Source organism: Streptomyces sp. NPDC051907 (genome assembly GCF_040681075.1).
Lineage (GTDB): Bacteria > Actinomycetota > Actinomycetes > Streptomycetales > Streptomycetaceae > Streptomyces.
Genome location: NZ_JBFAYB010000043.1, coordinates 1 through 57,671, shown reverse-complemented (window position 1 = coordinate 57,671; position 57,671 = coordinate 1). Strand labels below are relative to the sequence as shown.

Annotated in this window: 41 protein-coding genes and 3 pseudogenes (1 of these 44 running past the window's edge); 21 read left to right on the top strand and 23 right to left on the bottom strand. The window is 73.1% G+C overall.

Annotated features, from left to right (window positions below):
* Positions 1-3,096, bottom strand: the beginning of a protein-coding gene (locus AB0M39_RS22395) for an amino acid adenylation domain-containing protein (RefSeq protein WP_365366999.1). Its footprint begins 5,877 nt before the window's first position; only the first 3,096 of its 8,973 coding nucleotides appear in the window; it begins with the start codon at positions 3,094-3,096; the stop codon falls past the left edge of the window.
* A gap of 341 nt (positions 3,097-3,437) precedes the next feature.
* On the opposite strand from AB0M39_RS22395, the gene AB0M39_RS22390 reads away from it, so the two are divergent.
* Positions 3,438-4,799 carry a lysine 2,3-aminomutase gene (locus AB0M39_RS22390; protein ID WP_365366997.1) on the top strand — a complete coding sequence of 454 codons (1,362 nt, stop codon included), beginning with the start codon at positions 3,438-3,440 and terminating at the stop codon, positions 4,797-4,799.
* A 53-nt stretch (positions 4,800-4,852) separates the two neighbouring features.
* A complete protein-coding gene (locus AB0M39_RS22385; protein WP_365366995.1) occupies positions 4,853-6,412 on the top strand; it encodes an AMP-binding protein in 1,560 nt (519 codons plus the stop codon).
* Between the two features lie 27 nt (positions 6,413-6,439).
* Here the strand turns inward: AB0M39_RS22385 and AB0M39_RS22380 are convergent, their stop codons facing one another.
* Positions 6,440-6,994, bottom strand: a complete 555-nt coding sequence (locus AB0M39_RS22380) for a DM13 domain-containing protein (protein WP_365366993.1) — start codon at positions 6,992-6,994, stop codon at positions 6,440-6,442.
* Positions 6,995-7,200: 206 nt separating this feature from the next.
* Between AB0M39_RS22380 and AB0M39_RS22375 the strand changes: the two genes are divergently transcribed.
* On the top strand, positions 7,201-7,755 hold the full coding sequence (locus tag AB0M39_RS22375; RefSeq protein WP_365366991.1) for a GNAT family N-acetyltransferase: 555 nt from the start codon (positions 7,201-7,203) through the stop codon (positions 7,753-7,755).
* 49 nt (positions 7,756-7,804) lie between these two features.
* Positions 7,805-9,916 carry an NAD-dependent DNA ligase LigA gene (ligA, locus tag AB0M39_RS22370; protein ID WP_365366989.1) on the top strand — a complete coding sequence of 704 codons (2,112 nt, stop codon included), beginning with the start codon at positions 7,805-7,807 and terminating at the stop codon, positions 9,914-9,916.
* Between the two features lie 400 nt (positions 9,917-10,316).
* Here the strand turns inward: ligA and AB0M39_RS22365 are convergent, their stop codons facing one another.
* Positions 10,317-10,910 carry a GNAT family N-acetyltransferase gene (locus AB0M39_RS22365; protein WP_365366987.1) on the bottom strand — a complete coding sequence of 198 codons (594 nt, stop codon included), beginning with the start codon at positions 10,908-10,910 and terminating at the stop codon, positions 10,317-10,319.
* Positions 10,900-12,975, bottom strand: a complete 2,076-nt coding sequence (locus AB0M39_RS22360) for a penicillin acylase family protein (protein ID WP_365366985.1) — start codon at positions 12,973-12,975, stop codon at positions 10,900-10,902. The genes AB0M39_RS22365 and AB0M39_RS22360 overlap by 11 nt, the downstream gene beginning before the upstream one ends.
* A 104-nt stretch (positions 12,976-13,079) precedes the next feature.
* Between AB0M39_RS22360 and AB0M39_RS22355 the strand changes: the two genes are divergently transcribed.
* On the top strand, positions 13,080-13,805 hold the full coding sequence (locus AB0M39_RS22355; protein WP_365366982.1) for a siderophore-interacting protein: 726 nt from the start codon (positions 13,080-13,082) through the stop codon (positions 13,803-13,805).
* A 134-nt stretch (positions 13,806-13,939) separates the two neighbouring features.
* Here the strand turns inward: AB0M39_RS22355 and AB0M39_RS22350 are convergent, their stop codons facing one another.
* The gene (locus AB0M39_RS22350) at positions 13,940-15,835 is read right to left on the bottom strand and encodes a Xaa-Pro dipeptidyl-peptidase (RefSeq protein ID WP_365366980.1); all 1,896 of its coding nucleotides are present in this window, start codon (positions 15,833-15,835) and stop codon (positions 13,940-13,942) included.
* 274 nt (positions 15,836-16,109) lie between these two features.
* On the opposite strand from AB0M39_RS22350, the gene AB0M39_RS22345 reads away from it, so the two are divergent.
* Together AB0M39_RS22345 and AB0M39_RS22340 are read left to right on the top strand one after the other, a co-directional pair.
* The gene (locus AB0M39_RS22345; protein ID WP_365366978.1) at positions 16,110-16,598 is read left to right on the top strand and encodes a GNAT family N-acetyltransferase; all 489 of its coding nucleotides are present in this window, start codon (positions 16,110-16,112) and stop codon (positions 16,596-16,598) included.
* Between the two features lie 139 nt (positions 16,599-16,737).
* On the top strand, positions 16,738-17,184 hold the full coding sequence (locus AB0M39_RS22340; protein ID WP_365367007.1) for a nitroreductase family deazaflavin-dependent oxidoreductase: 447 nt from the start codon (positions 16,738-16,740) through the stop codon (positions 17,182-17,184).
* Between the two features lie 78 nt (positions 17,185-17,262).
* On the opposite strand, the gene AB0M39_RS22335 is transcribed toward AB0M39_RS22340, so the two are convergent.
* From AB0M39_RS22335 to AB0M39_RS22315, 5 genes and pseudogenes are all read right to left on the bottom strand, one after another.
* Positions 17,263-19,035 carry a PKD domain-containing protein gene (locus AB0M39_RS22335; RefSeq protein WP_365366976.1) on the bottom strand — a complete coding sequence of 591 codons (1,773 nt, stop codon included), beginning with the start codon at positions 19,033-19,035 and terminating at the stop codon, positions 17,263-17,265.
* A gap of 129 nt (positions 19,036-19,164) precedes the next feature.
* On the bottom strand, positions 19,165-20,379 hold the full coding sequence (locus AB0M39_RS22330) for a hypothetical protein (RefSeq protein WP_365366974.1): 1,215 nt from the start codon (positions 20,377-20,379) through the stop codon (positions 19,165-19,167).
* 129 nt (positions 20,380-20,508) lie between these two features.
* On the bottom strand, positions 20,509-22,068 hold the full coding sequence (locus AB0M39_RS22325) for a serine/threonine-protein kinase (RefSeq protein WP_365366972.1): 1,560 nt from the start codon (positions 22,066-22,068) through the stop codon (positions 20,509-20,511).
* Between the two features lie 133 nt (positions 22,069-22,201).
* Positions 22,202-22,927: pseudogene (locus AB0M39_RS22320) on the bottom strand (serine/threonine protein kinase); the annotation flags it as partial.
* Positions 22,928-23,373: 446 nt separating this feature from the next.
* Entirely contained in the window at positions 23,374-24,663 is a 1,290-nt protein-coding gene (locus AB0M39_RS22315; RefSeq protein ID WP_365366970.1) for a bifunctional GNAT family N-acetyltransferase/ATP-binding protein, read from the bottom strand.
* A 185-nt stretch (positions 24,664-24,848) separates the two neighbouring features.
* On the opposite strand from AB0M39_RS22315, the gene AB0M39_RS22310 reads away from it, so the two are divergent.
* From AB0M39_RS22310 to AB0M39_RS22300, 3 genes are all read left to right on the top strand, one after another.
* A complete protein-coding gene (locus tag AB0M39_RS22310; RefSeq protein ID WP_365366968.1) occupies positions 24,849-25,739 on the top strand; it encodes an arginase family protein in 891 nt (296 codons plus the stop codon).
* Positions 25,740-25,805: 66 nt separating this feature from the next.
* Positions 25,806-26,756, top strand: a complete 951-nt coding sequence (locus AB0M39_RS22305; RefSeq protein WP_365366966.1) for a lytic polysaccharide monooxygenase — start codon at positions 25,806-25,808, stop codon at positions 26,754-26,756.
* 140 nt (positions 26,757-26,896) lie between these two features.
* The gene (locus AB0M39_RS22300) at positions 26,897-27,886 is read left to right on the top strand and encodes a glycosyltransferase family 2 protein (RefSeq protein ID WP_365366964.1); all 990 of its coding nucleotides are present in this window, start codon (positions 26,897-26,899) and stop codon (positions 27,884-27,886) included.
* Between the two features lie 88 nt (positions 27,887-27,974).
* Here AB0M39_RS22300 and AB0M39_RS22295 read toward each other — a convergent pair whose 3' ends face one another.
* Positions 27,975-29,429: a DUF6056 family protein gene (locus tag AB0M39_RS22295; RefSeq protein ID WP_365366962.1), complete on the bottom strand. Its 1,455-nt coding sequence runs from the start codon at positions 29,427-29,429 to the stop codon at positions 27,975-27,977.
* A gap of 280 nt (positions 29,430-29,709) precedes the next feature.
* Between AB0M39_RS22295 and AB0M39_RS22290 the strand changes: the two genes are divergently transcribed.
* The 3 genes from AB0M39_RS22290 (at position 29,710) to AB0M39_RS22280 (ending at position 32,792) form a co-directional block, all read left to right on the top strand.
* Positions 29,710-30,171 carry an SPW repeat protein gene (locus AB0M39_RS22290; protein ID WP_365366960.1) on the top strand — a complete coding sequence of 154 codons (462 nt, stop codon included), beginning with the start codon at positions 29,710-29,712 and terminating at the stop codon, positions 30,169-30,171.
* A 236-nt stretch (positions 30,172-30,407) separates the two neighbouring features.
* Positions 30,408-31,013, top strand: a complete 606-nt coding sequence (locus AB0M39_RS22285; RefSeq protein ID WP_365366957.1) for a YdeI/OmpD-associated family protein — start codon at positions 30,408-30,410, stop codon at positions 31,011-31,013.
* A 147-nt stretch (positions 31,014-31,160) separates the two neighbouring features.
* On the top strand, positions 31,161-32,792 hold the full coding sequence (locus tag AB0M39_RS22280; RefSeq protein ID WP_365366955.1) for an adenosine deaminase: 1,632 nt from the start codon (positions 31,161-31,163) through the stop codon (positions 32,790-32,792).
* Between the two features lie 52 nt (positions 32,793-32,844).
* On the opposite strand, the pseudogene AB0M39_RS22275 reads toward AB0M39_RS22280, so the two are convergent.
* The 3 genes and pseudogenes from AB0M39_RS22275 to AB0M39_RS22265 all read right to left on the bottom strand — a co-directional run.
* Positions 32,845-33,012 (bottom strand): annotated as a pseudogene (locus AB0M39_RS22275) (aquaporin family protein); the annotation flags it as partial.
* Between the two features lie 34 nt (positions 33,013-33,046).
* A complete protein-coding gene (locus AB0M39_RS22270; RefSeq protein WP_365366953.1) occupies positions 33,047-34,159 on the bottom strand; it encodes a polyprenyl synthetase family protein in 1,113 nt (370 codons plus the stop codon).
* On the bottom strand, positions 34,156-35,220 hold the full coding sequence (locus tag AB0M39_RS22265; protein ID WP_365366951.1) for a tetratricopeptide repeat protein: 1,065 nt from the start codon (positions 35,218-35,220) through the stop codon (positions 34,156-34,158). The genes AB0M39_RS22270 and AB0M39_RS22265 overlap by 4 nt, the downstream gene beginning before the upstream one ends.
* A 448-nt stretch (positions 35,221-35,668) precedes the next feature.
* On the opposite strand from AB0M39_RS22265, the gene AB0M39_RS22260 reads away from it, so the two are divergent.
* From AB0M39_RS22260 to AB0M39_RS22245, 4 genes are all read left to right on the top strand, one after another.
* On the top strand, positions 35,669-37,165 hold the full coding sequence (locus tag AB0M39_RS22260) for a hypothetical protein (protein WP_365366949.1): 1,497 nt from the start codon (positions 35,669-35,671) through the stop codon (positions 37,163-37,165).
* Between the two features lie 215 nt (positions 37,166-37,380).
* Positions 37,381-38,088 carry a 2OG-Fe(II) oxygenase gene (locus tag AB0M39_RS22255; RefSeq protein WP_365366947.1) on the top strand — a complete coding sequence of 236 codons (708 nt, stop codon included), beginning with the start codon at positions 37,381-37,383 and terminating at the stop codon, positions 38,086-38,088.
* A gap of 136 nt (positions 38,089-38,224) precedes the next feature.
* Positions 38,225-38,500 carry an isoamylase early set domain-containing protein gene (locus tag AB0M39_RS22250; protein ID WP_365366945.1) on the top strand — a complete coding sequence of 92 codons (276 nt, stop codon included), beginning with the start codon at positions 38,225-38,227 and terminating at the stop codon, positions 38,498-38,500.
* 37 nt (positions 38,501-38,537) lie between these two features.
* Positions 38,538-39,194, top strand: coding sequence for an endonuclease (locus tag AB0M39_RS22245; RefSeq protein ID WP_365366942.1), 657 nt, complete (start codon positions 38,538-38,540; stop codon positions 39,192-39,194).
* A gap of 87 nt (positions 39,195-39,281) precedes the next feature.
* Here the strand turns inward: AB0M39_RS22245 and AB0M39_RS22240 are convergent, their stop codons facing one another.
* From AB0M39_RS22240 to sigK, 9 genes are all read right to left on the bottom strand, one after another.
* A complete protein-coding gene (locus AB0M39_RS22240) occupies positions 39,282-39,608 on the bottom strand; it encodes a transcriptional regulator (RefSeq protein ID WP_365366940.1) in 327 nt (108 codons plus the stop codon).
* Positions 39,605-40,024 carry a hypothetical protein gene (locus AB0M39_RS22235; RefSeq protein WP_365366938.1) on the bottom strand — a complete coding sequence of 140 codons (420 nt, stop codon included), beginning with the start codon at positions 40,022-40,024 and terminating at the stop codon, positions 39,605-39,607. The genes AB0M39_RS22240 and AB0M39_RS22235 overlap by 4 nt, the downstream gene beginning before the upstream one ends.
* Positions 40,025-40,183: 159 nt before the next feature.
* Complete coding sequence (locus tag AB0M39_RS22230) at positions 40,184-40,666, bottom strand: hypothetical protein (protein ID WP_365366936.1); 483 nt, start codon at positions 40,664-40,666, stop codon at positions 40,184-40,186.
* A gap of 47 nt (positions 40,667-40,713) precedes the next feature.
* Positions 40,714-41,421, bottom strand: a complete 708-nt coding sequence (locus tag AB0M39_RS22225; RefSeq protein WP_365366934.1) for an RraA family protein — start codon at positions 41,419-41,421, stop codon at positions 40,714-40,716.
* A 246-nt stretch (positions 41,422-41,667) separates the two neighbouring features.
* Entirely contained in the window at positions 41,668-44,136 is a 2,469-nt protein-coding gene (locus AB0M39_RS22220; protein ID WP_365366932.1) for a SpoIIE family protein phosphatase, read from the bottom strand.
* A 162-nt stretch (positions 44,137-44,298) separates the two neighbouring features.
* Positions 44,299-44,763 (bottom strand): ATP-binding protein, encoded by a 465-nt coding sequence (locus tag AB0M39_RS22215; protein ID WP_365366930.1) that lies wholly within the window; start codon positions 44,761-44,763, stop codon positions 44,299-44,301.
* Between the two features lie 197 nt (positions 44,764-44,960).
* Entirely contained in the window at positions 44,961-45,368 is a 408-nt protein-coding gene (locus AB0M39_RS22210) for a hypothetical protein (RefSeq protein WP_365366928.1), read from the bottom strand.
* A 226-nt stretch (positions 45,369-45,594) separates the two neighbouring features.
* Entirely contained in the window at positions 45,595-46,335 is a 741-nt protein-coding gene (locus AB0M39_RS22205) for an anti-sigma factor (protein WP_365366926.1), read from the bottom strand.
* Entirely contained in the window at positions 46,332-46,925 is a 594-nt protein-coding gene (gene sigK / locus AB0M39_RS22200; RefSeq protein WP_365366924.1) for an ECF RNA polymerase sigma factor SigK, read from the bottom strand. Before sigK ends, AB0M39_RS22205 begins: the two co-directional genes overlap by 4 nt.
* A gap of 568 nt (positions 46,926-47,493) precedes the next feature.
* Between sigK and AB0M39_RS22195 the strand changes: the two genes are divergently transcribed.
* From AB0M39_RS22195 to AB0M39_RS22180, 4 genes and pseudogenes are all read left to right on the top strand, one after another.
* Positions 47,494-50,298, top strand: a complete 2,805-nt coding sequence (locus tag AB0M39_RS22195) for a S8 family serine peptidase (RefSeq protein ID WP_365366922.1) — start codon at positions 47,494-47,496, stop codon at positions 50,296-50,298.
* A 1-nt stretch (position 50,299) separates the two neighbouring features.
* Complete coding sequence (locus tag AB0M39_RS22190; RefSeq protein WP_365366920.1) at positions 50,300-54,916, top strand: DUF6603 domain-containing protein; 4,617 nt, start codon at positions 50,300-50,302, stop codon at positions 54,914-54,916.
* Between the two features lie 31 nt (positions 54,917-54,947).
* The gene (locus AB0M39_RS22185) at positions 54,948-56,114 is read left to right on the top strand and encodes a kelch repeat-containing protein (RefSeq protein WP_365366918.1); all 1,167 of its coding nucleotides are present in this window, start codon (positions 54,948-54,950) and stop codon (positions 56,112-56,114) included.
* Positions 56,111-57,671, top strand: a pseudogene (locus AB0M39_RS22180) (hypothetical protein); the annotation flags it as partial. The gene AB0M39_RS22185 and the pseudogene AB0M39_RS22180, both read left to right, overlap by 4 nt.

Here is a 57,671-nt window from a genome sequence, read left to right as displayed (position 1 = left end):
TTCGAGGACGTCGATCTGGCGGATGGGGGTGTCGGGGGCGGCGACCGCGTCCGCGAGGAACCGCTCGAGCCGGCGGACCAGCCCCTGGACGGTCGACGCGTCGAACAGGTCGACGGCGTACTCCACCGAGCCGGTGATTCCCCGCGCACTGCCGTCCGCCGCGAACTGCTCCATCGCCTCGAAGGCCAGGTCGAACTTGGCGACGCCGGAGTCGAGCGGCACGAACTCCGTCCGCAGCCCCGGGAGCTCGGGATTCGCCCTGGTGTTGTTCTGGAGGGCGAGCATGATCTGGAAGAGGGGGTGGCGGCCGGGTGTGCGTGGGGGGTTGAGGGTCTCGACGAGTCGGTCGAAGGGGAGGTCTTGGTGGGCGTAGGCGGCGAGGTCGGTGTCGCGGACGCGGTCGAGGAGTTGGCGGAAGGTGGGGTTGCCGTGGAGGTCGGTGCGGAGGACGAGGGTGTTGACGAAGAAGCCGACGAGGTCGTCGAGTGCTTCGTCGGTGCGTCCGGCGATGGGGGTGCCGATGGGGATGTCGTGGCCTGCGCCGAGTCGGGACAGGAGGGCGGCGAGGGCGGCCTGGAGGATCATGAAGACGCTGGCGCCGGTGTGCTGGGCGAGTTCGCCGATGCGGCGGTGGGTGTCGGCGTCGATGTCGAGAGGAGTGGTGGCGCCTCGGTGGCCTGCGACGGCGGGCCTGGGCCGGTCGGTCGGCAGAGCCGTCTCCTGCGGAAGGTCGGCCAACGTCTGCGTCCAGTACAACAGCTGACGCCCCAGCCGGCTCGTGGGATCGTTCTCGTCGCCGAGCAGGTCGCGCTGCCAGAGGGTGTAGTCGGCGTACTGGAGCGGCAGCGGCGCCCAGTCGGGGCTCGTGCCGCCCGACCGCGCGGCGAAAGCGCGCGCCAGATCGGCCGCCAGCGGCACGGCGGACCAGCCGTCCATCGCGATGTGGTGGACGACGAGCAGCAGCACGTGCTCGGTGGCGGACAGCTCCAGCAGATGGGCGCGCAGCGGCAGGTCCGTCGACAGGTCGAAGTCGGCCGAGGCGAGTTCCGCGAGTGTCTGCGTCAGCGTGCTCTCGCTCGCCGCCGAGACGGTCAGCGGCGGGCGGGACGCGGCGGCGGCGCGTATCTCCTGGCGGGGCTCGCCGTGCACGTCCGGGAAGACCGTGCGCAGGCTCTCGTGCCGGGCCGTCACGTCGGCGAGCGCCTCGGCCAGCGCCGCCCGGTCGAGTTCGCCCCGGAGCCGGAGCGCCATGGGCAGGTTGTACGGCACCCGGTCCGCGTCCCCGCGGCTGAGGAACCACAGCCGGCGCTGGCCCGGCGAGAGGGGTATGACGTCGGGCCGCTGCGCGACGGCGAGCGGCGCGGGCCGGGCCTCGTGCCCGTCGCGCACGAGAGCGGCCAGCGCGGCGACGCTCTCCGCCTCGAACAGGTCCCGGATCCCCAGCTCGACGCCGAAGGCCGAGCGGACCCTGCTGATCAGCCGCATCGCGAGCAGCGAGTGACCGCCGAGGTCGAAGAAGTTGTCCTGCGGCCCGACGCGCTCCCGTCCCAGGAGATCGGCGCACAGCGCGCAGAGGATCTCCTCCTCCGGGCCGCGGGGAGGGCGGATCGCGCCGCGCGGGCGGCGTGCGGGCCGCGCGGCCGGTACGGTCGCGGGGACGGGCTGGCCGGTCTGCGGGAGGGCCGCCTCGGCGGGCGCGGCAGCCGGCTCGGGGGAGAGGACGGGGGTCGGGGGCGTCGCGAGCGTCCAGTGCCGCTCGTCCGCGCCCGTCACCGCGATACGGCCGATCGGCGTGTCGGGGCCGAGCGCGGCGGCCGACTCCAGCCAGGACGTGAACGCCTCGCGCACCGCGGTCACATCGTCGTGCCCGTACCGCGCGGGGCTCGCGTTGAAGTCGATGCGGGTCACCAGGCCGCCGGAGCCGTAGACCATGACGTCGAAGTCCTCGATCGCCCCGTTGGCGAGGTTGTGGACCGTGGAGGGCAGCCCGCCGAACGTCTCCCCGCTCTCGAACATCATGATGTTGATGGAGGGACCGGCGAGCCGGTCGTCCTTGCCGGTCAGCCCGAGGTCGTGGCGGATCTCCTCGTAGCGGTAGCGCTGGCGCCGCAGCGCCTGGCGCACCTCGAGGGAGACCTGGCGGACCAGCTCCCGCTGCGTGGCGTCCGGGCCGGCCGTCAGCCGCAGCGGCACCACATTGGACGTCATGCCGGGAATGGACTTGGCGCTGCGGGTCGTGCGGCCGGTGACCGGGAGCGCCAGCGTCACATCCTCGGCGCCGGCGAGGCGTTGCAGCACACCGGCCAGTGCGGCGATCAGCACCCCGGAGACGCTGGTGCCGGTCGCCGAGGCGAGCTCCTTGAGCCGGGCCGCCGACGCCGCGCCGACCTCGACGGTCTGCCGCAGGAAGCCGAGGCCGTCGGCTGCGGCGCCCGAGCGGTCGCCGCGGCCGGGGAAGCGGACCACCGGAGGCCGGCCGGCCAGCCGCTCCGACCAGTAGAGCCGGTCTTCCGCATGGCTCTGCGACGACCGGTACTGCGCGTCCTCCTCCAGCAGCAGCCGCAGCGATCCGAACGCGCCCTCCTCCGCCGGGGCGCCGTCCGTCATCGCCGTGTAGATCGCGGCGATCCGGCTCGTCAGCAGCGACCCCGCGAAGCCGTCCATGGCGATGTGGTGGCAGCGCTGATACCAGAGATAGCAGTCGTCGCCGGTGCGCAGCAGCGCCATGGAGAACAGCGGCCCGTTCACCAGATCCAGCGGCAGCACGGCGTCCGCCCGCATCCACGCCTCGGCGACGGCGAGCGGATCGGCCTCGTGGCGCAGATCCAGCTGCGGGAACGCCCAGAACTCCAGCGGGTCCAGGATCTGCGAGAGGCCGTCGCCGTCCGCGTCCACGGCGAAGCGCACATTCATCGCCTCGGTCTCCCGCACACCCTGACGGACCGCCACCTCGAACAGCAGGGGGTCGAGCGCGCCGCGGATCTCCACATAGTGGGCGACGACGTAGGCCGAGCTGTCCGGGGCGAGCTGCTGGGCGAACCAGACACCGCTCTGCGCCGTCGACGCCGGCCAATGGTCATGCTCGAAATGTGACACGTCCGCCCCCTGGAGACTGCCTGAGAAAAGAGGAAAAGGGAAATGATGAGCGCGAATTCGACGTGTGGCCGCCGACAGGTCAAAGAGCGGCGCCGTCCAATTCCGGTGACCGGCAACGCTAGCACCGGGGCAGAGAAGTCCGGCAGGGCTGACAGGCGGCCTTTGCTGACCTGTAGCTGCCACTGACAGCAAGCTGCACCCAGAACGCCTCGGTCCGCATGGCCGGACGCACTTCCTGCGGCTACGTTCTAACCGTCCCCGTCGGCGGGACAGCCGGTCGAAGCGGCCGGCCGGGCGTTTTGCGCCGCGTGTCGGGGACTGCGGCGCCAAGGGGGATGACCATGCTTCACCAGCCGTATTCCTATGCGCGCAGAGAACTCGTGGAGCCGGACTGGAAACGGCTGCCGGGCTGGCGGGACGTCACCGACGAGGAGTGGCTCGACGTACGCTGGCAGCGCGCCCACTGCGTCAAGAACACACGGCAACTCAAGGCTGTGTACGGTCAGTTGCTGCCGGACTCGTTCTACCGGGACATCGACCGCGACCAGGCCGAGCTCGCCACGATGTCCTTGCTGCTGCCGCCTTACGTCCTCAATATGATGGTTCCCGACGCCATTCCGGACGCGGCGGCGATGTACACGGATCCGGTCCGCCGCCATATGCTGCCCGCTTTCTCCGACCGGGATCCTGAGTGGCCCTCGCATCCCTACGCCTCACGCGACTCGCTGCACGAGGCGGATATGTGGGCGGTCGAGGGGCTCACCCATCGCTATCCGACGAAAGTCCTCGCGGAACTCGTCTCCACCTGCCCGCAGTACTGCGGCCACTGCACCCGAATGGACCTGGTCGGGAATTCCACGCCCCAGGTTACGAAACTGAAATTCGCCGCACGACAGCCTGACCGGCTGAATGCGATGCTCCACTACATTCGCGACACCCCGGCGGTGCGCGATGTCGTGGTCTCGGGCGGAGACGTCGCCAACGTTCCCTGGCCCCGGCTGGAGCGATTCCTCGGGGAGCTGCTCGACATCGGCCACGTACAGGACGTACGACTCGCCTCCAAGGCGCTGATGGACCTGCCGCAGCACTGGCTGACCGCCGAGGCGCGCGGCTGCGTCGAGCGGCTGGCCAAGAGGGCGCGGGACCGCGGGGTCGCCCTGGCGATCCACACGCACGTCAACCACGCCCAGCAGGTGACCCCCCTCAACGCCGAGGCCGCCCAGACGATGCTCGACCTCGGCGTGCGCGATGTGCGCAACCAGGGCGTGCTGATGCGCGGAGTGAACGACTCCGCCCCCGCCCTGCTCGACGTCTGCTTCGCGCTGCTCGACGGCGCGGGCGTGCTGCCGTACTACTTCTACCTCTGCGACATGATCCCCAACGCCGAGCACTGGCGGATCGCGCTCCACGAGGCACAGGACCTCCAGCAGGCGATCATGGGCTATCTGCCGGGGTTCGCCACGCCGCGTCTCGTCTGCGACGTGCCGTTCGTCGGCAAGCGGTGGGTGCACCAGGCCGACGCGTACGACCGCGAACGCGGCGTCTCCTCCTGGACAAAGAACTTCCGCACCGCGCTGGAGCAGGGCGATGCGAGCGCCCTCGGCCGCCGCCACCACTACTACGACCCGTTGCGGACGCTCGGCGAGGAAGGCCGTCGCTGGTGGGCCGAGCAGAGCGCCGCCCCGCCGCTCGCCCACGTCTGACGCCCCGCCGCCGGCTCCCCCTCCAGACGACGAAGAAAAGGACACGTACCGCCATGCCCACTGCCTCCGCGCTCGCCGCGCTCGCCGCGCTCTCAACGGGTCCCGATGTCGTCGACGCGTTCCGGGAGGCGGCCCGGCGCCACCCCGACCGGCCGGCGATCGTGCACAACGGAACCACGCTGGACTACCGCGCCCTCGACGCGCTGGTCGCCGCCGTCGCCGTCCGGCTCGGGCCCCGCCCTGGCCCGGTCGCGGTGGCCGCCACGCGCACGCCGCACACGATCGCCGCCCTTCTCGGGGTGCTCGCGGCGGGCGGGACGTACTGCCCGATCGACCCCGAGTTCCCCGCCGAGCGCAGGGCCGCCCTCGCCCGGGCGGCCGGCTGCCGTATCGCCGTCGCCACCGCCGGAGCGTCACCCGTCGTGGACCTGCCCGTCCTCGACGTCGCGGAGGCGGCCTCGGCCGCGCGGCCGCAGGAGCCCGGCGGGCCTGAGGGGTCTGAGGCGCCCGAGGAGCCCATTGCCGTCTCGCCCGAGGACCCGGCGTACATCCTGTTCACCTCCGGATCCACCGGAGCGCCCAAGCCCGTCGTGACCCCGCGGCGCGCTATAGCCGCCGCCGTGGGCTCCCTGAGCGGATTCCTCTCCGTCGCGGCCGAGGACCGGGTGCTGCAGTTCGCCTCGCTCAACTGGGACACCTGCTTCGAGGAGATCCTGCCCGCACTCGCCGCCGGGGCGGCCCTCGTCATCGACGACGCCGCCCACGCGGGCTCGTTCGCCCGGTTCCTCGAGCTTCTCGACCGGGAGCGGATCACCCTCGCCGACCTCCCCACCGCCTACTGGCACGAGCTCGTCCACCACCTGGTGCGCGAGCGCCGCCCCCTGCCGCCGTCGCTGCGGACCCTCGTCATCGGCGGCGAGGCCGCCCACCCCGCCCGCCTGGCCGACTGGCGCACGCTCGACAGCGCGGGCGTACGGCTTGTGAACACCTATGGCTGCACGGAGACGACGCTGGTCACCCACGCGGTCGATCTGCACGGGCCGCACGCGCAGGAGGAGGCCGCGCCCGGTCCCGTGCCGATCGGCGGGCCGCTGCCGCACGTCGTCGAGCACCTCGGCCGCGACGGCGAGCTGCTGATCGGCGGCGACAGCGTCGCCCTGGGCTACCACGGGCAGCCCACCGCCACCGCGGAGCGCTTCCTCGTCCTGGGGGCCGCCGGCGGGCCGACGCGCTTCTTCCGCACCGGGGACCTGGTGCGCCGCGCCGAGGGCGGCGTCCTGTTCCACGAGGGGCGCGCCGACCACCAGCTCAAGGTCGCCGGCGTCCGCGTCGACCCGGGCGAGGCGGAGGCCCAGCTCGCCGCGCACCCGCAGGTGGCCGCAGCGGCCGTCGCCGGCCGCGTCCGCGACGGTCTGACCAGCCTGGCCGCCTACGTCGTCGCCGTGCCCGGAGCGGACCCCGACGCCCTGCCCGGCGACATCCTCGCCTACCTGCGCCAGCGCAGCCCGCGCCATCTGATCCCCGCCCGGATCGTCGTCGTGCCCCGGCTCGTCCACACGACCAGCGGGAAGGTCGACCGCAGGCGGCTCGCCGAACTCGACGAGGCCGGCTGAGCGGACGGCCGGGCGAGGGGGGACGCGTCAGGCGCGGTGGAGCTCCGCCGCGCCGAAGGAGACGTCGAAGCGGTCGCACCAGATGGACACGCTCGTGTACGCGTCCAGGGCGAGGCCGGCGGGCAGGGCGTAGTTCTGGTCGCCCTTGTTCCCCTTGAGCTTGCCGAGCCTGACGTGCTTCCCGTCGTCGAAGACGTGCCACCCGTCCTTTCCGTCGACGACGGCGGCGTCGGTGATCAGCACCCGCAGGTCCGGGCCGTTGCTGGTCTCGAGGTTCTCCAGCCGCAGCACCCGGGAGCCGTCCGCGAGAGCCAGGATCTTCACCGAGCCGGTGGTCTCGTGCTCATGGCTGATCAGCTCGCCGGAGGCCAGCGTCCGCGGCGCCGAGGGCTTCGCGGACTCGGCCGGGTCGTTCGCGCCGGGGTCGGAGACGGCCGTGGGCAGCTCGTCCCGCACGGTCTCGTCGACCCAGAGCTTCCACGGCTGGAACCAGTACAGCCCCACGACGGCCGCCGCCACCGCGAGCGCCAGCACCGCCACGGTCCACGGTCTGCCCGGCCATCTGCGTACGCGTCCCACCATCGTCTCCTCACACCCGCCCTGTTCTGCGCTTCTTTCCTTCAATTCAACGTCATGCGGGGCGCGGAAGCACCGTCTGACCTGGTGACGAAAGTCTTACGCCGAAGGTGCGCGCATCCCGGGGCCGTCCGCGGGGACGGGGAACTCGCTCGCGCGTCTGGGAAGATCGGCAGCGTCGCCTGTCGGGGAAGCAACGGGGAGAGCCGTCGATGACCGTCGTACTGCGCGTGGCCGCCACGCCGTCCCAGCCCGCGCTGCTGCTGCGCCCCTGGCACGAGGGGGACTTGGACGCGCTGGTCGAGGCGCACCTCGACCCGCTGATACGCCGGTTCACCAGGGCCGGCGTGGAGAGCCGGGAGGACGCTGTGCGCTGGCTGGAGATCCGCCGGCACGGCTGGGACACGGGGGAGTACCTGGGCTTCGCCGTGCTGGAGGACCTGGGCGCCGACGGGGAGGGCGCCCTGGTGGGCAACACGGCGCTCAAGCGGCCTGGTCTTTCGGCGCCGGCTGCCGAGGTCGGCTACTGGACCAGCCCGGCCGCCCGCGGCCGGGGCGTGGCGGTGCGGGCGCTGGAGGCGGTGACGGGGTGGGCGTTCGACGCCTTCGCCGACGAGGGACTCGAACAGCTGGAGCTGCTCCACCAGGTGGACAACGTCGCCTCCTGCCGCGTCGCCCAGAAGTGCGGCTACGCCTATGAGACGACGCTGGCCCCGCACCCCCCGTTCCCCCTGGAGGGCCACCTCCATCTCCGCAAGGCCCGCTGAGGCCGTCGGCCGCAGGCCGTTGTCAGTGGTGGGCGGCAGTATGAGAGCCATGACGACTTCATCTGCCGCTCCTGCCGCTCTTGCCGCCGCCGCCGTGATCGAGGACGCCTCGGCCTACGCCCAGGCGGTCGAGACCGCGACCAAAGCAGCCGCCGCGTACTACGCCGCCGGCGAGAGCCCGCTGGACGACGACGCCTATGACCGTCTGGTCCGCGGCATCGAGGCGTACGAGAGATCGCACCCCGATGAGGTGGCCGCCGAGTCGCCTACGGGGAAGGTGGCGGGCGGCGCGGCCGTCGGGGACGTGCCCCACACCGTACCGATGCTGTCGTTGGACAACGTCTTCTCCGCCGAGCAACTGGTCTCCTGGGCCGCCTCCCTGGAACGGCGGATAGGCCGGCCCGTCGAGCAGTGGAGCGTGGAGCCGAAGCTGGACGGCCTCGCGATAGCGGCGCGCTATCACGAGGGCCGGCTGGCGCAGTTGGTCACCCGCGGCGACGGGAGCGCGGGCGAGGACGTCTCGCACGCCATAGGCGCCGTCGTCGGACTGCCCGACCGCCTCGCCGAGCCTGTCACGCTTGAGGTGCGCGGCGAAGTCCTGATGACCGAGGAGCAGTTCGAGAGCGCCAACGCGGCCCGGACCCAGCACGGCGGCGCGCCGTTCGCGAACCCGCGCAACGGCGCGGCCGGCACGCTGCGCGCCAAGGACCGCGAGTACACCGTGGAGATGACGTTCTTCGGCTACGGCGCCCTGCCGACGCCCGCCTCCGACGACGCTCTCGCCGAGAATCTCCGTACGTGGCCGCACAGCCGGCTGATGGTCTATGTCTCGAGCCTGGGCGTGCGCACCGCGGAGACCACCGAGGTCGCCCCTCGCACCGTCGCGACGGTCGCCGAGGTGCAGGCGCGCGTCGAGGAGATCGGCGCGCTGCGCGCCCAGTTGCCGTTCGGCATCGACGGCATCGTCGTCAAGGCGGACCTCGCCGCCGACCAGGCGGAGGCCGGCTCAGGCTCGCGCGCCCCGCGCTGGGCCGTCGCGTACAAGCTGCCCGCCGTGGAGAAGGTCACCACCCTGCTCGACGTGGAGTGGAACGTGGGGCGGACCGGCGCGATCGCGCCCCGCGCGGTGCTCAGGCCCGTGGAGATCGACGGCTCGACCGTCTCCTATGCCACGCTGCACAACCCCGCCGACATCACCCGACGCGATCTGCGCATCGGCGACCAGGTGATGGTCTACAAGGCGGGCGACGTCATCCCGCGTATCGAGGCGCCCGTGGCCCATCTGCGCACCGGGGACGAGAAGCCGATCGTCTTCCCCGAACAGTGCCCGCAGTGCGGCTCCGAGATCGACACCTCCGAGCAGCGCTGGCGGTGCGTGCGCGGACGGAACTGCCGGCTCGTGGCCTCCGTCTCGTACGCCGCCGGGCGCGATCAGCTCGACATCGAGGGCCTCGGCGCGACGCGGGTCGTCCAGCTCGTCGACGGCGGCCTGGTCAGCGACTTCGCCGATCTGTTCGGTCTGACCCGCGGGCAGCTGCTGGACCTGGAGCGGATGGGCGAGACGAGCACCGACAACCTCCTGGCCGCGATCGAGGGGGCGAAGACGCAGCCGCTGTCCCGGGTGTTCTGCGCGCTCGGCGTGCGCGGCACGGGCCGGTCCATGTCGCGCCGCATCGCCCGGCACTTCGCGACGATGGAGCACATCCGCGCGGCCGACGCGGAGGCGCTCCAGCGGGTGGAGGGCATCGGCGCGGAGAAGGCCAAGACGGTCGTCGCCGAGCTCGTCGAGCTGTCGCCGCTGATCGACCGGCTGATCGCGGCGGGCGTCAATATGACGGAGCCGGGCGCGACCCCGCCGGCGGACCCGGAGAGCGCCGGCGAGGAGGGCGCCGCCGAGGCGGGCCCGCTGGACGGCATGAGCGTCGTGGTCACCGGCGCGATGACCGGTGCGCTGGAGAAGCTCTCCCGCAACGAGATGAACGAGCTGATCGAGCGGGCGGGCGGCAAGTCCTCCTCCAGCGTCTCCAAGCGCACCGCGCTGCTGGTCGCCGGCGAGAACGCCGGATCGAAGAGGGAGAAGGCGGAGCAGCTGGGCACCCGCATAGCCACGCCGGACGAGTTCGCGGCCATCGTGGCGGACTACCTCGACACGGCTCTCTGACGGGCGTCGCGTCACGGCACGTGCGACGGCCTCGCGCCACGGCCCTCTGACGGGCCTCGCGCCACGGGCAGGCGCCATGGCCCTCAGCGCCTCGCGCCACGGCACGTGCGACGGCCCGCGTGACAGCCCTCTGACGGGCGTCGCGTCACGGCCCGCTGACCGGCCTCGCGCGACTGGCCCTCCGACGGGCCTCGCGTCACGGCCCGCGCGACCGGCCCTCCGACCGGCCTCGCGCTATGGCCCTCTGGCCGGCCTCGCGCCACGGCCTGCACCACGGCCACGTGCGACGGCCCGCGTGATCGCCCTCTGGCCAGCCTTGCGCGAGGGCACGAGCGAGGGCACGCGCCACGGCCCCGGTCCGCCTCGCAGACCGGGGCCGTCGCCGAGGCGCCGGGGCCGGTCAGCCGGCCATCGCCAGCAGCTGCTCACGGGTGAGGAAGGCCAGCCGCGCCCGCTTCTCCGGCTTGTCGATCTCCTCGCCGAGAACGAAGCCCAGCCGGACCATGCGCTCGATCGCCTTGCCGTTGCCGGCGTCCGGCTCGGCCACCACGCGCAGATGTCCTGGGTCCGCCAGCACGAAGTACAGGAACGCGGTCACCAGCTGCCCGGTGAAGCCGGACTCCCCGCCGCCCTCGGCGGGCGCGATCAGCAGGTGGAAGCCGACGTCTCCGGGCAGCACCTCGTAGCACTCGCCGACGGGGTCGGCAGCCGGCTCGTACGTCTGGAAGAGCGCGACCGGCTCGTCGTCCCGGTAGACGAGGAAGGCGTGGTGGGTGGAGAGCGAGTCGACGTACTCGTAGATCTCGCGGACCTGCTCGCGGGTGTGGCCGAGCATGCCCCAGAACCTGGCGTGCTCCTGTGTGACCCAGCCGTGGACCACGTCGACGTCGAAGTCGTCGGCGGGGTCCAGCGGCACGATCCGGACGGCGCCGAAGCCCTCGACGACCTGCACGTGCACGGCCTCGCGGACGAGGGCGGGGGATTCAGAAGGCATGGTTCTCCTCGGTCATTCTGTTCCAATCGGTGATCACGGGGACGAGCTCTCCCCGCAGCCACAGCGGCAGCTGGTCGCGCCGGTGGGCGTCGCCGGGCACGCCGGACGCTCCGAGCGGCACCACCCACAGGCTGTCCTCGCGCCGCGCGAGATCCCACACATAGCGGGCCGCGGGCCCGCGCGCGCTGAGGTCGGTGAGCCCCGGGACGCTCGACGTGGACAGCACGCAGTCCTGGTCCCCGGAGAGCCCCGGCCACTGCTCGCCGCTCGAGTCGGGCAGCGCCTGCCACGGCGCGAGCCGGTGCCGCTCGCCCCAGGTCTGGGCCGGCCCGTCGGCCGCCGCGGCGCCCACGGCCGCCTCCTCGAGGGCGGCCCGCAGCTCCGCGGCGCGGTCGATCGCCTCGTCGACGGCCGGGACGGCCCCGGGCGTGAGCAGCCCCTCCAGCGCGAAGGCGACCCGGGGGAGCAGGCCCAGCCACGGCTGGAAGACCGCGGGGTACGCGGGGGGCTCGGCCAGGCCCGCGAACACGGGGTGAGCCGCCAGACGGCGGGCGAGCGCCGACCGCACGTCCGCGTAGGCCGCGGCGTCGGTGCTCTCGGCGTCCATCCGGCGGTTCCAGCGCAGCAGCCGGTCCCGCAGCTGGGCCGCCTCGTCGGTGAGCCCGGTCAGCTGGGGCAGCAGCTCCAGCAGCGGCCGGGCGGAGGCGACCTGGGTATCCATGTGGACGGCCGTGATCCGCTCCGCCGACCAGTCGGTCCGCTCGTCGAGCAGCTGCTTGATGCGGGCCGCCCGGTGGGGCGGCGCGAACTCGACGCCCAGCGGGCCGGCGATGCCGCGCTGGTTGGCCATCACGGCCACGCCGTCGACCTTCTCGCGGGGCGTCTCGTGCCAGCCGTTCCACTCGTGTCCCGGCGTCCAGGCGGGCACGACGCGCAGCCGGTTGTCCCGGTGCCGCACGGGCACCCGGCCGGCGACGCGGTGCAGCAGCCCGCCCTCGGTGTCCGCGGCCTGGACGACGTTGACGGGCTCGGCCCACTGGTCGAAGGCTCTGTCGACGTCGGCGACGGTCCGCGCCCGCAGCAGCGCGGGCAGCGCCCCGAAGCCGAGGTCCGCGGTCACCCGGGGCGGATAGCGCAGGCTGACGGCCGCCTCCTCGTCCACCCCGCCGATCACGACGGGCCCGCGCTCGGTCTCGACGATCTCGACCTCGACGGGCTCCTGGCCCGCCACCTCGACGGTCTCGGTGTGGACGGAGGCGGGCCGCCAGCCGTCCGGTCCCAGCGCCTCGACCTGCGCTCCGGTGCGCCGCAGCCGCTCGCGGTAGAGGTCCTGGTAGTCGGCCATGGCGTTGGTGATGGCCCACGCCACGGCGCCGGTGTGGCCGAAGTGGGCGATGCCCGGGACGCCGGGGACCGCGAGGCCCACCACGTCGAACTCCGGGCAGACCAGGTGGATCTGCTGGTAGATGCCCGGGTCCTCGATGAAGCGGTGCGGGTCGCCCGCGATCAGCGGCGCGCCCGTGGCGGTGCGCTCGCCGGTGACCAGCCAGCCGTTGCTCCCGGACGTGCCGGGCCCGTCGGTGGCGAAGAGCTCGATCGCCTCGTCGCCGAGCGCGCGGGCGACCTCCTCGCGCCACAGCTTGGTGGGGAACCCGGCGAACAGGATGTGCGTCGCGAGCCAGATGCCCAGCGGCGCCCACGGTTCCCACGGCTTGGGCGTCAGCCCGGCGGCCGCGAACTCGGGCGAGCGGCGCGCGCCCTCGGCGAGACCTGCGTTGACCCCGTCGACGTACGCCTTGATCCAGGAGGCCGTATCCTCGTCGAGGTTCTCGAAGCAGCGCCGGGCGGTGTCGTCCAGCCGCGACTGGCGGGCGAACCGGTCCCAGGGCAGGGCGTCCTCGCCCAGGAAGGCGGCCGACGTCCCCTGCGCGCGGCGCCGGTCGACCTCGATCTGCCAGGCTCGGTCCACGGCCGTGGTCCGTCCCTGGGCGAAGGCGAGGTCAGCCGCGCTGTCCGCCTTGATGTGCGGGATCCCCCAGGCGTCCCGGTAGATCTCTGTGCTCACTCTGCTCCCCGACTCTTTTAGGTTAGGCTGGCCTAACTTAAGGGACGGCTGTCCGGGACACAATCCAGGGGTCTCGGAGCCGGGGTCTGGGGAGGAAGAACGCCGTGGGGCATGGCTGGGAGGGCGTCGTCCTCAAACTGATGCGGGGCAAGGACTTCGAGTTCACCGTGACCGGAGCCGAGGACGTCACCGAGCATTTCCGGCGGGTGCACTTCACCGACGGCGGCATGCTCGCCCTGACCGGCGTGCACCCCACCATGTGGGTCCGCGTCTGGTTCGAGAACGGCGGAAAGCCGCACCAGCGCGCCTACACCCTGGTGGACGCCGACCCGGCCGCAGGAACGTTCAGCCTGGAGTTCGCCCTGCACGCGGGCTGCGCGAGCGACTGGGCGCGCAAGGCGCAGCCGGGCGACAAGGTCGAGGCGACGCTGCAGGGCACCGGCTTCGCGGCGCCCGAGCCGCTGCCCGAGCGGCTCTTCGTGGTCGGCGACCCGGCCTCGCTGCCCGCGATCAACTCCCTGCTCGACGCGCTGCCGCAGATCCCGGCGACGATCTGGTTCGAGACGTCCCACGACTCGGACGAGAACCTGCCGCTGCGCCTGGACTCCGACCACCACGAAGTGCGCCGCGTGCCCCGCCGCGACGCCGGCGCGCAGCTGGTCGGCGAGGTGAAGTCCGCGCTGCCGGGCCTGCTCGGCGACGCGTCGGGCGCGTACGTCTGGATCGCCTGCGACACCACGACGACGCGCGCGCTCACCTCGTATGTGCGCAAGGACCTCGCGCTCCCCAAGGACCGGGTGAACGCGCTGGGCTACTGGCGCGCCGCCTGAGCCCGGGAGCCGATGAGCCCTTGAGCTCTGGAGCCAGGGGGGGCGCCCGCGCCGGCCCCCGCCTGGGCTCAGGCTGCCCGACGCGGGGGCGGCGTCGGCGCCGCCCCCGCATCGTCCGGCCGTGGCGCCGCCGGCTAGCGGCCGACCGGCAGGGTCACGCTGCTGACCCCGCTGCGTACCGTCATCGTCGTGCCCGCCGGATAGCGCAGCGTGTAGTCGTGGTCCGTCGAGATCAGGACCACGCCCAGCCGGTGGCCCTTCTTGAAGACGTAGTCCTGCGGCTGCATGCCCCACTCCAGCCGGTACTCGCGTCCCTCCACGACCTTGTCCTGCCGCGCGGGGGAGTTCCGGTTGCGGGCGTCCAGCCAGCCACGGGAGACGATCTTGAAGTCGGCGGTCTCGGTGCGGTGCCTGGTGCGGTACGCGCAGCCCGTGTCGCCGGGGATGCCCTCGCCGTAGCAGATCTGCTGGGAGGTGTCCGCGACCGTGCCGGCCGTCGCGCGGGTGTCCCTGCCGTAGTCGACCAGCAGTGCCGTCACATAGGGGGACGTGCCGGCCAGCGAGGCCCGTACCGACACCTCGGGGACGCCGTTCACCCGCAGATCCCTCGGCAGCGCGCCGGTCGTGTACGCGAGCCGGCTCGCCTTGGCCGCGTCCGGATCGGCCGCGAGCTGCTCGGCCGTGAGCGTGCGGCCCGCGTCCGTCAGCGACTGCTTCGCCGGTCGCCCGGGAAGGGGCGACAGGCCGCCCTCGTTGAGCCGCAGCGTGAGGTCCCTGGTGCCGCGAGCGGGCCAGTCGGACTGCTGGCGCCAGCTGAAGTCCGCCTGCTCGACCTCGACGGGCGGCGCGTCCAGCGCCCCGTTGTCCAGGCCGTAGAGCCAGTAGTCGAACCACTGGTGGAGCTGGCGCAGCCACTCCTCCATCCGCAGCGGCATAGGATTGACGTGGCCTGCCTGGTGCAGCCACATCTTGCGCGGCACGTCGTGCTTCTTCAGCGCGTCCCACAGCCGGCCGAAGTGCTGCGTCTTGACGTTCCAGTCGTTGCCGCCGTGGACCGCGAAGACTCCGGCCTTGATCTTGCGGGCGTCCTTGAGGTAGTCGCGCTCCGCCCAGAACGGGCTCCAGTCGCCGCTCACCCGGTCCTGCTCGGCGGTCAGCGCGTCCAGGACCGGCTTGCAGACCTCGCGGTCGGCGCGGCTGTAGACGCCCTTGGCGAGGATGTCGGTGTCCTCGCCCTGGTAGCCGCCCGGCGCCACGACCCCGCCGTTCGCGCGGTAGTAGTCGTACCAGGAGGAGATCCCGGAGATCGGCACGATCGCCTTGAGGCCCTCGACCCCGGTCGCCGCGACAGCGGTGGGCAGCGTCCCGTTGTACGAGATCCCCATCATCGCCGCGTCGCCCGTCGACCAGGCCGCCCCGACCGGCCTGCCGTCGAGGTCCCAGCCCCGGGCCCGGCCGTTCAGCCAGTCGACGGCCGCCTTCGCGCCGAGGGTCTCGTTGCGCCCGCCGGACGTCGGGCAGCCGGTCGAGCCGCCGGTGCCGACGCTGTCGACCTGCGCGACCGCGTACCCGCGCGGAATGAAGTAGTTGTCCGTGTACCCGGGGAAGGCGACGGAGGGCCCGACCAGGCCCGGCAGCCGCTGGTCGGCCGTGAGCCGCTTGCCCGCGGGCAGCCCGTCCTCGTCCAGGTCCACCTCGTGGAACGGCACATCGTTGCCGCCGCCCCAGTACGGACTCGCCTCGATGATCGTGGCGACCTTCAGCCCGGCGTCCGTCGCCTTGGGCCGCAGGATCCGCATCCGTACGGTGTCCCGCCTGCCGTCGTGGTCGCTGTCCGTCTCGGTCTCGACGTCCACCTGCTGCGACACCGCGTCGGCGCGGGAGAAGGCGGGCTCCGTGCGATTGTCGACGATCTTCAGCGCGGGGCCGTCGGCCTGCGCCGCCGGCGCCGGCAGGACCGCCGTCAGGGAGGCCGCCAGAACGGTCGTGCCCAGCCTGCGAACCGTGCGTACAACGGTGGGTCTCGCCATCGTGCCTCCAGGGCCCGGGAAGTGACGATCACGCGGGGGAGCGCAGCGCACATTCCACCGTGCGAGCCCTGTCCGGCGCCAGACCGCAACTCCCGCCGCACGCACCTCAGGTGGCGAGGAGCCATCCCTCGCCGCATGGGTGCGGACCCGCGCCGGCCGGTCCCGCTCACCCGAAAGAGCGGCGGCCGACCTCCCCCCGTCTGTCCCTTCTGGGACCGCTGGGACCCCGCTGCCGCATTTCGCCGAGGGGACGGCGGCGGGTCATACTCTCCGCATGACTTCGCGCAGGACAGGGAGGGGCCGCGGCCGGGAGGCCGTGCGGATCCGCCGGGCGACCGCGCGCGACGCCAAGCGGCTCACCCGTCTGGTGCGCGGCTCCCGTGCCTACGAGGGCCCGTACGCGCCGATGGTCGCCGGGTACCGGGTGGGCCCCGACTACATCGAGGCCCACCGGGTCTTCCTGGCCGCCGACGACACCGACCGGCTGCTCGGCTTCTACTCCCTGGTGCTCGCCCCGCCGGAGCTGGACCTGATGTTCGTGGCGGACGAGGCGCAGGGGCTGGGCGTCGGCCGCGCCCTCGTCGAGCACATGACCGGCGAGGCCCGCGCGGCGGGCGTCTCAGGCGTGCGCGTCGTCTCGCACCCGCCCGCAGAGGGCTTCTACCGCAGCGTCGGCGCGGAGCGCGTCGGCACGGTGACCGCGAACCCGCCGGCCGTGATGTGGGACCGCCCCGAACTGCTCATCCCGATTCGCGACCGCTGACCTCGGCGAGGGCGGGGCGAGGCGGGGCGGAATCGGCCAAGTAAGCGACGGAGCCGCGCTGCCGGGAATGCCGTCCGGGCCGACGGCGTTGAGCCTGCCGCACTGGCTTCCGACCACGCCGAAGAATGGGATGGACGACATGCCTCTGGAAGGCGAGTACGAGCCGAGCCCGGAGAAGTGGGTGCGCGACCAGGTCGCGCTCTTCGAGGGCTCGGGCGGCGTCAAGGGAACGACGATCATGGGCAAGCCCGTCATCGTCATGACCACCCTCGGCGCCAAGAGCGGCAAGATCCGCAAGAGCCCGCTGATGAGGGTGGAGCACAAGGGGGCGTACGCCGCGGTCGGGTCCGTGGGCGGCTCGGCCAAGAACCCCGTCTGGTACTACAACCTCCTGGCGCATCCCCGCGTGGAGCTGCAGGACGGCCCGGTGCGCCAGGACATGACGGCCCGTGAGGTGACCGGCGAGGAGAAGGCCGAGTGGTGGGCGCGCGCCGTCGAGGCCTTCCCCAACTACGCCGAGTACCAGAAGAAGACGGAGCGCGAGATCCCCGTCTTCGTTCTGGAGCCGGTGGCCGAGGGCGAGTGACCCCGCCCTCGACCCGGTGAGCCACTGAGCCATTGAGTCGGTGAGCGGCCCGGGGGCCCGGGGTTCGGACGCGGCCCGTCAGCGTGCGGCGCGCACCTGGACGGGCTGCGTCGCCTCGGCCAGCGCCCGGCTGCCGTCGGGCGCTGTGATCACCAGACGCGGCAGATACGGCCCCTCACGGTCGAAGACATGGGTCGTGGTCGCCTCCGCCGTCTCCTGCCGGGTGCCGTCGCCGAAGTACCAGTGGTAGCGGTGCCCGGCGGCGGGCGCTGTGCCGTCGACGGTCGCGCTGAGCCGCACCTCGCGGTCCAGCCGCGCGTCCCCGGGCGCCGCGAGCACCGCCTGCGGCCCGCCGGGCGGCAGCGCGAACCAGCGGCGCAGGCTCGGGTTGAGCAGGAAGGACTCGGCGTACTGCCGGGCCCCGGCGATGTCCGGATGGGCGACGGCCGCGGACAGGCACTGCACCGGGGTGGCGCTGAGCTCCGGGCAGGCCTTGGCGCGCAGCGGGTACACCGGGTCGGTGAACGGAGTGTTCCAGACCATGGTGTGCCGGGACAGCACGGCGTTGTCGACGTTGAACAGGCCGTCGGCCGCGACCGCGTACGGACCGTCGGCGGACGCGGCGTTGGCCGCCTCGGCCGCCTGCCGGTACGCCTCGTTGGCCAGCTGGGTGTACTGCTCGTACCGGTCGGACACCTGGCCGAGCGCGCCCTTGCAGCCCGCCAGGCGCGCCCCGGTGACCCCCGGAGTCGAGCAGGTCTTCACCGGGATCGGGGAGCTGCTGCGGCTGAGCGCGTAGTAGAAGTCGGCGACGAGGACCTTCGGCCGGCCGGGCAGGGAGTGCGCCTTCTCGATGGCCGCCTGCATGCCCCGGCCGCCGTACCCGACCTTCGCTCCGCTGAAGTACGGGACGTCCTTCGCCGGGTTCTCCGGCGCCGCGCCGACGCCCGAGCACTCGCGCCGCACCGCTTCGGGCAGGTTCCTGGAGCCCGGGGTGATGCCGACGCCGACGCCGAAGAACGGGTCGAGGTCGTTGATGCAGCCGTTGATCACCACCAGGTCGAGGCCGTACCTGCCGGCCCGTGCCTGCGCGCCCGCCCGCTCCAGCTGGCAGAAGACGTCCGGCGCCTGCTGGGTGACCTCGCCGAACTCCATCTCCCCGTCGCCGTCCGGGTCCTGCTTCTCCGTGCCCCGCAGACAGGCCGAGTCGTCGTTCCCGGCGGGGATGCCGGGTGCGTCCAGCACCGCGCCCGAGATCGAGTAGTCCATGTTCTGATGGCCGCGTCCGGTCGCCCGGCCGAGCAGCTGCCCGGTCAGATAGGGGAACTTCTGGTCGTGCTCCAAGCCCTGCCCCCAGACGACGGAGTCGCCCACGGAGGCCACGCGCACCGGGTCGCAGCCGCGGCTGACCGTGTCGCGCCACACCGTGCCGTACCGGCCGGGCTCGTCGTCCGGGTCCGAGGGCAGCACCCGGGCGTCGAACTCGAGCGCGGTCTCGGCCTCGGGCACCCGGTCGAAGGGGATGCTGAACTCGCCGCCCGACGCGTTCGCGCTCATCGCGACCCGCCCTCCGGCGAGCTGCTCCTTCCCGGATCGCACACGCCACTCCACCGTGGCCCCGGACTTCGCCGCACCGGGGTCGTAGACCAGCACCCGGCCGCGCACCGGCCCGCTGCACACCGGATTGGGCGTCAGGTCCACGTCCAGGACGAGGGGGTACGCGGAGGACGCGAAGGCGGCGGCCTCCGCCCCCGCCGCGTCCGCCGCGGCCGGTAATCCGGCGATCGTCTGGCTGAGGAGGGCTGCGCTCGCCGCCGCCGGTATGAACCATCGTGACCAGGTACTTCTCACGTCAACACCCCTGTTCCGTCTGCTGTTTGAGTCGATCATGACAGCCGGAAAAGGGGTGCCGAGCACGCCGAACGGGCAGTGCGGAGTGAGACTGATCACTTACCCACAGTTACCTGTGGGGGCGAGTCGTCAGCAGTCGTCCACGCCGGGGAGCTTGTTGTCCGGCGAGCTCATGAAGATGTTGGAGACATAGCCGCCGTACTGCGGGAGATAGGCCCACCATTCGTTGGTGTACGGGGGCACGGAGACGACCTCGCCCCGCTTCTGGCAGCCGACCAGCACCTCCACTCCGTCGGGGAGCTTGGTGCGCGACCGGGAGCCGGTGGTCGCGTCGTCGCGGACGTTGACGCCGGAGCTCCAGGTGCCGAACCACTTCCCCGCCGGGCGCGTACCGCCCGGCACGGTGAGCGAGCGCGTCAGCCGGCCCAGGTCGGTGTACGCCTTTCCGTACGACGTCTTGGCGGGATGCAGGGTGAACACGGCGACGATGGACCGGTCGCCCGGGCCGACCGTGCCGGTGGTGTGGAGCGCGGGCCGCGCGAGGTCGACGTCCGCCGCCGCAGCGGCCGCGGCCTCCTGGGCGGGGGAGGCGTCGGGGGAGGCGTTCGAGGCGGGGGTCTTCGAAGCTGAGGTCTTCGAGGCGCCCGCCTGGGCGGCGCCCTCGGGTCCGCAGGTGCCCGTCGCCCCGAAGCCCGACCAGCCCTGCTTGACCGCCCAGGGGCGGTCGAAGGCCCCGGCGATGCCGAAGTGCTGGTCGAACTTGTCCGAGGCGCAGCGCGTCGACTGGCGCAGATTCCCCATGATGAAGTCGCGTACGGGCGCGGGCGCGGTGTCCAGCAGGTACCGGTAGATCTTCACCGTGTCCCGGGCGGACAGAGCCGTGTAGCCCCAGTAGCCGGGGTAGCCCGCGGGCGGCCCGGCGGTGTCCGTCAGGCCGAGCCGGGAGGCCATCCGGGTGATGACGGCGGAGCCGCCGCCCGCGCCCCAGTAGTAGCTGGCCGCGTCGTCCTCGCTGCTGCGCAGCATGGCGTTCAGCCGGGTCCGGTCGGCGGCCGGGATGCTGTAGTCGGGGCCCCTGTTCCACAGAAAGTCCAGTGCGAGCAGCAGTTTGACCACGGAGGCCGACCGGAACTGCGTGCTCGCGTTCACCTGCTCGGTGAACGCGCCGGTCTGCCGGTCGAAGACGGCGACGCCCGCCGTCACCCCCGGCGGTACCACGGCGCTCGCCGCGGCGGGGGCCGCAGCGGCGGCGGGCTCGGCGCCGGGGACGGCGGCGGCGGTGGTGGCAGCGACCGACAGCAGAGCGACGGTCGTGGCGAGAGCGAGACGGGTGCGAAAGGCCATGTGTTCCCCCGAGTCAGGTGGTCAGCGCGGGCATCACGTTAGATACCCGGCTGCCCTGGCCGCTCCTGACGTTTGTCAGGGATACGCCGTCGGCTGGCGGGGGCACGCCTGTCAGCCGACGGCAGCCGCTCAGCGCGCGTACCGCTTCAGATGGCCCAGCACCACGTCCACGTGCGGCTGGGTGCGCGGCGGCACGCCTCTCGCCTCGATGACCGTGCGGTCGCTGGTGCGGTAGCCCGCGGCGATGAGGGCCGGGAGGTTCTCGCGCAGACCGTTCTGCTTGAACTGCTGGCCGAGCCAGCAGGTGTACACGCCCATGCTGGCGATGGCGTCCGGCGCCGACATGTAGTCCTTGGCGCCGTTCCGGTCGCCGTCGACCGCCCACGCGCGGAACACCGACGGCGTCCACATGGCGATCCCGTACTCGTCCGACTCCGGCCGGGCCGCCTTCTCCTCGAAGTCGCTCTCCGCCTTGAGCATCGCGGCGAGCAGAGCGGGAGTGACCTCCGCCTCGGTGCAGAGCTTGGCGGCGTCCTCGATCGGCCGGCGCAGTGCCGCGGGCACGTCCGAGTCCGCCGGGAGCGCACCGCCGGCCGGTGTGCGGGCGGACTGCTGGGACCGGCCGGGCGACTCCTCGCCTCCGCCGTACGTCGCCGTCACCGCGACGGCCGCGACGACGGCGGCCAGCGCGAGCCCCGCGCCGGCCAGGACCGCCGGTCGCCTCCGGCGCGGCGGCCGGGCGCCCGGTTGCAGCGCGCGCACCCGCTCGGCCAGCTGCTGTGCGGTCATCGCGGCCCGGGAGGCGTGGTCCGGCGCGAGGCACGCGGTGACGAGCTCGCGCCAGCCGTCCTCCAGCCGGTCGTCCAGCCGCAGGGGCGCCGTGCCCCTGGCGTAGGACTGGGCGGCGAGCGAACGCGCCCTGGCGGTCGAGCCGAGGAAGGGGTGGAGGCCCCCGGTGAGCACCTGGTGGGCAAGGACCCCGAAGGCCCAGATGTCGGCCGTGGGGCGTACGACGCTGCCGCGGACGCCGGTGCGCTGGGACCACCACTCCGGCGGCACGTGGTCGAGGGAGCCGACCGGCGGAATATAGGCGTGGGTGCCTTCGAGTTCCACCGTCAGGCCGAAGTCGGCGAGCCAGACGGCGCCGTCGGCGGCGAGGAGGGTGTTGGCGGGCTTCAGGTCGCCGTGCACCCAGCCGTGCGTGTGCATATGGGCGAGCCCGGCGGCCACCCCGTCGAGGATGCGCTCCGCGTCCGGCGCCGGGACCGAGGGCTCGCCGGCGGCGATCAGGTCTTGGAGGCTGCGCTCGGCGCGGTCCATGACCAGGGCGATCACGCCGTCGAGGTCGGGCCGGTCGGGGTCGGCGAGGGTGACGGCGGTATGGGTGCGGACCAGGTTGGGATGGTCGGCCTCGCGGCTGAACCGCACCTCCCGGCCCATCAGTTCGTCCATCGAGGCGCGCTGGCCGGGGGTGAGGAGATCGGTGCGCAGGAACTTCACGGCGACGCGGGACGTGCGGGCGTCGCCGTTCGCCGCCTCGGCGCTCGCGGCGGCCGCGGTGTCGTCGGCGCGCTGCGCCGCGTAGACGCTGCCCCAGCTGCCGGCGCCGATCAGGCCGGTGACGGTCCAGTCGGCGATCCGGTAGCCCTCGGGAATGTCCAGTGGGGGAGTGGTGCTGATGTGGTCCATCGTCGACGGGCCTTTCGGTTCAGCGTCCGACGGGCGGTCTGACCGGCGGTCTGGCCGGTGAGCTGACGGGCGGTCCGGCCGACGCTCTGACGGGCGGTCCGGCGGCGGGGCCGGCCTGCGGCCGGACAGGCGCGGGCAGCAGCGCGAGGTGCTCCTCGCGCACCAGGTTGAAGCGCAGGGCGAGGGCGACGAGCTGCCCTCGTTTGCCGCCGTCCTCGTCGCGGAGCCTGAGCTTGGCGGTGGCGAGGTAGTCGATGTGGTAGTTGACCGCCGAACGCGTCAGGTCGCTGCACGAGTCGAGGGGCCGCAGCCGGTCGACGACCTCTCCGGCGCCTGGGATCGCCGTGCTCAGCGAGGAGCGCAGCCTCGGCTCGCACAGGGCCAGCAGCACCAGGAAGTACTTCGAGGTCGGGTCCAGCGCGAAGGGGGTCGCGGTCGGCTCTCCCGCGGACGCGGGGCAGTCCGCGCTCGCGTAGGCGTGCTGCGGCGCGAAGACCTTGAAGTCGGCCGAGCCGGACGCGGAGGGCAGGATCACCCGCGAGATCTCGAAGGGGACGGGGGCGCCGATCCGGCCGGGCGCGACCTTGACGTGCTCGCCCGCGCCTTCGAGGTTCTCCACGACGTACGTCGCGGACGGGCTGTAGTTGGAAAGCCGCCAGTAGTCCTCGGCTGCGGTGATCTGTCCGGCGAGGCGCGAGACGCCGGGGTCGTGGAGCGGGACGGCGACCGGGCGGCCGGGCGCTCCGCGGCCGAAGTCGGCGGTCTCGCCCGGGCCCATGTGCAGAAGTCGGGGCCTGGGCTCCGGGTCGTCCGGATGCCGGCCAGCTCGCTCGGGCAGCTGAACGATCACTGTGGTCACTGTGGCAACATCCGCGTCATAGGCACACCGTGGTGCGTGGTGAGTACTGACGTACGGCGGGACCGGGGTCCCGCATACGGCCGCACCAGGGCTGCGGCACCGGGCGGTGCGGAGTGAGTACGGCGTCAGTCGAGACGGTGCGCGGTGCGCGCACGGTTCCCCCTGTTGAATGGCCGTTCAGTGGTGCACGGACCACGATAGCGACTGGTCTAGGCCGGACGCAGCTGTTCCGCATGTGCCGATGGGGCAGGTCGGAGCAGTTCCCGTCATTCGGCGGCGGCGATTGGCCGAATCTGGACGCAAGCCGTCCGGAAGCGGCGCGCAGGCGCCCGCGCAGAGTTCCGGCCAACCGACGGGCGCCCCTGCGCGCGGGCCGCGCACGGCCTGAGCGCTGTCTGCCTGTCGCCTGAGCGCCGCCTGCGCACGGCGCCGTGGACCAGGCGCGCTCAGAACCGCGCGTGAGCGGTGATGTCCGCGCCGAACTCCTCGATCATCGCGGGCGTCACGGTCGGCCTGCACTGCGCGACGGCCTCCAGATAGTCCTCGGTGCTCGCGCCGAGCGCCCGCCCCTCGCCCGCCCTGCCGCCGATCGTCTCCAGATCCCGCTCGAACGCGCTCTGCGCGGCGATCCGGGCCGCGTGCTCGATGTCCGCGGGTGTGAACAGCTCGGTGGCCGCGACCAGTACGGACACCTCCACATCCGGCCTGCCGTCCGTGTACCGGGACCAGATCGCCGCCCGGGCCGCCGCGTCCGGGGTGCCGATCGGGATCAGACAGTCGAACCTGCCGGGCCGCAGGAACGCCGGATCCAGCGACCGTATGGAGTTGGTGGCGCACACCAGCAGCCGCTCGTCGCCCTCCCGGAAGCCCGGGATGAGCTTGAGGAGCTCGTTGGTCACCCCGTGCGTCCCGCCGGGCCGCGCCGGCTCGGACCGCACGGGCGCGATCTCCTCCACCTCGTCGATGAACACCAGCACCCGCTCCAGCTCGGCGATCCTCGCGAAGGCGCTGCGCAGCGCGGCCGCGAGATTGCCCTCGTCGGCCAGCCGGGAGGGCAGCAGCTCGACGAACGGCCAGCCGAGCCTGGCGGCGATGCCCCGGGCGAACGTCGTCTTCCCGGTCCCGGGCGGACCGAACAAGGCGATGGCCCTCGGCGGCCGCACCCCGTGCCGCGCGGCCCGCTCCGGCTCCGCCAGCGGCAGCACGACACGCCGCTCGATCAGGTCCTTCTCCGCCTCCATGCCGGCGACCTTGCCCCACAGGTCCCCCGGCAGGAACCGCCCGCCCAGATCCTCCAGCAGACTCGCCGCGGGCCCGTGGAGCGGCTCCGCCTTCTCGAAGTACGCGACCGCGGGCTGCCGGGTGTAGCCCGCGTTGAGCAGCCCCTCGCCGAGCAGCTCCTCCTCCGGCAGCACATAGGCGATCCGGCCCACCCGGGCGGCGATCAGACGCCGCTCCAGCTCGACCAACAGGGCGCTGGCCAGCCCCCGGCCCCGCCAGACCGAGGAGATGGCGATGCGCATCACCCAGGCGCGCTCCCCGGCCACGCTGGCGAGGGCCGCGCCGATGGGCGCGCCCTGGTGGACGGCGACGACGGCGGGCTGGCGGGAGGCGAGGGCGCCGATGCACTCGGCGAGCGAGAAGACCGACTCCTGCCCGAGCTCGGCCGTGGTGTCGATCAGATGGACCACTGCGGCGAGATCGCTCTCGCGGTAGTCGCGGATGAGCCAGTTCACGGGTACCGCCCCTCGTTCGTGCCGTTGCGGCGAGGCTAGGGGCGGCGGCGCGGCCGGTCGTGCGCCACTGTGAACAATCCGGGCCCGCGACTCCTCCGTACCGTCGGTTGCCCCGCCGAGGGCTGAGACGCGGCGCCGAAGGGAAGGGCCGAGAGAAGCCGGCTGCGCGTACGAAAGGCTCACCCGTGCGGGAACTTGTGGTCATCGAAGCGCCGTCCGTCCTGGGCCTGCGGCCCTCCGGCGTCGAGGAGCTCCCCGATGCTCTGCTGGACGCCGGGCTGCTGGAGGGACTGGATGCGGCACGGGCCGGCCGCGTGGAGCCGCCGGCGTACGACGCCAGGCGGGACGCCGCCACCGGGATCCTCAACCCGGGCGGCATCGCGCGGTACTCGGTCAGGCTGGCCGACGCGGTCGGCGACGTACTGGACGGCGGCCGGTTCCCCGTCGTCCTCGGCGGAGACTGCAGCATCCTGCTCGGCAGCCTCCTCGCCTTGCGCCGCCGCGGCCGGCACGGTCTCCTCTTCCTCGACGGGCACACCGACTTCTACCAGCCCGCCGCCGAGCCGGCCGGCGAGGCCGCGTCCATGGAGCTCGCCCTGGCGACGGGCCGCGGGCCGCGGCTCCTCGCCGACCTCGAAGGCCGCGGACCCCTGCTGCGGGACGAGGACGTCGTCGCCTTCGGGTTCCGGGACGCCGCCGAGTCCGCGGCGGCCGGGATGCAGCCGCTGCCGCCGGAGCTGCACGCGATCGACCTGGACGCCGTCCGGGCGCTCGGCGCCGCCGAGGCGGCGAGGCGGGCGGTCGACCTGCTCGGCGGCGGGGGCGAGGGGGAGAGCGCCGGGTACTGGGTGCACCTCGACGTCGACGTCCTGGACGACGCGATCATGCCGGCCGTGGACTACCGGCAGCCCGGCGGGCTGGGCTGGGCCGAGCTGGAGAGCGTGCTGGCCGCCGCGCTGACCGACGAGCGGGCCGTCGGCTTCGACGTCGCCATCTTCAACCCCCGCCTCGACCCCGGCCAGACGATCGCGGCCCGGCTCGCCGCCTGTCTGCGCGGAGCGCTGTCGGCGCGCTGAACGCTCGGCCGCGGCCTGCCGTACTACACGGCAGGCTGCCGCCCCCACCAAGGAGAACTGCCGCCGATGACTGCACGACGCATCTCCGCCGCCGCGTTCGTCGGCGTCGTACCGCTCCTGCTCACGCCGCTGGCCGCCGGGCCCGCGCAGGCGCACGGCGCGCCGACGGACCCGGTGAGCCGGGTCGCCGCCTGCGGTCCCGAAGGAAGCCAGCGCGGCTCGGCCGCGTGCCGGGCCGCCGTCGCCGCGAACGGGGGAGGAGCGTTCGAGAAGTGGGACAACCTGCGGCTGGCCGACGTACGGGGCAGAGACCGCCAGGTCGTCCCCGACGGGCAGCTGTGCAGCGCCGGACTCGCCGCCTACCGGGGCCTGGACGTCGGACGCGCGGACTGGCCGGCGACGAAGCTGAAGGCGGGGTCCGCGTTCACCCTCACCTACCGGTCGACGATTCCGCACCGGGGGACGTTCAGCCTCTACCTCACCAAGCAGGGCCACGATCCCGCCGCGCCCCTGCGCTGGTCCGACCTGGCGGAGCAGCCCTTCGCCACGGCGAAGGACCCGGTGCTCAAGGGCGGCGCCTACAAGATCAGCGGACAGCTTCCGCGCGGACTGACCGGCCGTCATGTGCTCTACACGGTATGGCGGAACTCGGACACTCCGGACACCTACTACTCCTGCTCCGACGTGGTGCTGACGGGCGCGGCGAAGCCCGCTCCCGCGCAGCCCGCGCCGCGGCAGCCGACCCCGGAGCAGCCGGCCGACGAGCAGGCGGCGGCGCCGCGGCAGCCGGCGGAGCCCAAGAAGCCGGACGCCGAGCAGTCGGCCGCGCCCCCGGCGGACGCCGCGAAGCCCGCCGACCCCGCCCGGCAGGAGCAGCCCGACCCCGCCCCCGCGTCGGCCGCGTCCGACGCCGACGGGCCGACGACGGCCGTCCTCGGCACGGCGGCAGCCGCTCTCGCGCTGGTCGCGCTCGGCGCGTCCGTACTGCGCTGGCGCCGCGGGACCCGCACCCGGTAGTCCACTACCGAGAGGTAACGAACCGACGTCCATCGCGCGTCGCGGGCAACCTTCTCGGCCTCACAGCCATCCTCTACGTGCAGCGGGATCTCAGGGCCGCTCGGCATACCCGCACAGACAGTGCATGGAGAGAGATGACAATGGTCGATGTTTCGGTCGTGGTGCCGTGTTTCAACGAGAGCGAGGTGATCGACGCGTTTCACGCCGAGCTCGTCGCCGCCCTCGAGCCGACCGGAACCGCGTTCGAAGTCTGTTACGTCGACGACGGCAGCAGCGACCTGACGGCGGAGCACGTGAGGAACCTCGCGGACACGGACCCGCGGGTGCGCTACACCTCCTTCAGCCGGAACTTCGGCAAGGAGTCGGCCATGCTCGCCGGACTGCGCATGTCCCAGGGCGACGCGGTGGTCCTCATGGACGCCGACCTCCAGCATCCCCCCGAGCTCGTCCCCCGCATGCTCGAACTGCACCGCCACGGCTACGACCAGGTCGTCGCCCAGCGGGACCGCACGGGCGAGGGCGCCGTGCGTACGGCTCTCAGCCGGGCCTACTACCGCGTCGTACGCCGTTTCATGGAGGTCGAGATCGTCGACGGCGTCGGCGACTTCCGGCTGCTGTCGCGGCGCGCGGTCAACGCGATCCTGTCCCTTCCGGAGAGCAACCGCTTCTCCAAGGGGCTCTTCTCCTGGATCGGCTTCGACACCGTCAGCTTCACCTACGAGAACGTCGAGCGGGCCGCCGGGCAGTCGAAGTGGGGCGGGCGGCATCTGCTGAACTACGGCATCGACGGACTGCTCTCCTTCAACAGCCGGCCGCTGCGGATGGCGATCCACACCGGCCTGTGGCTGTTCCTCTCCGCTCTCGTGTACGCGCTGTGGATCATCGCGAACGTCGTGCTGAACGGCGTCGACACGCCCGGCTACGCGACGCTGATCACCGCCATCGTCGCGCTCAGCGGCATCCAGCTCGCCACCCTCGGCGTCATCGGGGAGTACGTGGGCCGGATCTACCACGAGTCGAAGCGCCGGCCGCACTACGTGGTCCGCGAGACGGACGACACGCGTACGGACGGCCCGGGCCGCCCGGAGCGCCCGCTGGAGACGGTGGGCCAAGGCCGCTCGAAGCCGTGACCCCCGGAGGCGTGGACATGACGCAGGCCCGGACCCCTCGGGGGTCCGGGCCTGCGTCACGCTTCAGGTCAGGTCAGCTCGACTCCGCTCAGGGAAGCCGCTTGGAGTAGGTGACCTTGTCGACGTTGTAGTAGTCGGCGACGCACTCGGCGGGCCACACCTTGCGGCCCCCGCCGCCGAACGGCTCCAGCATCTTGGCGACCGAGAGGGGCTTGTACGGGAGGACCTTCGCGCCGTTCTCCGACTGGGCGTGCAGCCACCGGTCCTGACGGTCCCACTTCTGGGCCCGCACCCGCATGTCGTCGCCGAGCTCGGCCAGCGGCGAGACCAGTCCCGCCACGGACACGGCGCACACGGCCGTGGCGACCGCCGTCGCCGCGCCCAGGACCCGTCGCCGGGACGCCGCCGCGGCGGGGCCCTGGCTCTCAGATCGCTGACGCAGCGCGCGGCCGGCGAACGCGCCGGCGGCCACCAGCAGCAGGACGTAGAGCAGGAGGTAGTCGTTCCACGTCCGCTCCGTGGTCACCACCCGGTCGCCGAATACGGGGTAGGTGATGACGGTGCAGAGGTAGCCGCAGACCAGGAAGGCGAGCGCGCCGAGGGACACCAGGAACAGCGGCCGGCAGGGGAGCAGCACCGGCTGGCGTCCGCCGCGGCTGCGGGCCATCAGGCCCAGGAGCACGCCGGCCGCGAGCGCGCCGACGTACTGCCAGGTGGTGAAGACGGTCTCGAGGATCTGCAGATAGCCGCGGAACGAGCCGGCCAACGACTCGGGCGCCAGCATCGAGGCGGACTCGGCGCCGTACCGCTCGCGCCGGTTGCGCGAGCCGGGCGAGGTGACCAGCACGAGGGTGCCGACGGCGATGCCCGCCATGGCGAGCAGCGACCAGTTGCGGACGAAGCCGCGGACGCGCTCGACGAAGAGCCAGCGGCCGAGCAGCACCGCGCCGGAGAGCACCACGAGGGCGACGACCGACGCCTCCTCGGAGAGCGTGCCCATGAAGATCCCGGCCGCGAGCACCACGCCCAGGGCGGCGATCCGGCCGCGCCGGCTGTGGGCCCTCAGCAGCGGGATCGCCGCGGCGCACGCGAGGACGGGCGCGACGGTGTGCGAGACGGAGGCCGCGGGCCAGTAGAACGTCTTGTACGTGTTGGGGGTGGCGAAGAGGAAGACCGCTGTGATCATCGACGCCACGAGCAGCGGGACGCCGCGCGGCGTCGTCTGCCCGGCCCTGCGCAGCAGTTGGACGGTCAGCGCCCAGAGCAGGCCCAGCATGAGGACGCCGCTGACGAGGCCGAACCACTGGTGGCCGGCGACGGGGAACTTGGCGTAGAGGCCCACGAGCAGGCCGTTGCCGAGCCGCCCGTTGTCGGTGAAGTAGAACTTGCCGATCAGGCCGGAGACGCCGTGGTCGCGCACGCTGGGCAGGAAGCACCACTCGTCCGCGCTTGGGCGGACATGGCGGCCGAGCCAGGAGGCCATGGTGAGCAGTCCGATGGGCAGCAGAGCCAGACCGACGGTCCAGACCGTCGTCCACGACACTGACCGGAAGGGGCCCTGCGCACCGTTCCACCGCCTTTGCCCGGGTTCCTCGCCCGGCTCTCGCGCGATGGCGACGCTCGATGCGTCGACGGCCATGTACACCACTGCCTCTCGGAAAACTACTGGTCCGACACCGTAGAGGCCATTCCTCACGGCGACGTTCCACCTTATGCAGCGCAAGATCGATGATTTCGCGCAGGGGCGTTGACCTGAGCGGCTCAGGAAGCGTTACATAGGGGATAAAGGGCAGATAAAGGCTTCTCACAGGAGGCGGCCCGCCATGACCACTCACCCGAGCATCGAGCAACACCCCGACCTGGCTGAGATGCGTTCCCGCTTCGAGCGGGCGACGACCACTCCCCGTGCCCAGGCGGTCGAGACACTGGCCCTGCTCACGGGCCTGTACCTGGCGGCTTCGCCGTGGATAGTCGGGTTCAACGGCCTCACCACGCTGGCCGTCTGCAACCTCATCACCGGCGTCGCCTACGCGCTGTGCATGGGAGGGTTCGGCTCGGCGTACGAGCGGACCCACGCCATGGCCTGGGCGGCGATCGCCATCGGAGCATGGACGATCGTCTCTCCTTGGATCGTGGCCGGCAACGTCGACACGACGCGCGCCGTCGTCAGCAACGTCATCTGCGGCGCGGTCGCGCTGATGTGCGGTCTGGCCATGGCGGGCATGAGCGGCACCGGCACGGGCCGCGCTCGCGGTCGCGGGGGCCCTGGGCCGATGCCGATGTGACGCCGAGGCGTCCCTCGTCGAAGGCCCCGACCTGCGAGGAGGCCGGGGCCTTTGCCGTGCGCGGACGGTCGGGGCCTTTGCCGCGCGCGGAGGGTCGGGGGTCGCGTCTCGTCGAGCGCCGGGGGCGACCGGGTCCACCGGGGCTCGTCTAGGACGGAAACTGGCCTAGATGCCGCCTAGCGTGGGAACCACGGAGCCGGGCAGCCCCAGCGGCGGCACAAGCAGAGGAGTGCGGGATGGATTCCCTGGACAGCGTGGAGATCATCGTCTTCGAGGACGAGGCCGCGCTCGAGGCGTGGATGGCCGAGCACTACGAGCGGGAGTCCGGCGTCTGGCTGAAGATCGCCAAGAAGGGCTCGGGCGTCGCGTCGGTGACCATCACGCAGGCCCTCGACGTCGCGCTCTGCTACGGCTGGATCGACGGCCAGCGCAAGTCCTTCGACGCGACGTACTACCTCCAGAAGTACACGCCCCGCCGCCCGCGGAGCCTGTGGTCGCAGGTGAACATCCGCAAGGTCGAGGCGCTCGACGCCGCGGGGCGCATGAAGGCCCCCGGCCTCGCGGCGGTGGCCGCCGCCAAGTCCGACGGTCGCTGGGACGCCGCGTACGCGTCCCAGCGGGAGGCGACCGTGCCGGAGGACCTCGCCGCAGCCCTGGAGGAGAGCCACGCGGCGAAGAGCGCCTTCGAGCGGCTGGGCAAGAGCGCCCGGTACTCCGTCGTCTTCCCCCTTATGACAGCGAGGACGCCCGCCACGAGGGCACAGCGGCTGCGGAGGGCGATCGCCGCGCTGGAGAAGGGCGAGACGGGGGAGACGAGGGTGACGGGCGAGAAGCCTCAGTAGACGAGGCGTATCGCCTCAACCGGCGGCCGTGCGCCCGGACTTCCGTGCACGCCGCCCGGACCGGGCGGCCGGGGGCGCCGGGCCCGTTCGGGTGATCGCGGCCTGTCGCCGGACCGGCGGGGGCAGCGGGCTGGCGACGATGCCCGCATGATCGACAGAACCCTCCGCCGCCTCGACGGAACCCTCCACCGTCTCGACAGAACCCTGCGCCTTCTCACCCGGAACTGCAGGGCGACGCTGCTGGCCCTGGGCCTGACCCTGCTCGCCGCCCAGCCGGTCGCCGCCGAGGCGCCCGGCAAGGTCCCCGGTCCCGGCTCGCCCGCGCTCACGGCTGCCGAACGACGGGTCTCCGCTCATCTGGACCGCATCCGCGACCGGCCGGCCGCCCTGGCCGCGTTCGTCCGCGCGCTGCCCAAGGGCGGCGAGCTGCACAGCCATCTCTTCGGCGCGGTGTCGACCGAGCTGTTGATGGACCTGGCGGCGGCGGACGGCATGTGCGTGGAGAACGGCTCCCTGCGCGCGTTCGCGCCGCCCTGTCCGGCGGGCAGCCGGCCGGCCGAGGAGCTGCGCACCGACGCCGCCTTCCGCCGCCAGGTGCTGCGGGCCTGGTCGATGCAGGACTTCCGGCCTGGCGCCGAGTCGGGCCACGACCACTTCTTCGCCGCCTTCGGGAAGTTCAGCGCGGTCGCCGCACGTCATCCCGGGGAGCTGCTGGCCGAGGTGGCGAACACGGCGGCCGGGCAGCGCCAGTTCTACTCTGAGCTGATGGTCTCGCCGAACGCCGCCGGCGCCGACGCGCTCGCGGACCGGGTCGGCTACGACGCCGATCTCGCCCGGATGCGCCGCAAGCTGCTGGCCGGCGGGGCGATGGACGCGGCCGTCCGTGCGGCGCGCCAGGAGACCGACGAGCACCTCGCGGCCTTCCGCGCCGCCGCGCGATGCGCCGCCGAGCGGCCCGACCCAGGGTGCGCGGTGCCGTTCCGGTTCGTCTGGCAGGTCGCGCGCAACAGCGCCCCCGAGCGGGTCTTCGCCCAGATCGTGCTGGCCATGGAGCTGGCCCAGCGCGACCCCCGCTTCGTCGCCGTGAACCTGGTCCAGCCCGAGGACGGGGCCGTCGCGCTGCGGGACTACAGCCTCCATATGCGCATGATCGGCGAGCTGCGCGACGTCTACCCCCGGGCCCATGTCACCCTGCACGCCGGCGAGCTGGCGCCCGGCCTGGTCAAGCCCGAGGACCTGCGCTTCCACATCCGCGAGGCGGTGCACGTGGCCCGCGCCGAGCGCATCGGCCACGGCGTCGACATCCGGCACGAGGACGGCGCCGACGAGCTGATGGCGGCCATGGCCGAGCGGCGCGTCGCCGTGGAGGCCGCCCTCACCAGCAACGACCAGATCCTCGGCGTCTCGGGCGCCGAGCACCCCTTCCCGCTCTACCGGGAGCGGGGCGTGCCGGTGGCGTTGGCCACGGACGACGCGGGGGTCTCCCGTATCGACGTCAGCCATGAGTACCAGCGCGCCGCCGTCGTGTACGACCTGTCCTACCGGGAGTTGAAGGACCTGGCCCGGGCCTCGCTGGAGCACGCCTTCCTGCCAGGGCGCAGCCTGTGGCGTACGACCGCCGACTACCGGCCGGTGCGCGCGTGCCGCGCCGAACGACGCCCTGGGACGCGCACGCCAGGGCCCCTGTGCGCGGCCTTCCTCGCCGCCAGCCCCAAGGCGGCCCTCGAATGGCGCCAGGAGGCGGCCTTCACGGCCTTCGAACGGCGGGTGCTGGCGTAGTCGGGGCGCGGCCGAGAGGTGTACCCGATGGCCGTGGCGATGTCCCGGTCGCCGAGGCCAGGGTGCTGGCCAGGAGTTGGACGGCGATGTCGTCGCTGAGGGCTGATGCCTGGAGACCGGAGCCGACGACGACGGCCACCAGGGCCGCGGTTCCCGCGAGATGACGGACCGGCGGCGCGAGAACTCCGTGCGGCGGACCCTCTGGGGCCCGACCGGTCAGGGCCCCAGACGCATGGATCCGCCGTGCCGGGCCGTCACATCCTGCGCGAGACGAGGAACGGCAGCAGCGCGAGGATGTCGCCGACCGCCGCCGGGTCCAGCGGGACGCTGTGCAGACTCCGCGTCGCCAGGTCGAGATGGCGCCGGGCCTCGTCCAGGGCGGCGGCGCGCCCGCCGGCCTCCTCGATCAGCGCGGCCGCGTCGCGCAGGGCGGCGTCGTCCAGCGGGGAGGGGGAGGCGAGCAGCTCCCCGAGACGCCGGGCGGCGGGTGTGCTCGACGACAGGGCGGCCAGGACGGGGAAGGTCTTCTTCCCGCGGCGCAGGTCGCTGTGCACCGGCTTGCCCGTGACCTCGGGGTCACCCCAGACGCCGAGCAGATCGTCCACCGTCTGGAACGCCACGCCGAGATGCCGTCCCGTCTGGGCGAGGGCGGCCACGGTGGACGACGGCGCCCCGGCGAGCTGCGCGCCCAGAGCGGCGGCGCAGCCCAGCAGCGCGCCGGTCTTGTGGTCCGCCATCGACCGGTACTCGTCCAGGCGCACGGCGCCCGGCCCGGTCCACGGCCGGCTCTCGAAGAGAAGGTCCTCGGCCTGACCGTGCACCAGATGCCGCAACGCCTGGGTCAGCCGGCGTATCGCGGCGGCGCTATGGGCGTTCTCCGCGGTGGCCAGCGTCTCCAGGGCCAGGGCGAACAGCGCGTCGCCGGCGAGGACGGCTGGCCCGGTGCCGTACGCCTTCCACACGGTCGGCCGCTGCCGCCGGGTCTCGTCGCCGTCCATGATGTCGTCGTGCAGGAGCGTGAAGGTATGGATCAGCTCGACGGCGACCGCGCCGGCGACGGCGCTCTCCGCAGGCGCTCCCGCAGCCTCCGCGCAGAGCACGGTCAGGGCCTGGCGTACGCCCTTGCCCTCGCCGCCTCCGCCGGGTCCGGGGCAGCCGCCCACCTCGCACCAGCCGAGGGAGAAGGCGGCCATCTCGGCCGGCCAGGGGTGCAGGAGGTCGACGGCGGCGGCGAGGGCGGGCCGTACGAGCTCCCGGCAGCGGGCGAGGACCTGCGGCGCCGAGGGGCCCTCGGCCGAGCCGTCTGCGGCGGAGGGGCCCTGTGCCGTGGGCGCGTCCGGCGCGGCGGCGGTGATCGGCACGGTCATCGCCGGCCTCCGTCCACGCCCGCCCCGGGCGCCACGGGCAGCGCGCCGAGCTCGGCCAGCGCCTTGTCGGCCATGTCGCGGGCGTGGTGCAGACCGATCCGGTCGAGGTCGCGGCGGAGCTCGCCCAGATCGGCGGCCGTCTCCGTCCGGTCGCGCCCGAGCCGGGCCAGCGTCTTGACCAGGCCGAGCCGGCACAGCGCCTCGCCACGCGGCTCGCTGATGACGCGGAACTCCGCCAGGGTCTCCTCGTACGCCTGCCGTGCCTGCTCATAGCGGCCGGCGCGGAAGAGCACATTGGCGCGCATCTTGTGGTTGTAGGCCAGCGCGCTGGTCAACTGCATCTCGCGGCAGGTGAGCTCGGCCTCGGCGAGCAGCTCGAGCGCGCGGTCGGGCTGGTCGTCCCGGGCGGAGACGATGTCCGCGATGCCCCGCAGCGCCCACGCGCGGCCCCGCCGGTCGTCCGCCCGCTCGGCTATCTCGGCCGCCTCCTCGAACATCGCGAGCGCGGTGTCGTACGAGCCGGTGTTCCGGTGGATCTGCGCGATGCCCTCCAGCGCCCACACCGTGTGCCGGGCCTCGCCGCGCCGCCGCGCCTCGGCGAGCAGCTTCTCGTGCAGGACGCGAACGGCCTCGTAGTCGCCCTGGATCCGGCCGGTCTCCGCCAGCCCGGCGAGGGAGTAGCCCCGGGCGACGACGTCGCCGCCGAGCTCGGCCGTGTCGGCGGCGAGCGCGAGCAGACGTCGGGCCAGGGTGAGGGCGCCGCGCTGGCGGGCGAGCGTGCCGCCGCTCCACAGCGCCCAGGCCATCGCCCCCAGGTCGTCGGCCGAGCGGGCGGTGCGGTAGCTCGCCTTCCACGCCCGGTCCGCCTCCTCGACGTTCCCTAGACGGCGGTGCGCCTCCGCGACGGCGAGCCCGGCGCGCGCGACCTCCTGCGGCGAGCCCGAGAGCTCGGCCTCGCGCAGCTGCTGGGTTCCCTTGGCGAGCACGTCGGTGAGGGAGGAGTTCACCGACATGGACTGCAGGGCGCCTTGGTATTCGGCGGCGAAGGCCTTGCTGTACATGGATGCCTTTCTGCTGTGCGGGTCTGGCCTGTGGTCACCTATGTGGCTCTGGCCTGTGATCACGGTGAGTCGATCGACTATGCACTCTGTGTATACGTGGCGTGTATACGCTGGGTGTATAGCGGGTCGGTGCGAGAGCCCGTAGATCCCTGCGGGAGTGCGGACGAGGCGAGACGCTCCCATGCCACCGGCGACGGGACGGCTCTGGGAAGGGCGTCGAACGCCCCTCCCGGCACCTTCCGTTGATCAAGACGTCGATCTTGCTCGGGGAGTTGCCTCCCGACGAGCGGAAGTTGAACCCCCGGATCCAGAGCCAGCTCCAGCGCCCGTCCGGGAGCCCGCTGCGGACCTCGTGCAGGACCTCGTACAGGGCCTCGTTCAGGACCTCGTTCATCCGAGTGCCGGGCTCACAGGGCCGGGAGCGCTGGACGCGTGCAGCGTGGTCCCTATGACGCAGACCCCGGCCGTGGCGACCGGCCCGAACAGGCGAGAGGCCCGGCCCGGCGGACGGGGGCCGGACGGGCGGCGCATCGCCTGGCTGGCCGCCGTGGCCGCGGCGTTCGTCTGCGCCCAGCTGGTGCTCGTCGTGCCCGGCTCAGGTCTCGGCTGGGACGAGACGGTGTACGTCAGCCAGGTCTCCTCGCACGCCCCCGCCGCGTTCTTCAGCGCGCCGCGCGCCCGGGGCATCACCTTCCTCATCGCCCCGGTGACCGCGCTGACCTCGTCCGTCGACGCCCTGCGCGTCTATCTGGCGGTGCTGTCGGGCGCCGGTCTGTTCGTATCGCTATGGGTGTGGCGACGGCTGGCGCCCCTCTCGGTGCTCGCGCTCGCGGGCGCCCTGTTCGCCAGTCTGTGGATCACCCTCTACTACGGCCCGCAGGCGATGCCGAACCTCTGGGTCGCGTACGGGGCGATGATCGCCGTCGGCTGCTTCCTGCGGGCCGCGCGGGACGTCCGCGACCGCCGTGCCCTGCTCGGCCTCGGCGCGGGCGTCGCGCTCGCCGCGCTGATGCGGCCCACCGACGCCTTCTGGCTCGCCGCGCCGCTCGCCGCCGCCGCGCTCACGGTCAGGTCATGGCGGCGGCCGGCCCTGCTGCTCGCGCTCGCCGCTGGCGTGGTCCTCGGGTGCGCGGAGTGGGTGATCGAGGCGTACGTCCGCTACGACGGGCTCCTCGCGCGACTGCACCGCGGCAGCGAGATCCAGGGGCGCCTCGGCTGGAACCTCGCCTTCGACGACCAGATCCGGGCCCTTCAGGGACGGTCGCTGTGCCGCCCCTGCGATGTGCCCTGGCGGAACCCGGTCACCGCGGCGTGGTGGTTCGCGCTGCCGCTGTTCGTCGCGGGCGGGGTCATGGCCGCGGCGCGGGCGAGGGCGCTCGGCGCGATCCTGCTGCCGACGCTGGTCGGGCTGTCGCTGGCGTTCCCGTACCTGCTGCTGATCGGCTACGCCGCACCCCGCTTCCTGCTCCCCGCCTACGCTCTGCTCGCCCTCCCGACGGCGCTCTGTCTGACCTGGCTGGCCCGCGCCGCGCGGTGGCGCCCGGTCGTCGTCGCCGCCCTCGCTCTCGCGCTGGTCGCGCATCAGGCGGTCCAGTACGCGGTCCTGGCGGGCGCGACCGCGCGCAGCCGGGATGTTCGCGTGGCCTTCGCGCAGGCCGCCGCCGAGCTGAACGGCCAGGGTGTGCGCCCGCCCTGCGTGGTCAGCGGCTCGGAGGCCATCCGCATCGCGTTCCTGGCCGGCTGCGCCTCGCGCCAGACCGTCGGCCACGACGCCGGCATCACTCCCGCCGGGCTGACGGCGATCGCCCGCGTCCGGCCCGTGGCCGTGCTGGTGTCGGGAGACGGCGCCCCGCCCGCGTACGCGCGCGGCTGGCGCCTCCACCCCATGCCGGGACTGCCCGGGCGGCCCGAGGTCCGGGCCTATCTGTCGCCGCTCGCACGCTGACGTCCGAATCCCGCCAGACACCGCGGTGAGCGCATCGCAGACTCGTCCGTGCGCGGAGGGACCGCGACACCCCGATCGACCGCCACACCCCGATCGACCGCGACCGCTGTCACGACGGAGACCGCGACCGCTGCCGCGACGGCGTCCGCGACTGCCGCGACGACGGAGAAGGGCCGCGATCGACGGGCCCTGACAGAGGAAGGCGCGACGCCACCATGAACCCGACCGCAGAAGTCGCCGCCGGCGACTGGACGGCGATGGCCGAAGAACTCGACGCGTACGGCTCTGCGATGACCGGGCGGCTCCTCGACCCCGCCCAGTGCGCGTCGCTGACCGAGCTGTACGAGACGCCGGAGCTGTTCCGCACCACCGTCGACATGGCCCGCTGCCGCTTCGGCTCCGGCGCCTACCGCTACTTCGCCGACCCGCTCCCGCAGCTGGTGCGCGATCTGCGCGCGGCCTTCTACCCGCGTCTGCTGCCCATCGCCCGCGACTGGGCCGACCGGCTCGGCCGTCCCGCGCCCTGGCCGGACGACCTGGAGGAGTGGCTGGCCTACTGTCATGAGGCCGGACAGAGCAAGTCCGCGCAGATCCTGCTCCGTTACGGGCCCGGCGACTGGAACGCCCTGCACCGCGACCTGTTCGGCGACGCCGTCTTCCCCCTCCAGGTCGTCCTCGCCCTGGACGAGGCGGGCACGGACTACACGGGCGGCGAGTTCCTCCTCCTCGAGCAGCGCCCCCACGCCCAGTCGCGCGGCGCCGCGACCCTGTTGCGCCAAGGCCACGGACTGGTCTTCACCACCCGGGACCGCCCCGTGCGATCCCGGCGAGGCTGGTCGGCCGCGCCGGTCCGGCACGGCGTGAGCGTGGTCCGCTCCGGCCGGCGGCACACCCTCGGGCTGGTCTTCCACGACGCCGCCTGACGGTCGCGGGACGCCTACGCCGCGCTCGGGGCCGCCGTACGGGCGACGAAGTGGCCTCTTTGGCGGAGCCGGGCACGACGGAGAACCCTCGGGCCGCCATGCTGACCGCAATGCCCCGCAGATGAAAGGTTTCCCCATGCTGGAGCGCGCTCGTCGCAAGGACGACACCCAGATCACCTTCGTCATCCCGCCGGACCGGCCCTGCGGTCAGGTCAGCGTGGTCGGCGACTTCAACGACTGGCAGCCCGGCGCGCACACCCTGGAGACCCGGCCGGACGGCACCCGTGCGGTCACCGTCGCCCTGCCCACTTCACAGCGGTACGGATTCCGCTACCTGGCCGCCGGCGACTACTGGTTCGACGACGACCACGCCGACGACCACGACGGCCGCAACAGCATCCTGCACACCTGAGCGCGGCCCCGCCGACCGCGGACGCGGAGAGTGCTCCATGCCGGACCTGTCGCCCGCCCAGCAGAGCCGGGCCGTGCGCGAGCTGCTCGCCTCCCACGGGCGCACATACGCCGACGAGGCGGGCATCCGGCTGCGCGACACCCCTCAGCCGCTCTACCGGCTGCTGGTTCTCGCCGTACTGCTGAGCGCCCGCATCCGCAGCACCACGGCCGTGGCCACCGCCCGCGCGCTGTACGACGCCGGGCTGCGCGATCCGCGGCGGATGCGCGCGGCGAGCTGGCAGGAGCGGGTCGACGCCCTCGGCAGCGGCGGCTACCGCCGCTACGACGAGCGCACCGCGACCCAGCTCGGCGACGGCGCTGCGCTGCTGATCGAGGAGTACGGAGGCGATCTTCGCCGGCTGCGGGCCGAGGCGGACGGTGACGTCGCCGCTCTGCGCGGGCTGTTGCGCCGGACGCCGGGCCTCGGCCCGGCCGGCGTGGACATCTTCCTCCGCGAAGTCCAGGGTGTCTGGCCCGAGGCGGCCCCCTACCTCGACGCCAAGACCCTCGACGGCGCTCGCCGCCTGGGCCTGCCGGACGACCCGATCAGGCTCGCGAAGCTGGCCCGCGCGGCGGGCGAGAGCGATCTCGCGGTCCTCGCCGCCGCGCTGGTGCGCACAGCCCTGGAGAAGCCCTCAGTCGGTGGCGAGTAGATGTCAGCCCACGACGAGCGGGCGTCAGTCCGTGGCGGGTAGACGTCAGCCCACGACCAGCGGGTGTCAGTCCGTGGCGAGTAGCCGTCAGTCCACGGCCGCGATCGCTCGGAGCGCGGCCAGATGCCTCTCGTACACCGCGCGCCCCTCCGTGGTCAGCGAGAGCCACGTCCGCGGACGTCTGCCGATCCGCCCCTTGGTCACGGACACCCAGCCCGCCTCCTCCAACGCCGACACCTGCTTGGACAGGGCCGAGTCGGTGACCTCCACCAAGTCGCGCACAAAGCCGAACTCGGCCTTGTCCACGGCCGCCAGGGCCGCCACCACCGACAGTCGCACCGGTGCGTTGAGCAGGGGCGCCAAGGAGTGGCGGGGGTGGCTTCCGTGCTGCTTGTCCGCCGTCGGCTCGGTCACGACGACCGCCGCGTCTCGAGCAGCGCGCCGATCGCCAACGGCAGCGCGCACGCCAGCGCGGCGAGCGCCGCGAAGCCGGGGCTGTCCGGGAACGCCGCGTTTCCCAGCAGGATGGTGAGCGCGAAGACGACGGCCCAGGACCCCACCATCATCCCGTGCTTGACGCCGAAGCCCCGGCGGACGACCCGCTGACGCGAGGCGTACACGCTGAGTCCGGTCACCAGCAGGGTGTTGGCCGTGCCGAAGACGATCGCCGACGCGAGCCCGTGCCACAGGACGGCCACGGGCACCAGGAACAACTGCCCGGCGGCGAACACCCATAGATAGCGCGCGTACCAGCCGCTGCCCGCCCGAGCCGCCTTCTCCAGCTCGGCTGCCCGCCCCAACGTCCCCGCAGCGACGCTGACTTCGTCCATGCTTCCCCCTCGTACGTGCCCTGCGAACGGTCACTTGCCATGGTGGCCAATACTTTCCAACTTGGCAAGTAGAGGGGCGTGTCGAGACGGCGCCCCGCTGCGTCGGCGAGGAAGAGCGACGTAGGCAAGGGCGTCAGGGGCGGGGGCCGGCCGGGGCCGCTACGGCTGGGAGCGGTATCCCAGCAGGCTGAACAGCACGAACTCGGGCGGGACGTCCGGCCTTCCGGACCGCTCGGCGACGACGTCCACCAGCTGAGCGCGCAGTGCGGCGGCGGGCTCGCCCAGCACGACGAAGCTCAGCACCAGCTCCAGCATCAGACGGTCGTACGCGTCCCCGAAGCTGCTATAGCGCTCCTCGTCGCCCTCCACGACCGCCTCGACGATCCTCCAGCCCCCCTCGGCGGGCCCGAACGACGCCCGGTAGACGGCGTACCCGGTCCAGCTCCGGCACAGGAAGACGTCCCCGCCGTCCTCGGCGAGGACGTTCCACTTCTCCTCCATAGCGCGCGCCCGACAGCCGCTCCGGATCCGGCGGAGCTCCTCGTCCGTCCAGACGCGGGAGGGGAGTACGCCCATCGGGCGGGGCAGGGAGAACGCCCGCCGTCGGCGCAGGGAGTCCCGGGTCGCGCTCTCGTCAGCCATGACGCGAGCGTACGTACGGCGGCGGCGACCCGGACGCCGGGGCCGGACTACTCCTCGATCGCCCCGCCCACCGTGCGCAGATGCTCGCGGAAGGTGAGCTCCGGACGCCGGTCGCGCTCGGCGAGGTACTCGGCGAACCGCACCTGGCCGCGCAGGGACTCGCCCGCCCGGATCCGCTCCGCCTGGCGCCGCTCCGTGTCGCGGATCGTCTCCGCCAGCGTGAAGACCTCGCCGGCGCGGGCGGCGGGAACGAAGAGCGCGCCGTCGTCGTCGGCCAGGACCAGGTCCTGCCGGCCCACCGTCCAGGTGCCCACCGTCGCGGACTCCAGCGCGTCCTTGGGGCGGTGGTCGACGCGCAGCGGGCCCGTGGAGACGGCGCCCAGGCTGAAGACCGGCAGGCCGATCGCCTGGATGTCGGCCGTGTCCCGGTGCAGCCCCCAGATCACGATCCCCCCGAGCCCGGCCGCCCGCGCCTCCAGGGCCACGAGGTCGCCGACGCAGCTCTCGTCGAGCCGCCCGCCGTTCTCGACCACCAGCACATCGCCGGGCTCGGCGCCCTCGAACGCCTCCAGGAAGACGTCCACGCTGCCCACGTGCCGGGCGGGAAGCACCCGCCCGGCGACGCGGCTCCCCGGCGACACCGCACGCATCGGCGCGGGGGCGCAGCGCACCGGCGCCTGAGCCCGAATACAGCCGTCCGCCACATGGGCGGTGGTCAGCGCCGCGAACCGCCGCTGAAGCTCCTCGTGGTCCATGCTCCGCTCCTCCTGCCGCGTCGGGCTCCGGCGTCGGGTCTTGGCTCCGGATTCGGCCGCCGGACTCATTCGCGCCAGCCGAGCGGCTGCGTCCGCTCGTCGCAGTCGTAGGCGGGACGGATACGCGAAGGGCCCGTCATGGGCGCTGACGGTACCTCAGACCCGCTGTGCCGCACCGGAGTTCCGCGCCCGCGCGGCGCCCCCGCCGCAGCTGCCGAGGCCGGCGCGCGGGAGCCCTCGCGCGTGTCACAGCGCCGCCTCGGCGCCCGCGCGCAGCCCCTCCGCGGGGGACGGCAGCTCCTGCTCCGTCCAGACGGTCTTCCCCTCGCGCGCGTGCCGCGTGCCCCACCGCGCCGTGAGCTGGGCGACGAGCAGCAGGCCCCGCCCGCCCTCGTCGGTGCTGCGGGCGCGCCGCAGATGCGGAGACGTGCTGCTGGCGTCGGACACCTCGCAGATGAGGCGGTGATGGTGGATGAGCCGCAGCGTCACCGGTCCGCCGCGGGCGTAGCGGTAGGCGTTGGTGACGAGCTCGCTGACGATCAGCTCGGTGGTGAAGACCATGTCCTCAAGTCCCCAGTCGGAGAGCTGCGTCGCGGTCAGCCGGCGGGCGAGCGCGGGCGCGGTGGGCTCCGCGGCCAGCTCCCAGGTGGCGACGTTCTTCGAGGGGAGGGTGCGGGTCCGTGCCAGCAGGAGGGCCATGTCGTCGACCGGGCGGGCGGGCAGCAGCGCGGTGACCGCCCGCGAGGTCTCCTCCAGGGTCCGGCCGGTGCCGGCCAGCGCGGCGCAGAGCCGTTCGAGGCCCGCTTCGAGGTCGTGGTCCTCGCCCTCGACGAGCCCGTTGGTGTAGAGCGCCAGAATGCTGCCCTCGGGGAGCTCCAGGTCCGCCGCCTCGAACGGCAGCCCGCCCAGGCCCAGCGGCGGCCCGGCGGGCAGGTCGGGCAGGCTCACCTCGCCCTCCGGCGTCACCACCGCCGGAGGGGGATGGCCGGCGCGCGCGAGGGAGCAGACGCGGGACACCGGGTCGTAGACGGCGTAGACGCAGGTGGCGCCGACCACCTGCTCGCCGGGGGAGTCCTCGTCGGGGGTCTCCTGCTCGCCGGCCAGCCGCGTCACGAGGTCGTCGAGGTGGGAGAGCACCTCGTCGGGCTCGAGGTCCAGGTCCGCCAGCGTGTGCACGGCGGTGCGCAGCCGGCCCATGGTGGCCGCGGCGTTGATGCCGTGGCCCACGACGTCGCCGACGACGAGGGCGACCCGGGCCCCGGACAGCGGGATCACATCGAACCAGTCGCCGCCCACCCCCGCCGCTCCGCCGGCCGGCAGATAGCGGTGGGCGACGACGACCGCGGGATGCTCGGGGAAGTCGCGCGGCAGCAGCCGCCGTTGCAGCGCGAGCGCGGTGCGGCGCTGCTGGGTGTAGCGGCGGGCGTTGTCGACGGACAGGGCGGCGCGCGCGGCGAACTCGCCGGCCAGCGTCAGATCGTCCTCCTCGAACGGCTCGGGCAGCCGGTACCGCCACAGGCTCAGCAGCCCCAGGACCATGCCGCGCGCGGTCAGGGGAACCAGCATCAGCGAGTGGACGCCGAGGTCGCGCGCGCGGTCGGCGCGCCCCGGGTCCAGCCCCGACGTGCGGCCCGTCGGGTCGAAGACCGCCTCCAGCAGGGGGCGCCCGGTGGACAGGCACTGTGCCTGCGGCGTGTCCGGGGCGAACGACCTGAGGGTCCCCACCGGGTAGAGCAGCCGGTCCTCCTCTGCCGCGACCGTCTTCAGCGCTGTCCTGCGGAACGGGCCGAGCGCGCCGGGCGCGGGATCGTCGCCCAGGCGCACGGTGTCGAGGAGGTCGACCGTTACACAGTCGGCGAGCTCGGGCACCGCGACCTCGACGAGCTCCTCGGACGTGGTCTCGACGTCGAGCGTGGTCCCGATCAGGGCGCTCGCCTGGTTCAGCATCGCCAGCCTGCGCCGCGCCCGGTGCCGGTCGGTCACGTCCTCGACGAGCTGGGTGACGCCCACCGTGCGGCCGGTGGAGTCCTCCATGCGGAATGCGGACACGGAGACCACCCACTCCCGGTGGGGGTCGTCGAGCAGTCGTGCCGACTGCTCGGTGAAGATCATCGGTATCCCGGTGTCCAGGACCTGCCGCAGCCGGCCCTCGATCGTCTCCGCGTCGGCGGGCACGAGGAAGTCGCCGATGCGGCGGCCGCGCGCGTACTCGCCGGGGAGGCCGCTGAGGCGCGCGATGGCCCGGTTGACGCGCAGGATCCTCAGCTCCGGGTCGTGGATGGACAGCCCGATCGGCGAGCGGCGGAACATCCCGTCCATGACCGACCGGTCGATCTCCCACTGCTCGACCTCGTCCGCCGGCGCGCCCACGAGGAACCACTCGTGCTCGTCGGCGCCCCGCAGAACGCGCCTGGCGCGTACTCCGAATCCGCGTCTTCGGCCGTCGCTGCTCCGCAGGGGCACGAGGCCGAACCAGCCGCCGTCCCGGACGCAGGCCGCGGCGGCCTCCAGCATGACGTCCCGGTCGCGCACGTCCACGAGGAGCCCGGCGGCCGGCTTCCCGAGGACCTGCTCGGCCGGGTAGCCCAGCAGCTGTCGGGCGCGCTCGCTCCAGCCCACGATCGACCCATGGCGGTCCAGTACGACGGAGACGGCGCTCGCCACCGAGAACGGGTCCTCTGGGCTCTCACTGATCAGGGTCACGGATCCGGTCATCACTCTCATGCTCCATCGCACGCGATGGACGCGCACGCGCTGGTCGGGCGGAGCGGAGGTGATCGACGGTCAGCCGGCATGCCGCCGGGGAGACTCCGGAGTAGCGTGGGGCGGGGGGCCGGACGCATCTCCTGCGACGGTCGACGGTCCTACGACCAGCCCCTATACGACGCCCGCCGGTGCGCAGACGTCGCCGCGGAGACCGGGGCGCTCCGCGAGCGTCGCGTGCACGCGCTTCCCGTCCGCGAGCGGCTCCGTCGACAGGGCCGCGCCCAGGCACTCCGCGATGTGCCAGCCCATGCCCCCGGTGCCGTCGGTCAGATCCGGCGAGCGGGGCGCGGGGGCCACGGGGGAGCCGTCGGCCACCGCGATGTCCAGGGCGCCGACGTCGGCGGTCAGCACGAGCGCGTACGGACTGGGGGCGTGGCGGACGGCGTTGGTGACCAGTTCGGACACGATGAGCAGGACGTCCTCGCGGCGGTCGGCGGGCAGCGGAGGACGGAGCGCGTCCAGGAAGTCCCGCGCGGCACGGCGGGCGTCGGCCGGGGCCTCAGGCCCGGGCGGCAGGGCGATCATCGTCTGCTCGACCGGCTGAAGTGGGGCGATGGGTGCTGCAGGTGCGGTCATGACGCTGTCCCGAGGAGAGGCGCGGCGGAGTGCTCCGTGCGCCGGTGGCGCCGTGTGCGGCGTGGGCGTGGTGTGCCGTGGCGGTGGGCGTGGCCGTGAAGCCGTCGAGCGGTGAAGCGGTGAAGCCGGGAGACGCGGCGAGGCTCCAGGACCTGTGGCCTGGAACCTCGCCGACGACGGTGCGGCTGCCGGGCAGCTCACCTGTGCTTGCAGTCCCAGTGGCCCTTCACCCAGTGCTTGTCCCAGTGCCCGGGAACGTAGACCCACTTCCAGTGGCCCTTGTGCTTCTTGTCGTCGTGCTCCCAGAACCCCTTGTGCCACTTGCCGTGACGGTCGTGATGACCGGGGTGCCAGGTCTTGCCGTGGTGGCTCTTGACCCACTTCTTCTCCCAGTGGCCCTTCACCCACTTGTGCTCCCAGTGCCCGCGCTTCCATGTGCACCGGTCGTTGTGATCGCCGGTGACGGTCGCGGTCGACGCGGCGGGAACCGACGCCGGCGCGGCAGCGGTGGCGGAGCCTGCGGCGCCCAGAGCGGCGCCGCCTGCCAGCAGGCCCGTCGCGGCTGCGGTCGCCACGACTCGACGGACCCTGATGGAAATGGACATCACACACACCTCCTCACTCGTATCTCGTATGTGGTGTGACATGAGTGATTCGGAGCCGGATCTATTAGGGATTGGGTGAAATGAGAAGAATCTCAGGATTCACGGAGACGGGACGAGGGCGTCGCCCGGGGTGACCGCGACGGCGAAGGCGGCCCAGACGGCGCGGAACAGCCCAGGCAGCTCTGACGGCTCAGACAGCTCTGACGGCTCAGAGGACTCAGAGGCCTCAGACGGGGAGGCGGATCATTCCGAGCGGCGGAGAGGTGGGCGCCGGGGAGCCTCCCGCGGGCTCGACCGTGACGCCCACGGCCGTCGCGCCGGCCACGGGCCCGTCCAGCAGCCGGATCTGCTGGGCGTCGTCGCCGGTCAGCAGTCCGGCGGGGCGCAGATCGCCGTCCTTGCCGAACCACAGCTCGTACACCTGGCCGGACGGGAGCGGGGGCAGCCCCGAGGCGATGAAGACCGCGGCGTCCTGGCTGTGCGAGACGGCGACGGTGGCTGCGCCTCCGCCGACGAGCGGCTGTGTACGGAGCTCGGCGTCGGGCGCGGCCAGCACGTCCGCGACGTCGGCCTGGTGCGCCTCGACCTGCCGCGCGTCCGACCACGCGGTGTCGGCCTCCTCGCTCTGCCACGCGGCCACCGCGCCGAGGGCCGCGACGGCGGCGACGGAGGCGGCCAGCACGAGGCGGGGATTCCACCGGCCCGACGGGGGAGTGCGGCCCCGGGCCAGCGGCCGTCGCTCCTGGCGCGTGTTCGCGACGCGGTGCAGCACACGGTCCTTGAGGCCTGGAGGCGGCGTCACGACGACGGTCTGGCCGAGCCTGGCGGCCGCGCCCTGGAGCTCGGCCACCTCCCGCCGGCACTCCTCGCAGCCGGCCAGATGCTTCTCGAAGGCCCGCCGCTCCTTGTCCGAGAGGGCGTTGAGCGCATAGGGGCCGGTGGCGGCGTGGAGGTCGGCGCCGTTCATGACCCGCCTCCCAGGCAGTCGCGGAGCCGGATCAGCCCGTCGCGCAGCCGGGTCTTGACCGTGCCGAGCGGCAGCGACAGCGACTGCGCCACCTCCTTGCAGGTCAGCCCGTCGTAGTAGGCGAGGGTCAGCGACTCGCGCTGGGCCTCGGTGAGCGCGCTCAGGCAGCGGCGCACGCGCTGGCGCTCCAGCTTGGACTCGACCTGCTCGGTCACCTCGTCGTACGGCGTCTCCTGATCCCGCAGGGCGGCCTTGCGCTCGCGATCGGTCCTGGCCTGGTCGGAGCGCACGCGGTCCACGGCCCGGCGGTGGGCGAGCACCATGACCCAGGTCATCGCGCTGCCGCGATCGGGGCGGTAGCGGCCGGCGGTGCGCCAGACCTCGACCAGCACGTCCTGCGTCACCTCCTCGGCCTGGGCGGGATCGCGAAGGATCTTGCACGCGAGTCCCATCACATGGCCGCTCGTGACGTCGTACACCGGGCCGAACGCCTCGAGGTCTCCGTGAGCGACCCGGACCAACAGCTCGTCCAGGTCGAGCGGATGGTCCGGGCGGTCTTCGGCGTTGTGTCCGCTGTCGGCGGATGACACGTTCTCGCTCACCTATCGGCGTCGGCGCGGTGGGGCGGTTCCGCCTTCTATGTGACCACCTATTCGCCGCTGTCGCATGTGCGTCTGAAAGGTTCCAGACACACATTGATCTCCGCCGCGCAATGTCGCCGATCGGTCGTTGTCTTTCGATTGTCGACCATTTCTCGGCCGGGAGTGATTGATTTCCTACGTTTATGTATTTCTGGTGCGAGGGCGGTGGGAGATCGCGGCGCGGGGTCACCGTCCGTGTCGCATTGCAAGCCGAACGGTAGCGAGGGAGGAAATGTACAGCACGCCGTACGAGGCAAGAAGGTGCACGTCGGTGGGTGACCCTGCCGAGTGCGGTGTTCTATGGGCGCGCGAATATGGTGTCCCGTCAGGTCGGTGTCCGGAAAAGGCCGTTGACACCGGACTTTGTCGAGAATCATTCTGGTCATGGGATTTCGGGGGAGTATCGCGGCGCGTTCCGCGCTGAATTCCGCATTCCCGAGTGGTGGGTGGGCAGGTCGGTCGCACCGCCGTGCGACAACCTGCGCGACAACCGTCGGTTCGGGAATGGGGGCGCCGGATGGTGAGCAGCAAACTCGACGGACCGCTGATCGCGCGGGTCCACGCCCTGAAGCAGACCGCCTTCGCCCAGTCGGCACAGGCGCGGGCGGAGGAGGAGCTCGCGCGGCGCGAGCAGATCAAGGTCATCGTTCAGTTCCGGGGCGCACTCGCCGAGGTCGAGGCGGCCGGGCTGTGCACCGAGTTCCATACGGCACGGGTCGCCGTCGGCACGATCGCCGTGGCCGATCTGGAGCGGGTCGCCGCCGTGGCCGACGTCGTGTCGATCCAGAGCGACCGCACCATGCGACCGCACCGCCCCGCCCCGAGCGCGTCGGCCGCGCCGGTCGCCCGGCCCGACGACTGCCCGGTCCACGGGCCGGGCGACGGCGGCCCGACCGGCCCCGGCCAAGCCGCCGACCGGCGCGTCGCGCACATCGTCGGCCAGACGTCCGTACAAGCCCAGACGTCCCTGCGAGCCCAGACGTCCGTACAAGCCCAGGCGCACCCCCCGCTGCCTGCCGGGTTCACCGGCAAGGGCGTCGTCGTCGGCGTCGTCGACTCCGGGATCGACGTCTTCCATCCGGCGTTCGTCAAGCCCGGCACCGGAGTCCCAGGCGTTCTCCCGCAGACCCGTATCGTCTCCCTCCTCGATCTGACACTGCGACAGACCATCGAGTGCACGGGCGGCCCGACCGGCGGCACGATCGCCTTCGCCTGGCGCAACCCCGCCGGCGAGGACGCGCGCACCGCGGCGCTGCCGCTGCCCCTGACGGCCGCCGCCCTCCAGAGCGCCCTCGCGGGCCTCGCCTCCATCCAGGCGGGCAACGTCGCGGTGACCGGCGGCCCCCTTCCGGCGACCCCGCTCGTCGTCGACTTCGTCGGCACGTACGACGGCTCGAGGATCGACAGCCAGACGATCTCCGAGATCCGGCCCTCGTGGGCGCTCACCGGCGGGACGAACCCCCAGGTGACGATCCGACGCGGCCGACTGATCACCGAGAGCGAGATCAACGCCGCGCTCCAGGCGGCGACCCCGCAGCCCTTCTTCTCCCGCGACGTCCTCGGCCACGGCACGCACGTCGCGGGCATCGCCGCGGGGATCGGCACCCTGACCCAGCCCTGCTGCGTCGACGACCTGCCCCTCGGCATCGCGCCCGAAGCGGACCTCGCCGTGGTGCGCACGAACTTCCTTGAGACGGCGAGCCTCAAAGGCGTCAAGCACATCCTCGACCAGCCGTGGCTCGCCCCGGGCGTACCGAAGAAATGCGTCGTGGTGAACCTGAGCCTCGGCGCCCTGGGCACCGCCGGAGACGGCACGGACTCCTTCTCGACCATGCTGGACGACTACCTGTTCGGTACGACCAGACGCTCCATCGTGGTCTCCGCGGGGAACGACGGCGGCTTCCACACTCCGCCCTCGCCCAGCGCGCCGCTGGTCATCCCCAAGTCCCAGCCGGACGGCGGACAGCACGCCTTCGGCAGAGTCCCCGCGAGCGGACCGGGATCCACCGCGACCCAGATCCGGTTCACCGTCGAGTTCGCCGACGTCAAGCCCAACGTCTTCCACCTCTGGTACGAGGGCGCCGGAATCCTCAGCGTCAATCTGACCGCGCCGCCCACCCTCCCCGGCGGGCCCTCGCCGACCGTGGGGCCCTCGCTCACGGCCGCGATCACCCCCGACCCAGCGGGCAGCAGCACGCTCCACGTCGTCCCGATCGGACCCGCCGGAGACACCACCGAGCACCTCGTCGCGTACACCTACGCGCTCACGACCGGGCCGAGGGACAAGCGCCATCTCAATCTCGAACTCCGGCCCCCGGTCCACGGCCACATCGCCATCGGCACGTGGACGATCACCCTCAGGGAGACCGCGGGCTTCGAGACGCCGTACGACATCTGGTTCACCAAGGCGGACCCGCCCGACCCGCCCGGCCGGTTCATCCGCCCCGACCAGAACCGGACCCGGACCGTCAACGCACCGGGCGCCGCGCGCCATGTGATCACCGTCGGCGCGTACGACGCCGAGAACGACAAGCTCGCGGAGTTCTCCAGCCGCGGGCCGACCACCGACCTGCACCCCAAGCCGGATGTGTGCGCGCCCGGCGTGAGGGTCTTCTCGGCGCGCAGCGGCGGGCGACCGCCCAACCTCTACATCCCGATGTACGGCACCAGCATGGCCGCCCCCTATGTCTCGGGCGTCGTCGCGCTGATGTTCCAGATGAACGAGAACCTGGACAACGGAACTGTTCTCGCCCAGCTCATGGCCACCTGCACCGCCCCGCCCCCGCCGCGCAGCCTGGACGACGGCTGGGGCGCGGGCCGCGTCCACCCCGAGCGGGCGGTCAACGCCGTACGCCCCCCGCCGCACGGCGCGGCGGCCCACGGCGCCGACGGGGAGCCCCCGGTGCTGCCGCTGGCCGCGTACCCGGCCGCGCGTGTCCCGCTGGCCAGGCGCGTCCAGCAGGTCCGCGCCCGGGCCGAGACGAGCGCGGCAGGCCGGCTGGCCCTCTCGCTGGTCACCGCGCACTACGACGAGGTGGCGCGGCTGGTGGAGGACGACCGGCGGGTGCTGGTCGCCTGGCGGCGGATGCACGGCCCCCTCGTGCTGCGCCTGCTGCTGCTCAGCGAGCTGAACCCCGAGGCGCCGGTGCCGCGCACGCTCGACGGCGTGTCGGTGGCCGACGGACTCGCCCGGCTGCTCGACGAGCTGGCCCGCGCCGGCTCCCCCGCGCTGCGGGCGGACGTCGCCGCGCACCGCGCCTTCGCGCTCGCCCTGCCCGGAGCGCGGCTGTCCGATCTCGACGAGCATGCGCGGGTGAGCTGATATGGCCGCAGGGACAGTCGAGCTGCTGGCTCGGGAGATCGCGAGCGCGTTGCAGCCCTTGGAGCAGCGCCTGCGCGAAGACCGGCGGACCGCCTTCTTCCAGGAGCTGGGCCTCTGGCTCCCCGGGGGACTGAACGCCGCGGCGGGCGCCATCGGCACGGCCGCCGTGCAGACGGCCGGACTCGGACCGATCATCGTGCGCCTGACCGACGCGATCGACGACGACGACGTCGGACGGATCGTCCAGGAAGGCAGCGCCCTGCTGGGCGCGATCCAGCAGGTCCTGTCGGCCGTCTCCGCGCTGGGACCCGCCCTCGACGCCGCGGTGGCCGCCGCGAGCGGGCTGACGGACGCCCAACGAGCCCGGCTGCGGACCGAGATGCTGCGGCTGCCCAAGCGGATGCTCGACTACGCCCTGATCGGCTATCTGGAGGGCAAGAGCGGCGCGGTGGTCGAGGCGCTGACGCTGATCGGAGTCGTCGAGGACCTGCCCGCCCTCGTCGACCCGGCCGACCCCACCGTGCTGCCGGTCAGGCAGCGGGTGCTCCACTTCGACCGGCTGCTGTCGGTGTTCACCGATCCGGCCGAGCTGCTCAGCGAGGTCTTCGACTTCGGCACGAACTCGTTCGACGGCACGAAGCTGTTCCGCGTCCTGGCCGAGCAGTTCGTCAAGCACCAGCGGGACTTCCTCTACACGGGACCACCAGACGGCCCTCCCACGCTCGACCTGTTCATCGCCCGGCTGCGGGCGGAGGCGGTCGGCGGCGCTCCTGCCGTGCTGAGCGCGCGAATGGACGTGGTGGCCGGGGCGGAGTTCACCCGCAGCGTCGAGCTGAGCCCGCTGTGGACGTTAACCTTCGCCGCGGGCGCCAAGTTCGCCCCAGGGCTCGAGGCCCGCGTGTCCCCTCCGCTGAACATCACCCTCACCCCGTCCGGCGAGCTGTCGCTGGACGCCTCGGCCGCCCTTCAGGCCAAGCGGGCGGACGGCCTGCCGATGGTGCTGCTGGGCCAGGCGGACGGATCCCGGCTGGAGATCAGCCGCTTCGCGGTGAGGATCGCCCTGGAAGCGGAGGCCGACGCCTCAGGCGCCGTCACGGTCGAGCCGTCCGCCCGGATGGACCTCGAGGGCGGGCGCGTGGTCATCGACCTCTCCTCGGGCGACGGCTTCATCAGCACCGTCACCGGCGGCGGGAAGATCGAGTCGGACTTCCAGCTGCGGGCGCTGTGGGCGCCGTCCAAGGGCCTCCAGCTGGAGGGCAGCGGATCGCTGGATCTCGCCATCCCCGTCCACGTCGAACTCGGACCCGTAGAGATCACCACGCTGTATCTCAGCGCGGGGATCGGCGCCGACGGCTCGCTGCCGCTGGAGATCTCCGGCGGCTTCAAGGCCGAACTGGGCCCGATCAAGGCCTCCGTCGACCGGGTCGGCCTGATCGTCACGGCGCGCTTCGGCGACGGCGGCGGCAATCTCGGACCGCTCGACCTGGACTTCGCGTTCAAGCCGCCGGGTGGAGTGGGCATCTCCCTGGACGCCGGGGTGATCTCCGGCGGCGGCTATCTGTACGTCGACCCCGAGCGCGGCGAGTACGCCGGGGCGCTGGAGCTGGAGTTCGCGAACTTCCTCGAGCTGAAGGCGATCGGCCTGATCAGCACCCGGATGCCGGACGGCTCCGACGGATTCTCCCTGCTGATCGTCATCACCGCCGAGTTCGGCGGCGGGGGCATCCAGCTGGGCTACGGATTCACCCTGCTCGCCGTCGGCGGCCTGATCGGCCTCAACCGGAGCATGAATCTCCAGGCGCTGGTGCAGGGCGTGCGCACCGGCGGCATCGAGTCGGTGATGTTCCCGAAGGACGTCGTCGCCAACGCCCCCCGGATCATCAGCGACCTGCGCGCCTACTTCCCGCCGGAGCAGGGCGCCTTCCTGATCGGCCCCATGGCGAAGCTCGGCTGGGGCACTCCGACGCTGGTGAGCGTCTCGCTCGGCGTCATCATCGAGATCCCCGGCAACCTCGCCGTCCTCGGCGTCCTCAAGTGCGTCCTGCCCACCGAGCACCTCCCGCTGCTGGTCCTCCAGGTCGACTTCATCGGCGCGATCGAGTTCGACAAGTCCCGGCTCTGGTTCTACGCGCAGCTCTTCGAGTCCCGCATCCTGACGATGACGATCGACGGCGGCATGGGACTGCTCGTCGCCTGGGGCGACAGCCCCGAGCTGGTGCTGACCGTCGGCGGCTTCCACCCGTCGTTCAAACCGCCCGCGCTGCCGTTCCCGGTGCCCGACCGGCTCTCCGTCGACATCATCAACATGCCAGGACGGCTGATCCGGGTGTCCGGCTACTTCGCCGTCACCAGCAACACGGTCCAGTTCGGCGCCCGCGCCGAACTGCGCCTGGGATTCGGCGGCTTCGGCATCGAGGGGCACTTCGCCTTCGACGCGCTGTTCCAGTTCTCGCCCTTCGCCTTCGTCATCAGCATCTCCGCGGGCGTCTCGCTCAAGGCGTTCGGCGTCGGCGTCTTCAGCATCGACCTGCGGTTCCAGCTGGAGGGCCCGGCGCCGTGGCGCGCCCACGGCCGGGGCTCGATCTCCCTTCTCTTCTTCGAGATCTCCGCCGACTTCGACATCACCTGGGGCGAGGAGCAGAACACCACCCTCCCGCCCGTCGAAGTGCTCGCGCTGCTCGCGGGCGAGATCGCCAAGACCGAGGGCTGGGAGACCCGACTGCCCGCCGGCGGCGGCAACGCCCTGGTGAGCCTGCGCACCCTGCCCGACACCGACCGGCTGGTGCTGCACCCGCTGGGCACGCTGTTCGTACGGCAGCGCGCCATCCCGCTCGGCGTGCGCCTCGACCGGCTCGGCGCGCAGCGGCCGAGCGACGGCCGGCGCTTCACCGTCGCGCCCGCGCCCGAGAGCGGCCTCGTCCAGCTGTCGGTCACCGACGACAAGTTCGCGATGGCCCAGTTCCAGGACATGGACGACGCGGCGAAGCTGTCCAAGCCCGCGTACGAGAACCAGGACGCCGGGCTCGAACTGAGCGCGCAGAAGGAGGCGTTCGCCGCCGTGCGGGCGGTCCGCCGCAGCGCCCGCTACGAACTCCACATCATCGACGGCAAGGCCCGCCGGGCCACGGCGTCCGCGGCGCCCGGCCGGGCCGCCGCCGCGGCCCCCCGAAAGCCCCAGCGCTTCCACAACGTCAGCAGCGCCGTGTTCAACCAGCTCCTCGACGGCAGCAGCACCAGCCGCTCGCCGCTGTCCCAGCGCGACGCGGAGCGCCGCCGGCCCTTCACGGCCGAGGACACCGCGCAGATCACCGGACAGCGGTTCGTCGTCGCCTACGTACGCAACAACCAGCAGGCCTTTCCGCCGACCGCCGACGCAGCCCAGGGAGCGACCAGCTTCCGCAGCCAGACGACGGCCCTGGACGCGCTGGCCGCCTGGGTCGAGGCGGACCCGAGCCTGGCGGGCCGGCTGCACGTCGTCCCGGAGGCGGAGGTCTCCGCCCCGCTGACCACCCCGGGCGCCTGGTCGGCCGCGGGCCCGCTGCCGTACGAAGCCGCCGACGTGGACGCCGTGCGGCTGGCCGGCGGCGCGGTGCTCCTCGCGGGCGGCGCCGACGCCGAAGGCAGGGCGCTCGCGCGCGCCGCGCTGTTCGACCCCGTGGACAAGACCTGGTCGCCGGCGGCGAGCCTGGGCGCCGCGCGCCGCCGGCACACCGTCACCCTGCTCGCCGACGGCCGCGTCCTGGTCGCCGGAGGACAGGGCGCGGACGGCTCCGCACTCGCCTCGGCCGAGGTCTACGACCCCGTCGCCGACCGCTGGACTCCCGTCGCCGCGATGGCCGGCGCCCGCTGCGCGCACTCGGCGACCCTGCTGAGCACCGGCAAGGTGCTGATCGCCGGCGGCAGCCGAGCACGCGGCGCCCACGGCGAGGGCTCGCTGGCCTCGGCGGAGCTGTTCGACCCGCGGACCGGGCAGTGGACGGCGGCGGCGCCGATGAGCGACGCCCGCTCCGGCCACCGGGCCGTGGCGCTGCCCGCCGGCGGACGCGTCCTGGTCGTCGGCGGCGCGCTCGCCACTGGCGGCCGGGAGGCGGCCCTCGCCTACTGCGAGCTGTACGACCCGGCCACCGGCCGCTGGTCGCCGGCGGCGAGCCTGGGCGCCGCGCGCAAGGGCTGCCAGGCCACCGTCCTCGCCGACGGCTCCGTGCTGGCGACCGGCGGCGACGGGCCCGCAGTCCCCGCCGCCGGCCGGTTCGGCCTGGCCGCCCTCGCGTCCGCCGAGCAGTACAGCCCGGCCGCGGACGCCTGGACCCCGGTCGCCGCCATGCCCGCCGGGCGGAGCCGGCACCGCGCGGTCCTGCTGCGCTCGGGCAGGGTCCTGGTCGTCGGCGGCGGCGACGGGCCCGCCTTCACCGCCGGCTACCGCGCCGCCGCCCTCTACGACCCCGCCGCCCGCACCTGGACCCCGACCGGCCCACTGGCCGTCGGACGACGGGACTTCGCCGCGATCGAGCTGTCCGACGGCCGGGTGCTGGCCGTCGGCGGGACCGTGCGCTCCGGGCCGGCCGCGCCCGCGGGCGTCGACGTCACGACCTCCGCCACCGAGATCCTCACCCCCTGACCCCGGTCACTGCCATGAAGGGTTTGACGCCATGACCAGTCCCACACTGGCGGCCGCCGGCGCCTGGACGAAGGCCGGCGACCTGCCGTCGGCAGCCGGCTGGCACGGCCAGTACGACGGCGCGGTCCTGCTCGAGGACGGCAAGGTGCTGCTCGTGGGCGGCGCGGACGCCTCGTCCGTGCCCGTCGCCAAGACCGCGGTCTACGACCCCGCCGAGCAGAAGTGGACGGCCGGCAGCCCTCTGACGTTCCCCCGGCGACTGCACACCGCGACGCTCCTCGACGACGGGAAGGTCCTCGTCGCCGGCGGGGCGAGCGGATCCTCGCCCCACTCTCCCGCGCTGACGGCCGTCGAGGTCTACGACCCGTCCGACGGAACCTGGCAGAGCGCGGCCGGCATGCGCCAGGCCCGCCACGGCCACAGCGCCGTCCTGCTGGCGAACAAGAAGGTGCTGGTCGCCGGCGGGGCCGCGACCCGCTCCAGCGACTCCCTCAGAGCGCTCGCCTCGGCGGAGGTCTACGACCCCGACGCCGACGAGTGGACCGACGCGGCGCCGATGACCGACGCCCGGACCGGCCACACCGCGCTGCTGTTCAAAGGCGGTCAGGTCCTCGTCGCCGGCGGCAGGGCGCCGATCTCCGGACGCGACGTCGCCTCCCTCGCGTTCTGCGAGCTCTACAACCCGACGGCAAACGCCTGGACGCCGACCGGCAGCCTGCTCCAGCCCAGGAGCGGCCAGCAGGCCGTCCTCGTCTCGGACACCGCGGCCCTCGTCGTCGGAGGCGCGACCCCCGGCTCGCCGGGCGACGGGACGTTCGACCCGTACACCGCGCTCACGGCCGAGCGCTACGACCTGGCCGCCGGCGCCTGGACGGCCCAGCCGGCCACCGAGGGCGGCCGTGGACTGCACCGCGTGGCGCCGCTGGGCTCGGGGGTGTTCCTGGTGATCGGCGGCACCGCCGACGAGCACAACGGCGCCGGCTACCAGAGCGCGCTCCTGTACGACTCCGCGGCGAAGTCCTGGACGGCGGCCGCCGGACTGACGACCGGGCGCTGGGGGTTCGCCGCGACGGCCCTGTCCGACGGCACGGTCCTGGTCGCCGGCGGGACGGTCGCCTCCGGAGCCGCCGCCGCCGACCCCGAGAGCGACCAGCTGACCGCGGCCACCGAGGTCTTCAGCCTCGGGAGCATCACATGAGAGTGAACGCGTACTCCTTCCTGCCCTGGCTGCGCACCGGCATCGCCACGAAGATCGCCGAGAGCCCCGCGGCGGGGACCCGGGCGGCGATCGAGGTCTCCCTGCGGCTGAGCGGCGAGCCCCTCGCGGGCGGCGAGCCGCTGAGCCGGACCGTCGAGCAGCAGGTGCAGCTGTACGGCCCCGGGGACGTCGTCGGCGTCGACCAGCGGGCGATCTCGCGAACCGAGCCCCGCCCCTGGATCACCAACGTCGAGCCCAACTACCTGGCGCACATCGAGTTCTACGACGAGGACTTCCTCTGGAGGTACAGCCCCGCAGCCGACGAGGGCGACGTGGGCAGGCTGCTGCCCTGGCTCGCCCTGATCGTCCTGGAGGGCCCGAAGGAGTCCGGCGAGCCGGGGGAGTTCGAGGAGGGGTCGGCGCTCCAGGACCGGCCGCTGCCGTATCTCACCGTCGCCGACCCGGCCGCGACCCTGCCCGACCCCGCCCAGCTGGGCGCCTGGGCGCACGTCCACGTCAACGGCGAGCTCTCCGACCGGGTCCTGTCGGAGAAGGAGCACATGCCCGCCGCGCTGTCCGCGCTGCGCGGCGTCCTGCGCGCCGACGCCGACAGCGCGTGCTCCCGGCTGATGTGCCCCCGCCATCTGCGGCCGAACACGCCGTACCACGCCTTCCTGGTGCCCGCGTTCGAGACCGGGCGCCTGGCCGGGCTCGGCCTCGACCCCGCCGGCGCGCCGAGCGCCCTGCACTCCAGCTGGGGACCGGCCTATCCGAACCGGCAGGCCGCCGGACAACTGCCCTACTACCACCGCTGGTTCTTCGGCACCGGGGACGCGGGCGACTTCGAGTACCTCGTCCGGCTGCTGGAGCCCCGCAGCGCCGACGAGCGGGTGGCCCGCCGCGACGTCGACGTCCAGCGGCCCCCCGGCGCCGGCCTGCCGCCGATCACCGCCCCGGCCGGGCTCGGCGGGGTGCTGAAGCTGGGCGGCGCGCTGCGCGTGCCCGAGCGCGAGCCGGACCTGTGGGACGACTGGGACGGCTGGCTGGCCCAGCCGCCGAGGCCCGCGCCGCACCCCTTCCAGACGGCGCTGGCGGGGCTCGTCAACCTCGCGGACGACTATCAGAGGGACACCCCGGCCGACGCGAACGCGCATCTCGCCGCCACAGCCGGCGGCCCGGCGGCCCGCATGCTGGCCGACGAGGTCGACCCGGTCGTCACACCGCCCCTGTACGGCCGCTGGCACGCCCAGCGGTCCCGGCTGCTGACCCAGCGGGACGGCACGCCCGTCCCCGCCGCTGAGGAACGCAACTGGGTGCACCGGCTGAACCTCGATCCCAGGTTCCGGATCGCCGCGAACTTCGGAACGCAGGTCGTCCAGGCCCGCCAAGAGGAGTTCATGGCCGCCGCCTGGCAGCAGGTCGGCGACGTGCTGGCGGCGAACGACCGCATCCGCGCCGCCCAGTTGGCGCGCGAGGTCGGCCACGCGCTGCACCAGAAGCATCTGGCGCCGCCGGCCGCGCCCGGCGCCGCGCCTGGCGCCGAGCCCGCGGGCCGGG

Coding starts and splice junctions, on each gene's coding strand:
- ligA (WP_365366989.1), top strand. CDS start 7,805: ATGACGACTTCATCTGCCGCTCCTGCCGCTCTTGCCGCCGCCGCCGTG.
- AB0M39_RS22345 (WP_365366978.1), top strand. CDS start 16,110: ATGACTTCGCGCAGGACAGGGAGGGGCCGCGGCCGGGAGGCCGTGCGG.
- AB0M39_RS22380 (WP_365366993.1), bottom strand. CDS start 6,994: ATGGTGGGACGCGTACGCAGATGGCCGGGCAGACCGTGGACCGTGGCG.
- AB0M39_RS22265 (WP_365366951.1), bottom strand. CDS start 35,220: ATGTACAGCAAGGCCTTCGCCGCCGAATACCAAGGCGCCCTGCAGTCC.
- AB0M39_RS22340 (WP_365367007.1), top strand. CDS start 16,738: ATGCCTCTGGAAGGCGAGTACGAGCCGAGCCCGGAGAAGTGGGTGCGC.
- AB0M39_RS22330 (WP_365366974.1), bottom strand. CDS start 20,379: ATGGCCTTTCGCACCCGTCTCGCTCTCGCCACGACCGTCGCTCTGCTG.
- AB0M39_RS22210 (WP_365366928.1), bottom strand. CDS start 45,368: ATGTCCATTTCCATCAGGGTCCGTCGAGTCGTGGCGACCGCAGCCGCG.
- AB0M39_RS22255 (WP_365366947.1), top strand. CDS start 37,381: ATGAACCCGACCGCAGAAGTCGCCGCCGGCGACTGGACGGCGATGGCC.
- AB0M39_RS22350 (WP_365366980.1), bottom strand. CDS start 15,835: ATGGCGAGACCCACCGTTGTACGCACGGTTCGCAGGCTGGGCACGACC.
- AB0M39_RS22270 (WP_365366953.1), bottom strand. CDS start 34,159: ATGACCGTGCCGATCACCGCCGCCGCGCCGGACGCGCCCACGGCACAG.
- AB0M39_RS22230 (WP_365366936.1), bottom strand. CDS start 40,666: ATGGCTGACGAGAGCGCGACCCGGGACTCCCTGCGCCGACGGCGGGCG.
- AB0M39_RS22385 (WP_365366995.1), top strand. CDS start 4,853: ATGCCCACTGCCTCCGCGCTCGCCGCGCTCGCCGCGCTCTCAACGGGT.
- AB0M39_RS22205 (WP_365366926.1), bottom strand. CDS start 46,335: ATGAACGGCGCCGACCTCCACGCCGCCACCGGCCCCTATGCGCTCAAC.
- AB0M39_RS22390 (WP_365366997.1), top strand. CDS start 3,438: ATGCTTCACCAGCCGTATTCCTATGCGCGCAGAGAACTCGTGGAGCCG.
- AB0M39_RS22190 (WP_365366920.1), top strand. CDS start 50,300: ATGGCCGCAGGGACAGTCGAGCTGCTGGCTCGGGAGATCGCGAGCGCG.
- AB0M39_RS22245 (WP_365366942.1), top strand. CDS start 38,538: ATGCCGGACCTGTCGCCCGCCCAGCAGAGCCGGGCCGTGCGCGAGCTG.
- AB0M39_RS22225 (WP_365366934.1), bottom strand. CDS start 41,421: ATGGACCACGAGGAGCTTCAGCGGCGGTTCGCGGCGCTGACCACCGCC.
- AB0M39_RS22220 (WP_365366932.1), bottom strand. CDS start 44,136: ATGACCGGATCCGTGACCCTGATCAGTGAGAGCCCAGAGGACCCGTTC.
- AB0M39_RS22300 (WP_365366964.1), top strand. CDS start 26,897: ATGGTCGATGTTTCGGTCGTGGTGCCGTGTTTCAACGAGAGCGAGGTG.
- AB0M39_RS22290 (WP_365366960.1), top strand. CDS start 29,710: ATGACCACTCACCCGAGCATCGAGCAACACCCCGACCTGGCTGAGATG.
- AB0M39_RS22235 (WP_365366938.1), bottom strand. CDS start 40,024: ATGGACGAAGTCAGCGTCGCTGCGGGGACGTTGGGGCGGGCAGCCGAG.
- AB0M39_RS22215 (WP_365366930.1), bottom strand. CDS start 44,763: ATGACCGCACCTGCAGCACCCATCGCCCCACTTCAGCCGGTCGAGCAG.
- AB0M39_RS22375 (WP_365366991.1), top strand. CDS start 7,201: ATGACCGTCGTACTGCGCGTGGCCGCCACGCCGTCCCAGCCCGCGCTG.
- AB0M39_RS22250 (WP_365366945.1), top strand. CDS start 38,225: ATGCTGGAGCGCGCTCGTCGCAAGGACGACACCCAGATCACCTTCGTC.
- AB0M39_RS22185 (WP_365366918.1), top strand. CDS start 54,948: ATGACCAGTCCCACACTGGCGGCCGCCGGCGCCTGGACGAAGGCCGGC.
- AB0M39_RS22325 (WP_365366972.1), bottom strand. CDS start 22,068: ATGGACCACATCAGCACCACTCCCCCACTGGACATTCCCGAGGGCTAC.
- AB0M39_RS22305 (WP_365366966.1), top strand. CDS start 25,806: ATGACTGCACGACGCATCTCCGCCGCCGCGTTCGTCGGCGTCGTACCG.
- AB0M39_RS22280 (WP_365366955.1), top strand. CDS start 31,161: ATGATCGACAGAACCCTCCGCCGCCTCGACGGAACCCTCCACCGTCTC.
- AB0M39_RS22260 (WP_365366949.1), top strand. CDS start 35,669: ATGACGCAGACCCCGGCCGTGGCGACCGGCCCGAACAGGCGAGAGGCC.
- AB0M39_RS22285 (WP_365366957.1), top strand. CDS start 30,408: ATGGATTCCCTGGACAGCGTGGAGATCATCGTCTTCGAGGACGAGGCC.
- AB0M39_RS22195 (WP_365366922.1), top strand. CDS start 47,494: ATGGTGAGCAGCAAACTCGACGGACCGCTGATCGCGCGGGTCCACGCC.
- AB0M39_RS22365 (WP_365366987.1), bottom strand. CDS start 10,910: ATGCCTTCTGAATCCCCCGCCCTCGTCCGCGAGGCCGTGCACGTGCAG.